The sequence below is a fragment of the Microbacterium sp. NPDC055683 genome (assembly GCF_053617895.1).
In genome coordinates this window covers 53935-110587 of the sequence record NZ_JBSHGQ010000006.1, presented here as the reverse complement: position 1 = coordinate 110587, position 56653 = coordinate 53935, and the positions used below count along the sequence as shown (strand labels likewise).

The following is a 56653-nucleotide window of genomic DNA, read 5'->3' as shown; positions in this document are numbered from 1 at the left end:
GCAGGGCCTGGTACTCCGGCCCGAGCTTCGCGGTCGTCTTGATCCACGGCGGCTTGCGCTCGATGGGCGTCTCGGCGTTGCGCACCTCGAGGCGCAGCAGACGGCGCCCGTCGGGCCCCGCGCTCACGCGGCGACCCCCGCGTACTCGGCACGGAACGCGGACACGACCGTGTCGACGACGTCGGACGGCCGGATGATGCGGCCTGCGTGGGAGCTCATCGTCGTCACGCCCGCGTCGGAGATGCCGCACGGGATGATGCCGCCGAACCCGTCGAGGGTGTTGTCGCAGTTGATCGCGAAGCCGTGCATCGCGACGCCCTGTGCGACACGGACCCCGATCGCCGCGACCTTCTCCTCTCGGAGCACGCCGCGGAGCCAGACGCCGCTGCGCCCCTCCACCTGGTAGCCGTCGACGCCGTGCTCGGCGAGCACCGCGATGAGCACGCGTTCGAGCCGGCGCACGTGGTCGACGACGGCGAACGGCGCCGGCAGGCGCACGATCGGGTAGCCGACGAGCTGGCCGGGCCCGTGCCACGTGATCTTCCCACCGCGGTCGACGTCGACGACGGGCGTGCCGTCCCGGGGCCGCTCGTGCGGCTCGGTGCGCTTGCCCGCGGTGTAGACGGCCTCGTGCTCGAGCAGCACGAGCGTGTCGTCGCGCTCCCCCGCGACGACCTCCGCGTGGAGCCGCCGCTGCAGCTCCCACGCTTCGAGGTAGGGGACGTAGTCGGGCGCGAGGCCCGCGAGCAGGACGTCGGTCACGTCGATCTCCTTCACGATCTTTTTTGGATCGCGTCCAACAATAGCTTCCTGCGCGTCCGCCCCGTCGCCGCGCCGGTAATGTTGGACACCGTCCACTTTCCTCTCCGAAAGCCGCCATGCCCTCTCCTCGTCTGGCCGCCGCCGCGGCCGCGCTCTCCCCCCTCCTGCTCCTCGCCGCGTGCTCCGCTCCGGAGGCCCCGGCCTCCGAGGACGGCGCCGACGGCGGCACGCTCGTCTACGCGACGGGCGATGCCGAGCCGACCTGCCTGGACCCCCACGTGGGCGGCAACTACCCGCAGGCGCTCCTCAGCTCGCAGTACCTCGAGCCGCTCTTCGGCCGCGACGCCGACGGCGCCATCCGGCCGTGGCTCGCGTCAGGGTGGGAGGTGTCCGAGGACGGCCTCACGTGGGACATCACGCTGCGCGACGACATCGTCTTCACCGACGGCACGCCGTTCGACGCGGAGGCCGTGGAGGTCAACATCGAGCACCTGCAGGATCCCGACACCGCGTCCTCGACCGGCTATCTCGCCGTCGAGCAGATCGAGGAGGTCGAGGTCGTCGACGATCACGCGGTGCGGCTGCACCTGTCCACCCCCAAGTCGGCCCTCCTCGAGGCGCTGAGCCAGCCGTGGACCGCCATGGAGTCGCCCGCCGGCCTCGCCCGCGGCCAGGAGGAGAACTGCCTCGCCCCGGTCGGCACGGGGCCGTTCGTCGTGGACGAGTGGGTGCCGCAGCAGCGTGTGACGCTCGTGCGCAACGACGACTACGTGTCGACGAACCCGACCGCCGACCACGACGGGCCCGCGTACCTCGACGGCATCGAGTGGCGGTTCATCCCGGACGCCGCGACGCGGCAGGCGGCCCTCGCGTCCGGCGAGGTCGACGTCGTCGACAACCCTCTCCCCTCCGACATCGTCGCGGCGGAGGGACTCGGCCTCACGCACATCGACGCCCCGCGCCCCGCCTCCTCCAACCGCATCGAGCTCAACACGGCGCAGGCGCCGTTCGACGACGTGCGCGTCCGCGAGGCGTTCATCCGCGCCGCCGACCCGACCCCGGGCATCGAGACGCTCTTCCTCGGGACGGCGGAGCGCTCGTTCTCCCCGCTGTCGAGCGTCGAGCCGCTCGCCTACTCGGACGAGTCCCTGTTCGCCACCGATCCCGACGCCGCCGGTGCGCTCCTCGACGACGCGGGCTGGACCGAGCGCGACGACGACGGCGTGCGGGTGAAGGACGGCGCGCGCCTCACGGTGCGCTTCCCCGTCTCGACCAACCAGTCGACGGCGGCCGAGCAGTCGCTCTTCCAGCAGATCCAGGCGAACACGGCCGCGGTCGGCTTCGACGTCGTGCTGTCGCCCGTCGACCTCTCGACGTGGTACGGCGCCCTCGGCGCGCACGAGTACGAGGCCGTCAGCGCCCCGTACACGATCGTCGGCCCCGACGTCCTGCGCATCCTCTACCACTCGTCCGGCACGGTGCCGGCCCCCTCGGGCTACTTCGCCAACCACGCCATGCTGCGGGTGCCGGAGCTCGACGCCGCGCTCGATGCCGCCGCCTCCGCTCTCGACCCGGCCGACCGCGCAGCGCAGTACACCGAGGCGCAGCGCATCGTGCTGGAGAGCTTCGCCATCCTGCCGCTCTACGACCAGCAGAACCACTTCCTCGTGGGCGGAGCGACCGGTGTCGAGACGCTCGGCACCGTCGCCACCCCGTCGTTCGTCGACGCGCGTCTGACGGACTGAGACCGGATGGCGGCGCTGCGCTGGATCGCGGAGCGGATCGGGCGGGCGATCCTCGTCGTGGGCATCACGGCCACGGTGGTGTTCTTCGCGCTGCGCGCGACGGGCGACCCGCTCGAGGCGATCCTCGGCGGGCCGGGCTCCCAGGCGGGGCCGGACGCCGTCGCCGCGGCCGAGCGCGCGTACGGCCTCGATCAACCGCTCGTCGTGCAGTACGCCCTGCAGCTGTGGCGTGTCGCGACGCTGCAGCTGGGCGACTCGTACGCGCGACACCAGCCCGTCGCCGAGCTGATCGGCCAGCAGCTGCCGTCGACGTTGCTGCTCGCCCTGCTCGCCCTCGTCCTCGCGTGGGCGCTCGCGGTCGTCGGCGCGGTCGTCGCGACGACCTCGCGCGGCATCGCGGGCCGTGCCGTCGACGCCGTGCTGCGGGCCGTCGAGGTCACCGCCACCGTCGTGCCGCAGTTCTGGCTCGGCGCCGTGCTCATCCTCGTGTTCGCCACGACGCTCGGGGTGCTCCCCGCCACGAGCGCGGGCAGCGACCCCGCAGCGCTCGTCCTCCCGGTCGTGACGCTCGCCGTGCCGATCGCGGGATTCCTGGCGCAGGTGTCCCGAGACGCGCTGCACGAGGCGGAGGAGTCTCCGTTCGCGACGTCGGCGCGCTCGCGCGGTGCGTCCGACGTCCGGGTGCTCCTGCGGCACACGCTCCGGCATGCGAGCCTTCCGGCGCTGGCCCTGTCGGGCTGGGCCTTCGGCAATCTCCTCAGCGGAGCGGTCGTCGTCGAGGTGCTGTTCGCGCGCCCGGGCCTCGGACGCCTGCTGCAGGAAGCCGCGCTCGTCCGCGACGTGCCGGTCGTCGTGGGTGCGGTATCGGTCGTCGCCCTGCTCTACGTCGCCGTGATCGTGATCGCCGACGCCGCGGAGCTCCTCGTCGATCCGCGGCTGCGCGGTGCGCGCCCCGGCGCCGTCCGCACGCCCGACGTGGCGGTCGGCTCGTGAACGCGCTCCGCCGGCTCGGATGGCCCGGGGCGGCTGCGACGGCGGCTCTCGCCGTGCTCGGCGCAGCGGTCGCGGCGCCCTGGCTGCTGGCTCCGGGCGACCCGCTCGCGATCGAGCCCGCCTCCGCGTTCACGCCGCCGTCGGCGGCGCATCCGCTCGGCACCGACGAGTCGGGGCGCGACGTGCTCACGCGCATCGTGCACGGCGCGGCCGCCTCCGCCGGCATCGGCCTGGCGGCGACGGCCGTGGGGATCGGGCTCGGCCTCGTCATCGGCTTCACGGCGGGTCTCGGCCCGCGCTGGCTCGAGGCGGCTCTCGGCCGCGTCGTCGAGGTCCTCTTCGCCCTGCCGACGCTCGTCCTCGCCCTGCTCCTCGTCGCGGTCCTCGGCCCCGGCACGGAGAGCTCGGTGCTCGCCATCGGCCTTGCGACCGCTCCCGGCTACGCGCGGATCCTCCGCAGCCGCGTGCGCTCCGTGGCCCGCAGCGACTACGTCGCCTACGCGCGGTCGGAGGGCGTGGGCGGCGCGGCGCTGTTCGCCCGCCACATCGCGCCCAACACGCTGTGGCCGCTCGTCGCCACGGCGACGCTCGGCATCGGCCAGGCGATCGTCTGGGTGTCGGCGCTCAGCTTCCTCGGGCTCGGCACTCCGCCGCCGTCGCCGGAGTGGGGCGCCATGCTCGACGCCGGGCGCGTCTACATCTCCTACGCGTGGTGGCTCACGGTCTTCCCCGGCCTCGCGATCGTCGGGACCGCCGTCGTGCTCACCGTGCTCGGCCGCCGCATCGGTGCCGTCCGATGAGCCGCCTCGAGGTCGCCGGGCTCCGCGTCTCCCTGCCGCGTGCGGGCGAGGTGCTGCATGGCGTCGACCTGTCCCTGGCCGCCGGCGAGGTGCTCGCCGTCGTCGGCGGATCGGGCGCCGGCAAGTCCGTCCTCGCCCGCACGCTCCTGGGCCTGACACAGGACGACCCGCTGGCGCGCGTGTCCGCCGACGCGCTCTCGCTCGGCGGCGTCGACATGCGACGGGCCGGTCGGCGCGGATGGCGCGCACGGCGCGGCGCCGACGTCGCACTCGTGCTCCAGGACGCGCTGCAGTCGCTCGACCCGCTCCGCACGATCGAGGCGGAGGTGGGAGAGGCGCTCGCCGTCCGGCGCGTGCCGCGCCCCGAACGGCGGCGCCGCGTGATCTCGGCGCTCGAGCAGGCGGGGCTGACGGACGCGGGGGCGCGCCTGCGGCAGCGTTCGGGAGAGCTCTCGGGCGGGATGCGCCAGCGCGCGCTCATCGCCTCGGCGATCGTCGCGGGCGCGCCCGTCCTCGTCGCGGACGAGCCGACCACGGCGCTCGACGCCACCACGGCCGTCCGCGTCCTCGACCTGCTCGGGCGGCTGCGCGACGAGGGCGCGGCCATCCTGCTCGTCACCCACGACCTCGGTGCGGTGGCGCGCATCGCCGACCGTGTCGCGGTGCTCGACGCGGGGCGCGTCGTGGAGACGGCGACGACCGCGGCCCTCCTCGCCGCGCCGCGCCATCCGACGACCGCCGCCCTCCTCGCGGCGCGACCGTCCGGCCCGCGCCCGGGGCCGCCGGCCGAACCGGGACGCACGCTCCTCGAGGCGAGGGCGCTCGTGCGGCGCTACTCCTCCGTCGCGGGCACCGTGACGGCCGTCGACGGCGTCGACCTCGATGTCCGGGCCGGCGAGACGATCGGCATCGTGGGCGAGTCGGGATCGGGCAAGTCGACGCTCGCGCGCCTCCTCCTCGGCGCGGAACGGCCGGACGCCGGCTCCGTCCGGCACGGGTCCCCCGTTCCGTGCGTGCGGCTCGTGCCGCAGGATCCGCTCGGCTCGTTCGATCCGCGGCACGACGTGGCCCGCATCCTGCGCCTGTCGCACCGAGACGGCGCACCGGCCCCCGATGCGCTGCTCGCACGCGTCGGGCTCCCCCGCGACGTCCTCGCGCGGCGCCCGGCGTCCCTCTCGGGCGGACAGCGCCAGCGCGTCGCGATCGCCCGCGCTCTCGCGGGCCGCCCCGACGTGCTGGTGTGCGACGAGCCCGTCTCGGCGCTCGACGTCACGACCCAGGCGGGCGTCCTCGACCTCCTGCGCGGACTGCAGCGCGACGAGGGGCTCGGCGTCGTGTTCATCTCGCACGACCTGGCGGTCGTGCGCACGATGGCCGACCGGGTCGCCGTCATGCAGTCGGGGAGGATCGTCGAGGAGGGCCCCACGGAGGCGGTCTACGCCGCGCCGTCCCATCCCTTCACGCGCGAGCTGATCGCGGCGCGATGAGCGCTATTCGGCGCTCGTGACGGAGTGCACGGCACCGTCGCTCGTGAGGTTCACGAGCAGGACGTCGTCGGTCGCATCGGGGTCGAGCGCGTACTCGAGCACCGCGAACGGATCACCGCCGCCGTGCTCGTCGGCGAGGATCGTCATGCTCATGAGGTTGAGCGAGCGGATGATGTCGACCGCCGCATCGCCGGAGACGTCCACGAGGAACTCCTCGAGCCCGTCCCCCAGGGTCTCCTGCTGCATGAGGATGTACTCGGTGACCTCGCTCGCCCTGTTGTCCACCTCGCCGAGCATGGCCACGCGGCTGCGGCGGTCGATCTCCTCGAGCGACGAGACGATCGCCGCGGCGGCGTCGAGCGCGTCCTGCGACACGTCCTCCTGATCGGGCGCCGTCAGGTCGACCGACACCGTCTGATCGCCGAGCTCGACGTTCTCGGACCAGAAGATCGAGCCGTCAGGGCCGGACTCCAGCAGGCCGAAGAAGTCGTGTTCGATCGCCATGGGGCCACTCTTCCATTCGCGAGGTCAGTCGACAAGCGACGCGGCGAAGACATGCGGGGTGAAGCCCGTGAGGTCTCCGATCCCCTCGCCCTGGCCGAGCAGCTTGACGGGGATGCCGGTGCGCTCCTGCACGGCGAGCACGAAGCCGCCCTTCGCCGAGCCGTCGAGCTTGGTGAGGACGAGCCCCGTCACACCCGCGTGCTCGAGGAACGCCTGGGCCTGCATGACCCCGTTCTGCCCCGTCGTCGCGTCGAGCACGAGCAGCACCTCGCTGATGGGAGCCTGCTTCTCGATCACGCGCCGGATCTTCGTCAGCTCGTCCATGAGGCCGCCCTTCGTGTGGAGGCGGCCGGCCGTGTCGACGAGCACGATCTCGGTCCCGGTGCGCTTCGCCTCGTCGATCGTCTGGAAGGCGACGGATGCCGGGTCCTGCCCCTCGCGCTCCGGGCGCACGATGCGGGCGCCGCCGCGCTCCGCCCACGTCGCGAGCTGGTCGACCGCCGCGGCGCGGAACGTGTCGGCGGCCCCCACGATGACGCTGCGGTCGTATCGCCGCAGGAAGTGCGCGAACTTCCCGATCGTCGTCGTCTTCCCGACGCCGTTGACGCCCACGACGAGGACGACGGCGGGGCGCTCGGTGAGCTTCAGCGTCGTGTCGAAGCGCGCGAAGTGCTCTTCCAGCGTCTCCTTCAGCATGCGCTGGAGGTCGCGCGGATCGGTCGTCCGATAGCGGTCGACCTTGTCGCGAAGCTCGTCGACGATGCGCTCGGTGATGTCGGGGCCGAAGTCGGCCGTGAGGAGGGCCGTCTCGAGGTCGTCCCAGGTGCCCTCGTCGATCGTGGGCTTGACGAACATCCCGCGCAGCGCGCGCCCGAGTGACCACTTCTCCGCCATGCCTCCAGCCTAGTTCGCGCGGGGCCGCGCGACGGATCAGCGGCGCGTCGAGGCGGTCACCGTGAACCTGCTGTTCCGCCCGATCTGCCGGGTCGGACCCACGATCCGCTCGAGGGCGCCGCGATAGGCCAGGTGCGAGTTCCACACGCACCACAGCTCGCCGCCCTCACGCAGCACGCGCGCCGCGTCCGCGAACAGACGCGGGGCGATGCGGTCGGTGACGGCCGCGCCGGAGTGGAAGGGCGGGTTGAGCAGGACGAGGTCGGCAGACGCGTCGTCGCAGGACCCGAGGCCGTCGTCGCGCACCACCGACACCCGGTCGGCGACGCCGTTGGCGCGGACGGTGGCCGACGCCGACGCCACGGCGGCGGCGGACTGGTCGGTCGCGACGATCCGCGCCTGCGGGTGCGCGAGCGCGAACGACGTCGCGAGCACGCCCGTCCCGCACCCGAGGTCGATCGCCCGCTCTGCGGCGGGCAGCTCGCCGAGGAAGCCGAGGAGGAACCGCGTGCCGATGTCGATCGACGCCCCGGCGAACGCGGCGCCGTGGGCGCACACGGTGAGTCCGAGGTCGTCGTGCCGCACGCGTCTCGGCCAGCGGGCGGCGCCGCCGCGACGCGGCCCCGCCGCCCTCAGCACGCGCGATTTGCCCGCGGCACGGCTCGCGGAGACGTCGGAGAAGTGACGCGCCAGCACGTCGTTCATTCCGAGGGTCATGTGCTTCACGCGGCCGCCCGCGACGACGCGGACGTCGTCGGCCGCGTTCGCGGCGACGAGCTCGGCGATCTCGTCGAGCGCGTCGAGCGCCCGCGGCAGCTGGAGCAGGACGAGGCGCGCGCCGACGAGGAGGTCGGCGTCGAGGTCGTGCCGCTCCAGCCCCGAGAGGTCGACGCCCGTCTCGCGGGCGTTCTCCGCGAGGGCGCGCTCGCCCGTGAGCGCGTCCTGGTGCAGCCGGACGCGCGTCGCGGGATGCGCGTCGAGCAGCGACAGCGCGAGCGCACCGTAGCGGTCGCCGATGACGACGACGTCCGACCCCGGCTCCCCCGCCTCGGCGAGGATGAGCCGGTCGCTCGCGTCCGCCGCGACGAGGTCCGGGGCCTCGACATCGGGGCGGCGACGAAGCTCCGGTGCGAGACGCGCCAAGGAGTCGACGGCCGTCACGATGCCGCCCTGTCGCCGACCCGCTGCCCGACCACGGCCGACACCCCGTCCTGGCGCATGGAGACGCCGTACAGGGCGTCGGCGATCTCCATGGTGCGCTTCTGATGGGTGATGACGAGGAGCTGGCTCGACGCGCGCAGCTGCTCGAACACGCCCAGCAGGCGCCCGAGGTTGGCGTCGTCGAGCGCAGCCTCGACCTCGTCGAGGATGTAGAACGGGCTCGGACGCGCCTTGAAGATCGCGGTCAGCAGCGCGACCGCCGCGAGCGAGCGCTCGCCTCCCGAGAGCAGCGAGAGCCGCTCGATCTTCTTGCCGACGGGGCGCACCGTGACCTCGATCCCCGTCGTCAGCATGTCGTCGGGGTCGGTGAGCGCGATGTCGCCCTTCCCACCGGGGAAGAGGATCGGGAACACCTCGTGGAAGGCGGTCCGGGTGTCCTCGAACGCCGCCGCGAAGATCGTCTGCATGCGCTCGTCGAGATCGGCGATGATCGTCACCAGGTCCTTGCGCGTCTGGACGAGGTCGTCGAGCTGCTCGGTGAGGAAGCGGTGGCGCTGTTCGAGGGCGGCGAACTCCTCCAGGGCGAGGGGGTTCACGCGTCCCAGCTGGGCGAGCTTCCGCTCCGCCTCGCGCAGGCGCCGTTCCTGCATGCGGCGGTCGTAGGGGATGGTCGACGGCTCGTCGTGGTCCGGCGCCGCGCCGGGATCGCGGGGCGCCGGCTGGGTCGGCCCGTACTCGGCCACCAGGATCTCCTCGCCGAGACCGAGCTCGCTCGCGACGCGCTCGAGGAGGCTCGTCAGATGCAGCTTCTTCTCGTGGATCTGCAGCTCGAGCCCGTGCACGCTCTCGGTGAGCCCGGAGAGCCGGTCGCGCAGGCGCGCCTCGTCGGCGCGCAGCGCGCGCAGCTCCTCGGTGACGGCCGATCGCGCGCTCTCCGCCTCCGCCAGCGCGATGCGCGCCTCCGCGACCGACCGCGCCGCCGCGTCGAGCACGGCGGGCACCTCATCGGCGACCCCCTGCGCGATCTCGCGCTGCGCACGCCGCACGACGGCCCTGCGGGCGGCGCGCTCCGCTGATTCGCGCTCGCGCTCGCGCTGCCGCTCCAGCTCGTCGGCGCGCGCCGACGCGGCGCGGACGCGCTCGCGCAGCGTCTCCACCTCGAGGCGGGCGGCCATCTCGCTCTCGCGCGCGCTCTCCACCGCGGCCAGCAGCCCTTCCCGCGCCGAGGCGTCGAGCACGGGCCGCGGCTGCGACGCCGCCGCCTCGAACGCTTGGGCGGCCGTGCGCGCGTCGGCCTCGGCGTCGGCCACGGCCGACTGCGCCTGCACCAGGCCGGCACGCAGGCGATCGCACTCCGCGACCACGGCCTCGTGGCGCACGGTGATCCGGTTCACCTGCTCGGCGTGCTGGGCGAGTTGCGCATCGTGGGTGCGGAGCTCGTGGAGCCGCTCCTTCGAGACGCGGCGCGCCGTCCGCAGCCGCTCGTCCGCCTCGGCCCGTTCTGCTGCGCGCGAGTCGACGGAGGCCCGCACCTCCACGAGGCGCTCGACCGCGGCGTCGCGCTCGGCCTGCAGCTCGAGGCGGGAGCGCTCGCCGCCCGTCCCCGCCCGCAGCGTGTGCGCCGTCGCCACCTCCCCCGTGCGCGTCACGGCGACGAGGTCGAGCTCGGGCTCCGCGGCGAAGACGGCGCGCGCGGCGGCGAGGTCGTCGACGATCACGACCCGGGCGAGCACGCCGCGGACGCCGTCGGGGCCCGTGACGACATCGAGGGCGGAGACGGCCCCGGGCGGCGCGGGAGGGCGCGCGGCCACCGGCGCCTCGGCGATGACGATGTCGACGACGCCCGCCTCCTCCGCCTCGGCCGCGATGCGGTGCGCCGCGGCCGTGTCGTCGACGAGCACGCCCTCCGCCTGGGTGCCGAGGACGGCGGCGATGGCGGCCTCGAAGCCCCCGCGCACCTGCACGCTGTCGCCCACGAGCCCCCGCACGCCGTCTCCTCCGCGCGCGATGATCTCCGCCGCGCCTCCGCGCACGTCGAGCGCGCTTCCGAGCGCCGCGGCCTTCGCCGCGAGGCCGTCCGCCTCGCGCTCGGCGGCGCGGTGCGCCTCGCGCAGCGACTCGAGTGCCGCCTCGGCGTCCGCCGCCTCCCGCTGCGCGGTCTCGTACGCCGCCTGCAGATCGGCGGCCTCGCCCTCCGTCGCGGCGATGTCCTCGAGCTGGGCGACGGCGTCGGCCGCCTCGATGCGGCGGGCCTCCGCGGCGTCGAGGGCGTTCTGCTGGCGGAGGACGCCGCCGCGCACCGCGGCCAGCGTCTGCTGCGCCGCGTCCGTCGCGGCACGCAGCGTCGTGAGGCGCATGTCGTGGGCGGAGACGAGCGCGCTCTGCTCGGCGATCTCGACGTCGAGCGCGTCCAGGTCGGCGCGCGCGGCCGCGACGCGACGCGCGGCCTGCTGGGCGGCGTCCTGCGCGCCGCCGATGCCGTCGGAGATCGCGACCGCCTCGGCACGCGCGTCGTCGACGGCTGCCTGCGTGACGGTGACGCGATGCGCCGCCTCGTCGTCGTCGGCACTCAGGAGCGACAGACGCTGGTTGGCGAGCGTGAAGAGTCCGCGCAGCCGCTCCTGGACCTGCTCGAGGCCGAAGAGCACGCGACGCGCCTCGTCCACGGCCTCCGCGTTCTGCTCACGCTCGAGCTCGGAGATGCGCGCCTTCACCCGGTCCGACTGCTCCTGGAGGACCATCCGCTCGGCATGGCGCTCGTGCTCGTCGCGCGCGTGCGCCGCGAGCGTCTCGCGCAGCTGCACGACGTCGTCGGCGTACAGGCGCGCCTTCGCGTCGCGCACGAGCGCCGCGATCGTCTGCGCCTCGCGGGCGATCTCGGCCTGACGGCCCAGCGGCTTCAGCTGTCGCCGGATCTCGCCGGCGAGATCGCTCAGCCGCTGGAGGTTCTGCTCCATCGCGTCGAGCTTGCGGACCGTCTTCTCCTTGCGCCGACGGTGCTTGAGGATGCCTGCCGCCTCCTCGACGAAGCCGCGGCGCTCCTCCGGGGTGGCCTGCAACACGCTGTCCAGACGCCCCTGCCCGACGATGACGTGCATCTCGCGCCCGAGCCCCGAATCGCTCAGCAGCTCCTGCACGTCGAGCAGCCGGCACGATTCGCCGTTGATCGCGTACTCGCTCTGCCCGCTGCGGAAGAGCGTGCGGCTGATCGTCACCTCGGTGTACTCGATCGGGAGCGCGCCGTCGGCGTTGTCGATCGTGAGCTGCACCTCCGCACGCCCGAGCGGCCCCCGCGTGGCGGTGCCGGCGAAGATGACATCCTCCATCTTCCCGCCGCGGAGCGTCTTCGCCCCCTGCTCGCCCATCACCCACGCGAGTCCGTCCACGACGTTCGACTTGCCCGAGCCGTTGGGGCCGACGATCGCGGTGACACCCGGTTCGAGCGCGAACGTGGTCGGCTGCGCGAAGGACTTGAAGCCCTTGAGCGTGAGGCTCTTCAGGTGCACCGGCGCCGCCCTCCGTCCTGCCGTCGATCCGCGTGATTCCGCGTCTCACGGTACCGGAAGGCACCCGCACGACCCGTCATCGCAGGCGGCTCGGCGCGGAGCAGACTGGGAATCCGCTTGACGTGCGCTGTGAAGCATGCGTAATGTGGCTGACCGCACACGATCACCCCGGGCGCACCGCCCGCATGAGGTCCGAGAGGAGGAGGCCGACATGGATACCACAACGAACACGCCAGACGCGTTCATCGCCCGCACGGCCTCCGTCCCCGCTCATGGGGCAGGGCTCCGTCTCGGGAGCTGGATCGCGATCGGCACCGCACGACGTCAGTCGTAGCGCGGCCGCACCGGACCCCTTCCTCCGTCTCGGGACAGGTCCGTCCTGACGGGACCGCGTCCCGTCCCCGCGCCTGAGCCCCCCCGCTCGGCACACCGCCCGGCCGGTCACCCCGGCCGCGCCCCCGCCGTCCCCGGCATCGCCATCCGGCCACCCGGGGTCGTCTCCCGTTCCGCATCGGAACACCTCTCCCTCACGAAGGAAGCACCGTGAACACGATTCACCTGTCCCGTCCCCATCCGCCCCAACCGCAGGCGGTCTCCCGCCTCGCCACGGAGCTCTCGGTCATCCCCGAGCGCACCCCGCGGACGAGCGCGGCCGATCGCCTCGCCATGCGCATCGGCCTGCGACTGCTGCTGTGGGGCACCCGTCCCGCCGACGCGCAGGAGCGGGCGCGCGCACACCACGAGCGGCTGCGCACCGCCGAGGCGGCCCGCCGCGAGCACGAGCTCGCGGTCGCCCGCGCGCACCTGCTGCACGGCACCCCGTTCATCCGATGAGCGCCCGCCGACCCACCCCGCCCCGCGGAGCCGACCGCTCCGCGGGGCACCCCGCACAGAGAGGCATCCCCATGGACTGGACGATCGACCCCCTCGTCGTCCCCGCATCGCTCGACGCCGACGACGCCGCCGGCTTCCTCGCGCTCGCCCGCATCGCCAACGCGTCCTGGCGTCGGGACTCCGGCACCGATCTGCACGACGACGACCCGGCCGAGCTGCTGAGCCGCTGGCAGGAACGGCGCTACCGCACCCACCACGGGCTCCTCGCCCGTCGTGGCGATGTCGTGGTGGGCACCGCCTCGCTGTCGGAGGACACCACGACGACGCGCTCCGCGGAGGTCGAGGTCTCCGTCGAGGCGGACGAGGAGGACTCCGGCGTGGGAGACGCCCTGCTCGCGGCCGTGGAGGCGGTCGCCCGCGACCGGGGGCGCTCCGTCCTCCAGGGGTGGACCATCCACCGCCCGACCGCCGTCGGCGACGACGTCCTCGTCCCACCGACGGGCGCCGGCGCCATCCCCGCGGCCGACCCGTCTGCACGGCGCATGCAGCGCGCGGGCTACGCGCTGGGCCAGGTGGAGCGCAACAGCGTGTTCGATCTGCACGGCTCGTTCGACGCGGTCGACGCCCTCCTCGCCGACGCGCAGGCGCGCGCGGGTTCCGACTACCGCGTCGTGTGGTGGGCGGGCGCCACCCCGGCCGAGCACGCCGACGGCTACGCGCGGGCGATCGCGCGGATGTCCACCGACGTGCCCGCCGGCGAGCTGTCGATCGAGGAGTCGTCGTGGGACGCCGAGCGCCTCGCCGTACGCGACCGCCGGCTCGCGGAAGCAGGCCAGCTGCTCGGCGTGACGCTCGTCGTGCACGAGCCGACGGGCGAGGTCGCGGCGTTCAACGAGCTGCAGGTCGGCGTCGACCGCAGCCGACCCACGTCCCAGTGGGGGACGCTCGTCATGCCGGAGCACAGAGGGCGCCGCCTCGGTGCGATCGTGAAGTGCGTGGGGCTGCAGCGGTGGCGCGAGGTGGCACCAGAGTCGCCGTGCGTGTCGACGTTCAACGCCGAGGAGAATCGCTACATGCTCGACGTCAACGAGGCCGTCGGATTCCGCCCCGCCGCGTACGCGGCGGCGTGGGAGAAGACCCTGGAGTGACGGCCCCGCCGCCGCCCCCGGTACCGTGGACGGATGCGCTACACGGTCATCGGGGGCGGCGTCGGCTGCGCCCGCTTCGTCGCGGGGCTGCGGGAGCACGTGCGCCGCGAGGAGCCCGACGCCCGCATCGACGTGGTCGTCAACACGGCCGACGACTGGTGGGTGTCCGGCCTGCGGATCGCGCCGGACCACGACAGCCTGCTGTACGCGCTCGCCGGGGTCAACGACCGCGCGCGCGGCTGGGGACGGTCCGGCGAGTCCGAACGCGTCTCGGCGGAGCTCGCGGAGTGGGGGGTCGCGCCCGACTGGTTCACGCTCGGGGACCTCGACCTCGGCACTCATATCGCCCGGACGGCCTGGCTCCGCGCGGGCGCGACCGTGTCGGAGGTGTACGCGCGGCTGGGGGCGCGATGGGATCTCGGCGTCACCCTCCATCCCGCGACCGACGACGAGATCGACACCCATGTCCTCGTCGACGACGGCGGGCGCATGCACTTCCAGGAGTGGTGGGTGCGCCATCGCGCCGCTCTGCCCGCCCGCGCCTTCGAGCAGGAGGGCATCGCCCTGGCGCGTCCGTCCGCGGGCGCGCTCGAGGCGGTCGCGCGAGCCGACGTCGTGCTCGTCGCGCCCTCGAACCCGGTCGTGTCGGTGGGCCCCGTCCTCGCCGTGCCGGGCATGCGCGAGGCGGTCGCGGCATCCCCGGCGCCCGTCGTCGGCGTCTCGGGCGTCATCGGCGGGGCCGTCGTGCGCGGGATGGCGGATGCGTGTCTGGCCGCCATCGGGGTCGAGACGGATGCCGCCGCCGTCGCACAGCACTACGGCGCCCGCGCATCGGGCGGGCTGCTCGACGCGTGGATGGTCGGTCTCGAGGACGCCGCATCCGTCGCGCGCGTCGAGGCCCTCGGCATCGCGACCGCGGCGGTTCCGCTGTGGCTGCGCGACGCCGACTCGTCGGCGCAGGTGGCTCGCGACGCCCTGGCCCTCGCCCGCCGCGCACGGGCCTCCCGCCCCTGACCGGCGTCGGCTCTAGCGCGCGTCGGGGAAGACGCGACGGGCGCGCACGCCGAGCTCGAGCGCCTCCGCGCCGACCCTCAGGGCCATCGACGCTGGCCGGTTGAGCGCCTGCGAGACCGCGGACGGCGAGACCCCCTCCATCTCGGCGATCGTCTTCTGCGGATAGCCGCACCAGCGGAGGAAGAGCGAACGGCGCACGCGGGGGGTGAAGTCGGACACGAGCTGGTCGCGCGCCATCAGGTAGGCGTTGACGGGCCCCTCCTGGGCGATCTCGTGCGGAGCGGAGTCCTCGTCGACGACGAACCATGAGCGCGCGAAGGGGGCGCGGGTGCGCTCGAGGTCGCGTGCGCGCTCGACGGCGGCTCGGGCGGCCCACCAGCCGGGGCCGTCCTGGATGCCCTCCGACAGCCGCGACTGGACGCGGGCGATGCCGCCGAGCCCGATCCCGAAACGGCACGCGACGCCCTTCGGCAGCGCGAGCTGGAAGTAGAGGGTCGAGAGCAGCGCGTCGTCGACGGTGCGGAAGACGGCCTGGAACTCGTCGCCGACGGTCGGATACCAGGCCTGCAGCGCCCACGGGTAGGTGCGGTCGACCTCGATCACGGCCGCCTCGATGGCGCGCTGCACCTCGTCTCGTGACGCCGCCTCGCGCGAGGAGATGATGTCCGCGATCACTGCCACCGTCATGCGATGAAGCATATCACTGAATCCATGCCGCAATTAAGTGAATACGCTTAACTCGTGACCGGATGAAGCACATCACTGACGTCGCTGGCAGCGAGGGCAGTAGTGACTGCCACGGTTGGCGAACGCCTCGCGAACCAGCGGCCGGCCGCACCGGTCGCAGGGCTGCCCCTGGCGTCCGTACGCGTGGAGCGAGTGCGCGAAGTAGCCCGCCTGCCCGTTGACGTTCACGTACTGGGCGTCGAAGCTCGTGCCCCCTTCGGCGAGGGCCTTCTGCAGCACGGCGCGCACCTCGGCGAGCAGCCGGTTCGCCGTGCGCGTCGACACGGCGGACGCCGGCGTCTCCGGATGGACGCGCGCCGCCCACAGCGCCTCGTCGGCATAGATGTTGCCGATGCCGCTCACGACCGCCTGATCGAGCAGCACGCGCTTGACGGCGGATCGGCTGCGCGCGAGCGCCCCGACGAAGGCGTCGGGCCGGAATGCCGGATCGAGCGGGTCGCGGGCGATGTGCGCGGCCTGCGACGCGACGACGGGCGCCGCGCTCCCCCGTCCGCCCGCCGCGCCGTCACCCGTCGGAACGAGGGCGTCGACGGCGAGCGAGCCGAAGGTGCGCTGGTCGGCGAACACGACGGCGAGCTCGCCGTGCGACGGATGGTCGACGACCATCCGGATGCGCTCGTGACGCTCGCGGGGCGCATCGACGGAGCGCAGCAGCAGCTGCCCGCTCATCCCCAGGTGCCCGACGATCGCCTCGTCCGCACCGTCGTCGAGCGGCAGCCACAGGAACTTCCCGCGACGCACCGCGGCGGCGATCGCGCGCCCCTCGAGCCGTCCCTCGAAGTCGGCCGCCGTTCCCGGGTGCCGTGTGAGGGCGCGCGGATCGAGCACCTCGACGGCGACAACGGCCGCGCCGGCGACGGCGGGCTCGAGGCCCGCACGGACGACCTCGACCTCGGGCAGCTCAGGCATCGACGCCGCGGTCGGACAGCGCGTGCCACGCCGTCAGCGCCGCCGCCATCTCCGCCTGCTTCTTGCTGGTGCCCTCGCCCGTCGAGGCGTGGTCGCCGACGATCACGGTGGCCGTGAAGCGCTTGTCGTGGTCGGGACCCGACGCCGTCACGGTGTAGGAGGGCGCGCCCCTGCCGAGCCGCGCGGACAGCTCCTGCAGGCTCGTCTTCGGGTCGACGGCCGCGCCGTAGCGCTCGGGGTCGGCGAGAAGGGGCTCGATGAGGCGCAGCACGAGCGCCGCGGCCTCCTCGGGACCCGCGGAGAGGTAGGCCGCGCCGAACACGGCCTCCGTCGCGTCCGCGAGGATGGAGTCCTTGTCGCGGCCGCCGGTCTGCTCCTCGCCGCGCCCGAGCCGGATGTGCGCACCGAGGCCGATGCCGCGCGCCACCTCGGCCAGGGCGACGGTCGACACGACGCTGGCACGGCGCTTCGCGAGCGCCCCCTCGTCGAGCTCGGGATGACGCGCGTAGAGCATCGTCGTCACGGCGAGCCCCAGCACGGAGTCACCGAGGAACTCGAGCCGCTCGTTGTGCGGGATGCCGCCGTGCTCGTAGGCGTAGGAGCGATGGGTGAGGGCCAAACCAAGAAGCTCGGCGTCGATCTCGACGCCGAGCTTCTCGGTCAGTGGCCGCTGGTGCGCCACGGAAGTACGTTTCCGACGATCAGACGTCGGCGACCTTGCGGCCCTTGTACTCGAGGAACAGCTCGGTGCCCTGCGAGTCGGTGACGACCTTGGCCTGGTGCGGACGGCTGTAGACGACCTTGCCGTTCTCCACCGTCTTGACGAGGGCGGGCGCCTCCGCCTTCCACTGCGCGCGGCGCGAGCGGGTGTTGGAGCGGGAGACCTTCCGCTTCGGGGGGTTACCTGCCATGACTAGCTCTCTTCTGTGTTCGGGGCGGCGGTGTCCGCCGATCCATCCTGGTCGGTGAGTTCCCGGAGCGCAGCCCATCGCGGATCGAGGGGCTCCTGCTGCGGAGAACCAGTGCCCGGGGCCAGACGCTCACCCGTGGCCGGATCAAGACCGGGGCAATCCGGCTGGCACACCGGCTGAAACGGAAGCGACAAAACGACCGCATCCCTGACCAGAGTTTCAAGATCCACGTGGTCGTCTTGAACCTCGAAGTCAGTGGTTTCCCCTCCAGGGTACTCGAAAAGCTCCTGGAACTCGACTTCGACAGGCTGGACGATCTCTCGCAGGCAGCGCCCGCACTCCCCCTCGTACTCCGTCTCGACGTCGCCCGTGACGAGGATGCCCTCGTGCACGGACTCGAGCCGGACCTCGAGGTCGAGCTCCTTCCCCTTCGGGACGGACACGATCCCCTCGCCCCACTGATCGGGCGCCGGGATGACGAGCGAGTGCTCCCGCATCTCCCCGGGCTTGCGGACGATATCGCGGACGGGCAGCACGAAGGGCCCGTTATGACGCGTTCTCACAAGGACCCAGCCTACCGTCGCGACCCGCCGCGCGGGCCGCGCGGCGCCGCGCGTCAGAACTCGCGGGAGGTCGCGCTCTCGAGGTAGCGCGCCACGGGTGCCGGGACGTACGGCGACACGTCTCCCCCGAGCCCGGCCACCTGCCGCACGAGCGAGCTCGACACCACGGAGTGCGCGGGATCCGCGAGGAGGAAGACCGTCTCGACGCCGGCGAGGTGGTTGTTCACGACGGCCATGGGCGTCTCGTAGGCGACGTCGCCCTGCGAGCGGATGCCCTTGACGAGGACGCCGGCTCCGACCTCCTGCGCGTAGTCGACGAGCAGGCCGACGCTCCACGAGCCGACGATCACCCGGCCGCCGATGCCCGCCTCCGCGACCGACTGCTCGAGGAGCTGCAGCCGCAGGGCGATCGGCAGCATCCCCTCCTTGTCGGGGTTGTGCACCACGAGCACGTGCAGCTCGTCGTACAGCGACGCAGCGCGGCGGATGACGTCCAGGTGGCCGAGGGTGGGCGGGTCGAAGGAACCCGGGACGACGGCGATCCGGTTGCTCATGCGGCCAGCCTAGCGAGCGTCAGCTCTTGGCCAGGGCGGCGCGCTCGACCTGCGTGACCCGTCGCGCCAGCGCCTCGGCGAGACCGGGATGGCGGTCGAGCAGCGGGTCGTCGTCGAGCACGCGGTCGGCCTCGGTCCGCGCCTGTGCGATGAGCGTCGCGTCCTTGATGACCCGCAGCAGGCGCAGCGAGGAGCGCACGCCCGACTGGGCATCGCCCAGCACGTCGCCCTCGCCGCGCAGCTCCAGATCGGCCTCCGCGAGCGCGAACCCGTCGAGCGTCGCCGCGACGGCGTCGACGCGGGCGCGCGCGTCGCTGCCCTCCCTCGCCTCCGTGACGAGCAGGCAGAGGCCGGGCACGCCCCCGCGGCCCACGCGGCCGCGGAGCTGATGCAGCTGAGACACGCCGAAGCGGTCGGCGTCCAGGATGACCATCGTCGAGGCGTTGGGGACGTCGACGCCGACCTCGATGACGGTCGTGGCGATGAGCACGTCGAGCCGACCGGCCGCGAACTCCTGCATGACGCGGTCCTTCTCGTCGCCCGGCATGCGCCCGTGCAGCGTCGCCAGTCGCATCCGACCGAGCGACGGATGGCCCCCGAGCAGCTCGGCGACCTGCGCGACGCCCCATCGGGGCCCGCGCGAATCGCCGTCCTCGGCCTCCGGCGCGTCGTCCTCGACGGCGGCCTTGCCCTTCGCGGAGACGTCGATCGCCGGGCACACGACGAACACCTGGTGCCCCTTGCCGACCTCCTCCGCCGCGCGCTCCCAGACCCGCTCGAACCACCGTGGCCGCTCCGCGACCGGTGCCACGTACGTCTCGATCCCGGCGCGACCGGCGGGCATCGTGCGGATGGTCGACACGTCGAGATCGCCGAACACCGTCATCGCGACGGTCCGCGGGATGGGCGTGGCCGTCAGCACGAGGGCGTGCGGGCTCGTCCCCTTCGCGCGCAGCGTCTCGCGCTGCTCCACGCCGAACCGATGCTGCTCGTCGACGACCACGAGGCCGAGGTCGGCGAACGTCGTGTTCTCGCTCAGCAGCGCGTGCGTGCCGACGACGATGCGCGCCTGACCCGACGCGACGTGGAGGGCGGCGCGACGCCGCGCCGCCGCGGGCATCTGGCCCGTGAGCAGGGTGGGCATGAGCTCGGGCGCGAGCCGGGGCCCGAGCATGCGGGCGATGGAGCGGAGGTGCTGCGCCGCGAGCACCTCGGTGGGCGCGATGAGCGCGGCCTGCCCTCCCGACTCCGCGACCTGCAGCATGGCGCGCAGCGCCACGAGCGTCTTGCCGGAGCCGACCTCTCCCTGCACGAGCCGGTTCATCGGCCATCCCGCGACGAGGTCGGCGGCGATGTGCGCTCCCGTCGTCTCCTGGTCGGGGGTGAGCGCGAACGGCAGTGCGGCGTCGAACCGCTCGAGCAGTCCTCCGGGGCTCGCCTCCCGCCGCGCCGCGGCCAGATGGCGCACGAACTGCCGCTGCTGCGCGAGCGCGGTCTGGAGGACGAGTGCCTCGTGCCAGCGGAGCACCTTGCGCGCGGCGTACGCGTGGGCCTCGTTGGCCGGGCGGTGCACGCCCTCCAGTGCGTCGCGCGCCCCCATGAGCTTCTCGCGGTCGCGCAGGTCGGCGGGCAGCGGCTCCGGCACCTCTCCGAGGGCGTCGAGGCAGGCTGCGACGAGCTTCTCGACCTGCATGCTCGTGACGGTCGCGGTCGCGGGGTAGACGGGGATGAGCCGGCTCGCGAACTCGATCGCGCGATCTGCGGTGTCGTCGTCGTCCTCGAACAGCTCGTACGACGGGTGCGAGAACTGGAGGCCGCCGCGGTACTCCCCCACCTTGCCCGAGAACACGCCGCGTCGGCCGCGGCGCAGCTCTCCCTGGCGCCAGTCCTGGTTGAAGAAGGTCAGCGACATCTCTCCGAAGCCGTCGCCGATGATCACCTCGAGCAGGCGCCCCCCGCGGCTGCGCATGGGGCGGGACTGCACGCGGAGCACCTCGGCGACGATCGTCACGGCCTCGCCGAGCGGGAGACCCGCGATCGGCGTGAGGTCGCCGCGGCTCATGTAGCGCCGCGGGTAATGCGCGAGGAGGTCGCCCACCGTCGCCATCCCGAACGCGCGCGAGAGCGCGGCGGCGTGCGTCGCCCCCACGGCCTCGGAGAGCGCGGAGTCGAGCGTGTGCGGCATGGGACGAGTCTAGGAGGAGGCTCCGACAGGCGGCCGGTATCGTGGCGGGGTGACGAGGATCATCGCGGGACGGGCGGGCGGCGCGCGCCTCGACGTGCCCCGCTCCGGCACGCGCCCCACGAGCGAGCGCGTGCGCGAGTCGCTCTTCGCGTCCCTCGAGGACACCGGGCTCCTGCCGGGCGCCGACGTCGTCGACCTCTACGCCGGATCGGGCGCGCTGGGCCTCGAATGCGCGAGCCGGGGAGCGGCGGCGGTCGACCTCGTCGAGCGCTCGAAGCCCGCCGCCGCGATCGCGAAGCGCAACGCCGACACCGTGCGCCGGGCGATGGGGGCGGATGCGCCGCGCGTGCGCGTGCATCCCGTCGCGGTGCGCACGTACCTCCGATCGGCGGCTCCCGGCATCGACATCGCGCTGCTCGATCCCCCCTACGAGCTCCCGGACGCCGAGCTGTCGGAGGACCTCGCCCTCCTCGCCCCGCTGATCGCTCCAGACGGCCTCGTCGTCGTGGAGCGGGCGACGCGCTCCGGCGCTCCCGACTGGGCGGCGGCGGGGCTCGCCGCATGGCGCGACCGCGCCTACGGCGACACGACGCTGTGGTGGGGAGAGCCGGCGGGCTGAGCGCTCAGCCGGTCGCGGCGTCCCAGTCGCGATAGGGGTCCCAGCCGGCCCGGCCCTCGTAGGGCGCGCCGTCCACGAGCACGGCCGCGGGGCCGCGCTCGATGACGCGCCCCACCTCGCGGAAGCCGGCGGGCAGGTCCGCATCCGGGAACGTCGCGAGCAGGGCGTGGTCCTCACCGCCCGCCAGCGCCCGCGCGGGGTCCGCGCCGAGCGCGGCCGACGCGAAGTCGAGCGATGCCCGCGAGGCGTCGGCCATCCGCCCCGCGTCGAGCGCGAGCCCGTCCGAGACGTCCATCATGGCGGTCGCGCCGGCGAGTGCCGCGAACGGGCCGAGGCCCACGGGAGGCGCCGGGCGCAGCTGGGCCGCGAGCGCCGCGAGATCGCCGGGGCGCAGCGCGGCGTCGTCGACCGGCAGGGGCGTCCCGTCCGCATCGCGGAACCTGCCGAACAGCACGGCGAGACCCGCATCGGCATGACCCAGCTCGCCAGCCACCGCGACGACGTCGCCCGGTCTCGCGCCCGAGCGCGTGACGGGGGCGCGGCCCTCGAGGTCGCCGAGCGCGGTCACGGCGACCGTGAGCACGTCGCTCACCGTGAGATCGCCGCCGACGACGGCGCAGCCCGGCGCGAGGGCGTCGCACGCCTCGCGGAGCCCGTCAGCGAGCGCCTCCACGAACGAGATGCGGGTGCCCTCCGGCATGGCGAGGGCGACGAGGAGCGCCGTCGGACGCGCGCCCATGGCCGCCACATCGGCGAGGTTCACGGCCGCCGCCTTCCAGCCGAGGTCGCGCCCGCTCGTCCACGCGAGACGGAAGTCGGGTCCGTGCACGAGGGTGTCGGTCGTCGCGACCACCGAGCCGGAGGGAGCCGCGACGACCGCGGCGTCGTCTCCCGGGCCGAGGATGGCGGCCGTGGCGCGCCCCGTGCGGGAGAGGATCCGCCGCAGGATGGCGCCCTCGCTCAGCTCGCCCACGGTCGGATCAGCATGCATCCGTCCAGCGTAGGCGAACGCCCAGGGGCGGCGAGCCTAGGCTGGACGGGTGCCCCGCCGTCTCGCCGCCGTCCCCGTGCTCGCCGTCCTCGCGGCCTCGCTCCTCGCGGGCTGCACGCCCACGGTCCACCTCGAGGCGGCTCCCGACGCGGGCGACCCCCTCTGCGCCGACGTGTCGGTGCGGATGCCCGACTCCGTGTCGGGGCTCGAGCGCCGGTGGACCGACGCGCAGGCGACGGCCGCGTGGGGCGACGACGCCGGCACGGCCGTCATCCTCTCGTGCGGGTTCGACGCGCCGGCGCCGACCACGCAGCAGTGCGTGACGATCGACGGCGTCGACTGGATCGTCGACGAGACCGACCGGCCCAACCTCCGCATGACGACCTACGGCAGGGAGCCGGCCGTGCAGGTCTACGTGAACACCGAGGTGGTCACGGCCGACAGCGTCCTGGCCGGGTCGGCGCTCGGCTCCGCCGTGCAGTCCCTTCCCCGCACCGCCCAGTGCACCGATCCCGACGTGGCGGAGCCGGAGGCGACCGACGCGCCCACGACGGGCGACGCGGGCGACTGATCAGGCCGCGCGCGCCATCCCCAGCTCCACGAGCTCGGTGATCAGCTCCGAGTAGGTCATCCCCGACGCGATCCAGCACTTCGGGAACATCGAGATCGGGGTGAACCCCGGCATCGTGTTGAGCTCGTTCACGACGATGTCGCCCTCGGGCGTGAGGAACACGTCGACGCGGGCGAGGCCGCGGCCGTCGACCGCCTCGAAGGCGCGGACGCCGACGTCGCGGATGGCCGCGATCTCCTCGTCCGAGAGGGCCGCGGGGCACACGACGTCGACGCCCTCTCCTCCGAGGTACTTCCCCTCGAAGTCGTAGAAGTCGCGCGTCGTGAGCACGATCTCGCCCGGCAGCGACGCGCGGGCGGGCGCCCCGTCGCGTCCCTCGAGCATGGCGACCTCGATCTCGCGGCCGACGATGCCCACCTCGACGAGCACCTTGTCGTCCTCGGCGAACGCGACGCGCATGGCCTCGTCGAGCTCGGACGCGTCGTGCGCCTTCGAGACGCCCACGCTCGAACCCGCACGGGCGGGCTTGACGAACAGCGGGTATCCGAGGGCCTCGGCCTCCGCGCGCACCTCGTCCGCCGCGCGCTCCCAGCGCTGCTGGCGGACGGTCGTCCACGGCGCGACGGGCACGCCCGCCGCCTGCAGCGCGATCTTCATGAAGTGCTTGTCCATGCAGAGCGCCGAGTCGAGTACGCCGCCGCCTGCGTAGGGCAGCTCGAGGATGTCGAGGAAGCCCTGCATGGTGCCGTCCTCGCCGTGCACGCCGTGCAGGATGGGCAGGACGGCGTCGACCACGCCGAGCTCCCGCTCGGTGCCGTCGGCGTCGACGACACGCAGGGTGCGGTCGCCGCCCGCCGTCGGCCACACGATGCGCGTGCCGTTGTCGACGACCTCGGGGAGCTTCGCCGCGTCGAGCCGGAACTTGCCGGGGTCGTCGTCCTCGAGGACGAAGACGCCGTCGCGCGTGATGCCGATCGGGATCACGCGGTAGCGGTCACGGTCGATCGCCCCCAGCACGCCGCCCGCCGTCGCGGACGAGATGGAGTGCTCGCTGGAGCGCCCGCCGAAGAGCACCGCCACTGTCGCCGTCGTCATTCGTCGTCCTCTCCCCCTGGGGGGTGTCGTCGTCTGTCGTGAGATGCGGCGCGATGTCGCGCGGCGCGAGCGTGCCGTCGAGCACCATCTTCACCTGCTCGACGATGGGCATCTCGACGCCCTTCGCCTTCGCGAGCTTGAGGATGGGCGCGACGGAGCCGAGGCCCTCGGCCGTCTGCTCCATCTGCTTCACGACGTCCTGGAAGGTGTAGCCCTGGCCGAGGAGCCGGCCGGCCGTGTTGTTGCGGCTGAGGGGCGACTGGCATGTCGCGATGAGGTCGCCGAGGCCGGCGAGACCCTGCATGGTCGCGGGCTGCGCGCCGTAGGCGACCGCGAAGTCGGTCATCTCGACGAGTCCGCGCGTGATGATCGACGCCTTCGTGTTCTCGCCGTAGCCGACGCCGTCGACGATGCCGATCGCGACCGCGATGAGGTTCTTGAGGACGCCGCCGAACTCGGTGCCGATGACGTCCGTGTTGACGAAGCTGCGGAAGTAGCGATTGCGCGCCGTGCGCGCGATGCGGTCGGCCGTCTCCTGGCTCGACGAGGAGATCACGGCGGCCGTCGGCTGCTCCCTCGCGATCTCGAGGGCGAGGTTGGGTCCGCTCGCGACGGCGATGCGGGCGGGGTCGCAGTCGAGCGCCTGCTCGACGACCTGGCTCATCCGCAGTCCCGACCTCTTCTCGACGCCCTTCATGAGGCTGACGACCGGCACGTCGGCGTTCCCGATCAGCGGGCGAAGCTGCTTGAGGGTGTCGCGCGCCGACTTGCTCGGAACGGACAGGTACACCTGCTCGGCGCCCTCGAGAGCCTTCTGCAGCACGTGCGTGGCGCGGATCGACCGCGGCAGGTTGATGCCGGACAGGTACTGCGAGTTGCGCTTGGCCTGGTCGATCTCCTGCGCGAGCTCGGGACGTCGCGCCCACATGGTCACCTGCGCGCCGCCGTCCGCCAGGATCTTGCCGAACGTCGTCCCCCAGCTGCCCGCGCCGATGACGACCACGCGCTCCGGGATCACAGCTTGCCCGTCTCGGTCTGGCCGTGCTGCGACGGGTCCCAGCGCTCGGGGGGCGCGGTCTCGCCGCGCAGCTGCTCGAGCAGCCCGGTGATCGCGGCCATGAGGCGGTCGGTTCCCTCCGAGATCGCCGCCTGATCGGTGCGGCCGCGCAGATCGGAGAGGTCGACGGCATCGCCGACGACGACCGTCATGGGCTTGCGCGGAGGGAAGAGCGACAGCTTTCCGTAGCGCGGCATGAGGGCCTGCGCGCCCCACTGCGCCATGGGGATGAGCGGCAGATCGCCCGCGAGCGCGAGCCGCACGGCGCCCGACTTCCCGCGCATGGGCCACAGGGCTGGGTCGCGTGTGAGTGTGCCCTCCGGGTACACGATGACGCCGTTGCGCTTCGCCGCGAGCTCCTTCGCCTGCGCGAGGGCCTGTGCCGCGGCTCCGCGGGATCGGGCGACGGGGACCATCCCGGTCGCCCGCAGCGCTGCACCGAGCACGGGCACGCGGAAGAGGCTCTCCTTCGCGAGGAAGCGCGGAGCGCGCCCCATCCGCCAGGTCGCCACGGCCACGATGAGGGGGTCGATCTCGCTGTGGTGGTTCGGAGCGAGGACGAACGCCCCGTCGGCCGGCAGCTTCTCGCGGTCGCGGATGTCGATGCGCGCGACGATGCCGACGAGCGGCACGATGATGGCGGCGAGCAGCCAGAAGATGCTCGGACGCGACTTCTCCGGAGAGGAGGAGGCGCCCACCGTCATCCCACGACGTCGAAGTCGGCTCCGAGCGCAGTGAGCTTCTCGAAGAACTTCTCGTACCCGCGGCGGATGATGCCGACACCGGACACGCGCGACGTGCCCTCGGCCGCCAGGGCGGCGATGACGTGGCTGTAGCCGCCGCGCAGGTCGGGCACGACGATGTCGGCGCCGTGCAGCGGGGTGGGTCCCGTGATGACGGCCGCCTGCTCGAGCTCGCGACGCGGAACACGGCGGTAGGGGCCGTCCAGACCGCGCGGGTGCACGACGATGTCGGCGCCCATCTGGTTGAGCGCCGCGATGAACCCGAAGCGGTTCTCGTACACGGTCTCGTGCACGACGCTCGTGCCGTGCGCCTGCGTGAGGGCGACGATGAGCGGCTGCTGCCAGTCGGTCATGAAGCCGGGATGCACGTCGGTCTCGACCGTGACGGCCTTGAGGGGCGCCGAGCCGCGCCGGAACCGGATGCCGTCGTCGGTGATGTCGAAATCGCCGCCGACCTTCCGGTAGACGTTGAGGAACGTGAGCATCTCGTACTGGCGCGCGCCCTTGACGAAGATGTCGCCGTCGGTCGCGAGGGCCGCGGCCGCCCACGATGCGGCCTCGTTGCGGTCGAAGAGCGAGCGGTGGTCGTAGCCGCGCAGCTCGCGCACTCCCTCGATGAAGATGACGCGGTTCGGCTCGTACGAGATGATGGCGCCCATCTTCTGCAGCACGCCGATGAGGTCCATGATCTCGGGCTCGATGGCGGCGTTGCGGAGCTCCGTGACGCCCTCCGCGCGGACCGCGGTCAGGAGGACCTGCTCGGTCGCCCCGACGCTCGGGTAGGGCAGCTCGATGTCGGCGCCGTGGAGTCCCCCGGGGGCCGACAGCCGGATGCCGTTCGGCTGCTTGTCGACGACGGCGCCGAAGGCACGGAGCGCGTCGAGATGGAAGTCGATCGGGCGGTCGCCGATGCGGCAGCCGCCGAGGTCGGGGATGAACGCCTGGCCGAGCAGGTGCAGCAGCGGACCGCAGAAGAGGATCGGGATGCGCGACGACCCGGCGTGCGCGTCGATCTCCTCGAAGTTCGCCGACTTCGCCTCACTCGGGTCGAGCACGAGCGAGCCGGGCTCGTCGCCCTCCGTGACGGCGACGCCGTGCACCTCGAGCAGCGAGCGCACCACCTCGACGTCGCGGATGTCCGGCACGTCACGGAGGATGCTCGGCGTCTCGCCGAGCAGGGAGGCGACCATCGCCTTCGTCGCGAGGTTCTTGGCCCCGCGCACGTCGACCTGACCGCGCAGCGGGCGTCCGCCGCGGATCTCGATCACCTCGCCGCGCGACGCCGATGCGTCCGCGACCTTCTCGTCGCCCAGGAGAGTCATGTGCTGGTGGCCTCACTACCGTTCAGGCGGGTTCTCCGCCGGCTTGTCGGGGCCCCGAGCCCCTGGCTCACGGAACGGGGATCGTCCGCGGCCGCCACGCCTCGCGGCGGGCCTCGAACTCCGCGATCTTCTCTTCGTTGCGGAGGGTGAGCCCGATGTCATCGAGCCCCTCGAGGAGCCGCCACCTAGTGTAATCGTCGATGTCGAAGGCGGCCGTGAAGTCGCCGAGTACGGCGGTTCGCTCGACCAGGTCGACCGTCATCGACGCGCCGGGCTGGGCCTCGATGGCGGCCCAGAAGCGCTTCGCGTCAACCTCCGAGATGACGCCGGCGACGAGCCCCTGCTTGCCGGAGTTGCCGCGGAAGATGTCGGCGAACCGCGGGCTGAGGACGACTTTGAAGCCGAAGTCGCGCAGCGCCCAGACGGCGTGCTCGCGGCTCGAGCCCGTCCCGAAGTCGGGGCCGGCGACGAGGATCGACGCACCCTGGTAGGCGGGCTGGTTGAGCACGAACTCCGGGTCCTGACGCCAGCCGTGGAAGAGGGCGTCGTCGAACCCGGTCTTCGTGACGCGCTTGAGGAACACCGCGGGGATGATCTGGTCGGTGTCGACGTTCGAGCGCTTCAGCGGCGCGGCGATGCCCGTGTGGGTCGTGAACTTCTCCATGACGGTGCTCCTCAGACGGCCAGGGCGGCGGCGGGCTCGAGATCGGACGGGCTGGACAGGGTTCCGCGCACGGCGGTCGCGGCGGCGACGAGCGGCGACACGAGGTGCGTGCGCCCGCCCTTGCCCTGCCTGCCCTCGAAGTTGCGGTTCGACGTCGACGCGCAGCGTTCGCCCGGCGCGAGCTGGTCGGGGTTCATCCCGAGGCACATCGAGCATCCGGCGAAGCGCCACTCGGCTCCGAAGTCCGTGACGATCTTGTCGATGCCCTCGGCCTCGGCCTGCAGGCGCACCCTGGCCGACCCCGGCACGACCATGACGCGGACCCCGTCCGCCTTCGTGCGCCCCTGGATGATCGATGCGAAGGCGCGCAGGTCCTCGATCCGGCTGTTGGTGCACGACCCCATGAAGACGGCGTCCACGGCGACGTCCTTCAGCGGCGTTCCGGGCACGAGGTCCATGTACTCCAGCGCGCGCTCCGCGGCGGCGCGCTCGTTGGGGTCGTCGAAGTCGGTGGACGACGGCACGACGTCGCTGAGCGAGACCCCTTGTCCGGGGTTCGTCCCCCACGTCACGAACGGCTCCAGTTCGTCGGCGTCGATGAGCACCTCGGCGTCGAACACCGCTCCCTCGTCGGTCGGGAGCGTCCGCCAGTACGCGACGGCGGCGTCCCAGTCCTCGCCCTTCGGCGCGTGCGGCCGGCCCTCGAGGTAGGCGAACGTCGTGTCGTCCGGCGCGACCATCCCGGCGCGGGCGCCCGCCTCGATCGACATGTTGCAGATCGTCATGCGGCCCTCCATGGAGAGCGAGCGGATGGCGCTGCCGCGGTACTCGAGCACGTAGCCCTGCCCGCCGCCCGTGCCGATCTTCGCGATGACGGCGAGGATGATGTCCTTCGCCGTGACGCCCGGCTTCAGCTCGCCCTCGACCGTGATGGCCATGGTCTTGAAGGGCTTGAGCGGCAGCGTCTGCGTGGCCATGACGTGCTCGACCTCGCTCGTGCCGATGCCGAAGGCCATGGCGCCGAACGCGCCGTGCGTGGACGTGTGGCTGTCGCCGCACACGACCGTGATGCCCGGCATGGTGAGGCCCAGCTGCGGGCCGACCACGTGGACGATGCCCTGCTCGGCGTCGCCCAGCGAATGCAGGCGCACGCCGAACTCCTCGGCGTTGCGACGCAGGGTCTCGATCTGGGTGCGGCTCGTGAGGTCGGCGATCGGCTTGTCGATGTCGAGCGTCGGGGTGTTGTGATCCTCCGTCGCGATCGTCAGGTCGAGGCGGCGCAGCGGCCTCCCCTCGGCGCGGAGGCCGTCGAACGCCTGCGGGCTCGTGACCTCGTGCACGAGGTGGAGGTCGATGTAGATGAGGTCGGGCTGGCCGTCCTCGCCCTTGACGACGAGGTGGTCGTCCCACACCTTCTCGGCCAGCGTGCGCGGGCGATCGGGGATGACGGTGTCGGTGATGCTCATGCGTTCCTGCTCCTAGCGGTCGTCGGTGTCGGCCTACGACGGGACTCCGCGACGGGGGAAGGCCTAGAACAGGATCCCGTCGCGGCGCATAAGGAGGAGTCGGGCGCACCGCACCCTGCCAGCCTAGCAGGGTGCTCGTGCGCGACGCCTCATCGATGAGATGTGCGCAGACGGCCGCGGCGCGCCGACCCGCCGCTGGGCAGATCGGCGCGCCGCGTCGGCGTCGGTGCGCTCAGTGCTTCGCGTCGTCGCCGATCGTGACGTCGGTCCCCTCGGGGCCCGTCAGGGTCGCCGAGCTGCGCTTCTCGCGAGCCGACGACACCAGGCTCGCGATGGTCGCGACGGCCATCGACCCGATGATGACGCCGAGCGACGTCCAGTTGTTGATCTCGGGGACCCATTCGATGTGCTGCCCGCCGTTGATGAAGGGCAGCTCGTTGACGTGGAGGGCGTGCATGACCAGCTTGACGCCGATGAAGGCGAGGATGAACGCGACGCCGTAGTGCAGGTACTTCAGCTTCTCGAGCAGATCGCCGAGGAGGAAGTACAGCTGGCGCAGCCCCATGAGGGCGAAGATGTTGGCCGCGAACACGAGGAACGGGATCTGGGTGATGCCGTAGATCGCGGGGATCGAGTCGATCGCGAACATGAGGTCGGTCACGCCGATCGAGATGAACACGACGAGCATGGGCGTGAGCATGCGCTTGCCGTTGACCGTCGTGCGCAGCTTCGCGCCGTCGTACTCGTCGCTGATGTCGATGAAGCGGCGGAGCGTGCGGACGATGAAGCTCTCCGTCTGCTGGTCGCTGTCGTGCTTCTCGGGCAGCGCCTGCTTGATGGCGGTGTACAGCAGGAAGGCGCCGAAGATGTAGAAGATCCAGCTGAAGCTCTCGATGAGGGCGGCGCCGAGGAGGATGAACGCCGCGCGCAGCACGAGGGCGATGATGATGCCCACCATCAGCACCTCCTGCTGGTAGCGGCGGGGCACCGAGAACTGGCTCATGATGAGCACGAAGACGAACAGGTTGTCGATCGAGAGGCTGTACTCCGTGAGCCATCCCGCCACGAACTCGCCTGCGTGCTGCGCATCGCCGATCGCCCAGAGGATGCCCGCGAAGACGAGGGCGAGCGCGACGTAGAAGACGACCCACAGCGTCGACTCGCGCGTCGAGGGGATGTGCGGCCGCTTCAGGATGATGAGCAGGTCGGCGACGAGGATGAGGGTCAGGATCACGAGGGATCCGACCTGGAACGCGACGGGGATGTCCAAAGCGCGTGGCCTTTCGGAGGGTCGGGGAATCGGCGAAAGTCTCTCCCCCGCGCGATGCGCGGCGCATGCCCGGGGCCTCGGATGCGAGGCCCGTGATGACGAGCAGACGTAGGCGGGATACTCCCCTTCGACCTCACACGATACCCGCAGGGCGCCATCCGTGGTGCCCGCAGAGCGACGGATGCCCGGAGCGACGGGAATGGGCGCTGACCAGGCCGACACGCGCGGGAAGGCAGCGGAGGGGGCCTCGATTTGGCCCGATCCGCGATCCCGTGTCATACTTTTCTGGTGCCCGGGAACGGGAACGAAACGAAAACTGAAGATCAGGTTACGGCCCCATCGTATAGCGGCCTAGTACGCCGCCCTCTCACGGCGGTAACGCGGGTTCGAATCCCGCTGGGGTCACCGTAACGATAAGCCCGGTTCCGACAGGAGCCGGGCTTCTCGCGTTGATGCGTCCCCTGGGCGGATGTGTGGTGGTTGACTGGGCTCATGCGCGTCACGAAGCACGAACACGCCGCCCTCCGCATCGAGCAGGACGGGCGGACGCTCATCGTCGACCCGGGTGGATTCACCGCACCGCTCGACGTCGACGGCCTCGTCGCCGTCGTCGTCACGCACGAGCATCCCGATCACTGGACGCCCGATCACGTCTCGGCCCTCCGTGCGGCAGCTCCCGGCGTGCCGATCTACACGACGCCCGCGGTGGCCGCGCAGGTGCCCGATGCCACGGTCGTCGTGCCGGGCGACGTCGTCGACGCCGGCGGATTCCGCCTCGAGTTCTTCGGCGGCACGCACAGCGAGATCCACTCCTCGATCCCGCTCGTCGACAACGTCGGCGTGCTCGTCGACGACGCGCTCTACTACCCCGGCGACTCGTATGCGGTCCCCGACGGCCGCACCGTCGCCCTGCTCGCCGCGCCTGCGGGCGCGCCGTGGCTGAAGATCGGCGAGGCGATGGACTTCGTCCTCGCCGTCGCGCCGCGTGCCGCCTTCGGCACGCACGACGCGACGCTGTCGGCCGCAGGGCTCGCCATGCACCGCGGCCGGCTGCGGTGGGCGACCGAGCAGGGAGGCGGCGCCTTCCACGACCTCGACGCGGGCGACGTCGTCGAGATCTGACCCTCGCGCTCGGCGGCGGAGGTCGAGGATGGGCGGAGGTCGGGGATCATGGAGACATGCCCATCCTCAACAAGGACATGTCGGTCTGCATCTCGCTCTCCGGACGGCCGTCGAACATCGGCACGCGCTTCCACAACGCCCTCTACGACGAGCTCGGTCTGAACTTCGTCTACAAGGCGTTCACGACCGACGACCTCGAGGGCGCGATCCGCGGCGTGCGGGCGCTGGGCATCCGGGGGTGCTCGGTGTCCATGCCCTTCAAGGAGGCGGTCATCCCCCTCGTCGACGAGATCGAGCCGTCCGCGGAGGCGATCGCGTCGATCAACACGATCGTCAACGACGACGGCGTGCTCACGGCGTCGAACACCGACTACGAGGCCGTCGCCGAGCTGCTCTCGACCCACGCCGTCGACACCGCCCTGCCCGTCCTCCTGCGCGGGTCCGGAGGCATGGCCAAGGCGGTTGTCGCGGCGTTCCGCGGCGCGGGGTTCGACGACCTCACCGTGCTCGCGCGCAACGAGACCGCCGGTCGCGCGCTCGCCGACGCCTACGGCTACCGCTGGGTCGCCACCGAGCCGGAGCCCGGTGCCGCCGTCGTCGTCAACGTGACCCCGCTCGGCATGGACGGAGCCGACGCCGACGTGCTCGCATTCACTCCCGCCCACGTCGACGCCGCAGACGTCGTGTTCGATGTCGTCGCGTTCCCGTCCGAGACCCCCCTCGTGCGCGCCGGACGCGCCGCGGGCACGCAGCTGATCACGGGCGCCGAGGTCATCGCCCTGCAGGCGGCACGCCAGTTCGCGCGCTACACGGGCATCACGCCGACGCCCGACCAGGTGGCCAGGGCCTCCGCGTTCTCGCGGGCCTGACGGCGCCGGGCCGCCCGTCATACCCTGGCCGCATGGCCATCCTCATCCGGCGGTGGTGGAACGCGCCGCTCGACGTCGAGGGGCTCGCGATCGACGCCGTCTCCGAGGTCGTCGACGCGGTCGCGCGACTCGTGCGCGCCCAGGGTCGGCGGACGGCCGTGGACACGACGTCCGAGCTCGTCCGCGCCGCGTTCGAGAGCGTCGAGCACATCCGCATCGACGGACGCCCTCTGTCGCCGTGGGCCGAACTGTCGGGGTTCTTCCGAGCCGCCGACGGCCACGTGCGTCTGCACGGCAACTACCCGCATCACGCCGACGCCATCCGGCGCACGCTCGGAGCGGCGTCGCGATCGGACGTGGAGGCGGCCATCGGAAGGCGCCGCGCCCAGGAGGTGGAGGACGCGATCGTCGCGGCCGGCGGCGTCGCGGCCTCCGTGCGGTCGCCGTCGGAGTGGCGCGACCACCCTCAGGAGCAGGCGACGGCCGCAGAACCGTGGGCGCGGATCGACCCCACGGGCATCCGGGCCGTTCCGCCATCGGGCGACGCACCGCTCGCCGGCGTGCGCGTCCTCGACCTCACACGCGTCATCGCCGGCCCCGCGTGCGCCCAGCTGCTCGCGTGCCTCGGCGCCGACGTGCTGCGGGTCGATCCGCCGCACCGCCCCGAGCTGCCGTGGCAGTACCTCGCGAGCGCCATGGGCAAGCGGTCGGCCGTGGCGGATCTCGGCGTCCGCCACGACGGGATCCGCGCCCTCCTCGACCGTGCCGACGTCGTTCTGCTGGGGTACCGGCCGGGCGGACTCGACCGATTCGGCCTCTCCCCCGCGCAGCTCGCGGCGGATCATCCCCGCCTCGTCGTCGCGGCGCTGTCGGCCTGGGGCGCAGACGGCCCGTGGGGCACCCGCCCCGGGTTCGACTCGATCGTGCAGGCGGCGACCGGGATCTCCGTCGCGTGCGCGGACGCCGACGGACGCCCCGGCGCACTCCCCGTGCAGGCGCTCGACTTCGCGACGGGCTATCGGATGGCCGCGGGCGTCGTGGAGCTGCTGGCCGCCGGGCGCGCGGGGCTGGTGCGGGCGAGCCTGCTGGGCGCGGCGCGCACGCTGCTCGCCGCCGGGCCTCCTCCTCCCGGGGAGAGTCGGAGCATGGGCACCCCGCTCGTGACGGCCATGTCACCCGCCGGACCGGTCGTGCTGCCGCCGCCGCCCGTGCGCCTCGACGGCGCGACGCTCGCCCGCGATGCGGGCGGCTACGGCGCGGCGCCTCTCGCCTGGGGCGGCTGAGGCATCGTATGCCGCCGGCGCTCGGCGCGATCCGACCTCGCGGCACGGCCTCGCGGCACCCTCTGGCGCGCGACACCCGGGCACGCCCCTCCGGGGATATGTCCCCGGTGAGTCGCAGAATGGAGACATGAAGCCGGAGGGGTGGGTGGTGATCGTGCTCGGCACGCTCGCCGCGGGTCTGATCTCCATCGGCTATCTCGGCGCCATGGGGCGTCTCGCCCCCGGCCAGACGGGTGGCACCTCGCTCGTGCTCGTCCTCGTCGCCGTCGCCGCGATCGGCGCACTGCTCTTCTCTCCCGAGGCACGTGCGCGTCGCGCGCGCAGGCGACGGCGGTGAGCCCTCCTGCTATCGGCCCCTCACGCCGGATCTTTCCATGAGATAGCTTGTGGCTATGGGTCGAGGCGACGCCGGGCCGGCGAACGGCATCACACTGCAGCAGCTGCGCTACTTCGTCGAGATCGCAGCCGAGGGCTCCATCAGCGCGGCCGCCGACCTGCTGTACGTCTCGCAGCCGACGATGTCCGCGGCGATGAAGGACCTCGAGCGCCGCGTCGGCCATCCGCTCTTCGTGCGGTCGGTGCGCGGTGTGACGTTGACGGAGGATGGCGCGGAGTTCCTCGGGTACGCGCGCCAGGTGGTCGAGCAGGCGGAGCTCCTCGAGCAGCGCTACCTCGGCAGACCGCCGTCGCGGCGCCTCCTCGCGGTGTCGACGCAGCACTATTCCTTCGTCGTCGACGCATTCGTGCGGATGGTCCGCGCATCCGGCGCGGCGGAGTACGCCTTCACGCTGCGGGAGACGCGCACGTGGGAGATCATCGAGGACGTGCGCACCCTGCGCAGCGAGCTCGGCGTGCTCTACCGGAACGACTTCAACCGGAGCGTCATCGACAAGCTCCTGCGCGAGGCGGGGCTCGCGTTCACGCCGCTGTTCGTCGCGACGCCGCACATCTTCGTGGCGCGGACGAACCCGCTTGCGACGCGCGACCGCGTGACCCTCGACGATCTCGCGGACCTGCCGCGGCTCACGTTCGACCAGGGGGCGAACAACTCCTTCTACCTCGCGGAGGAGATCCTCTCCACGCGGTCATCGGCGCAGGACATCCGCGTGAGCGACCGGGCGACGATCTTCAACCTCATGATCGGCCTCGGCGGGTACACGATCTCGACCGGCATCATCTCCGACGACCTCGACCCGTCGATCGTCGCCGTCCCGCTCGCGGTCGACGAGCGGATCGAGATCGGGTGGATCGGCCAGCAGTCGATCCCCCTCACGTCGCAGGCCGAGCGGTTCGTCGCCGAGATGCGCGGCGTCGTCGCCGATTTCGGCGTCGAGCTGATCGCATAGCCTCTGGCTATGCCTAGACGTCGCAGATCGTGATGGGGCTATGGGCGCATGCTCTGCATACACTGGCGACCGCGACGCGGGGATCCCCTCCGCCGTCCCGCATCAGGAATCGAGGCACCGGGTCATCATGGCGACCGACTTCACGTTCAGCATCAGCACCACCCGCTTCGATGAGGACTACTCGCCCTCCGCCGGCTCGCGCATCACGACGAACTTCGCGAACCTCGCTCGCGGCGAGGGCCGCCGCGAGAACCTGCGCGGCGCCCTCGCCATGATCGACGCCCGCGTCAACGACCTCGCGGGCCATCCCGGCGGCGATCGCTACACGGTCGAGCTCGACATCGTGTCGGTGGATCTGCACGTCGACGCGGCAGGGCACGGAGCCGGCGTGCCGCTCATCGAGATGCTCGACGTCCACATCGTCGACACCGTCACGGGCGAGCGGACGCACGGCATCACGGGGAACAACTTCTCCTCGTACGTGCGCGATTACGACTTCAGCGTCGCCCTGCCCGCCCACAACGCGAACGCCGCCGAGTTCGGCGCGCCGAGCGACTTCGGCGTGCTCCACGGTCTGCTCTTCCAGCACTTCATCCAGTCGGAGGCCTACCGCGAGGCCTTCGCGCAGCCGCCCGTGATCTGCATCAGCGTGTCGACGAGCAAGACGTACCGCCGCATCGGCGAGCGCCATCCCGTGCTCGGCGTCGAGTACGAGCAGAGCGACTACTCGATGACCGACCGGTACTTCGGGAAGATGGGGCTCGACGTGCGGTACTTCATGCCGCACGGAGCCGTCGCCCCCCTCGCCTTCTACTTCCAGGGCGATCTGCCCGCCGACTACTCCGACCTCGCGCTCATCGGCACGATCGGCACCATGGAGGCGTTCCAGAAGATCTACCGGCCGGAGATCTACAACGCCGTGATCCCCGCGGGCGACGTGTACCGCCCGACGCTCGACAACGCCGAGTTCACGACGACGGGCATCGCGTACGACCGCGAGGAGCGCAGCCGGCTCGCGGTCACGCAGGGGAAGTACGCCGAGGAGCACTTCATGACGCCCTACCGCGACCTGCTCGACGAGTGGGCCACGAGCCGGGTCGGCTGACCGGACGACGAGACACGGAGAACCACCGATGACCGCACTGCTCCCCACCTCCATCGTCGGCAGCCTGCCGAAGCCGGCGTGGCTCGCCGAGCCCGAGAAGCTCTGGTCGCCCTGGAAGCTCGAGGGCGAGGTGCTCGCCGAGGGCAAGCGCGACGCGCTCGGCCTCGCGGCGGACGATCAGACCCTCGCGGGTCTCGACATCGTCAGCGACGGCGAGCAGACGCGCCAGCACTTCGTCACGACGTTCATCGAGCACCTCGACGGCGTCGACTTCGAGAACCGCGAGACGGTGCGCATCCGCGACCGGTACGACGCGAGCGTGCCGACCGTCGTCGGCCCCGTGAGCCGGCGGCGGCCCGTCTTCGTCGACGACGCGAAGGCGCTGCGGGCGCGGACGGACCGCCCCATCAAGTGGGCGCTCCCCGGCCCCATGACGATGATCGACACGCTCGCCGACCGCCACTACGGCAGTCGCGAGGAGCTCGCGTGGGAGTTCGCGGCCATCCTCAACCAGGAGGCGCGGGAGCTGGAGGCCGCGGGCGTCGACATCATCCAGTTCGACGAGCCCGCGTTCAACGTCTTCTTCGACGACGTGCGCGAATGGGGCGTCGCGGCGCTCGAGAGGGCGGCCGAGGGGCTGCGCAGCGAGACGGTCGTGCACATCTGCTACGGCTACGGCATCAAGGCGAACAACGACTGGAAGGCGACGCTCGGCTCGGAGTGGCGCCAGTACGAGGAGTCGTTCCCGCTCCTGCAGCAGTCGACGATCGACACGGTGTCGCTGGAGTGCCACCACTCGCACGTGCCGGTCGAGCTCATCGGGCTGCTGCGCGGCAAGAAGGTCATGGTGGGGGCGATCGACGTCGCGAGCGACACGGTCGAGACGCCCGAGGAGGTCGCCGCGACGCTGCGGAGCGTGCTCCCCTACGTCGACGCCGACAAGCTGGTCCCCAGCACGAACTGCGGGATGGCCCCGCTCGCGCGCGAGGTCGCGCGAGGCAAGATGGCGGCCCTCAGCGCGGGCGCCGCGATCGTCCGCGCGGAGCTCGCCGGCTGAGGCGGGCGCTGTCGGGGCTGGCGAGCCCGCACCGAGCGCCGCGCGGGACGAGCGGTATCCGGCGAGCTGTGCGCCCAGGTGCGCGCTCCGCTCGAGCCTCATCGCTCGGGCCGATCCTCTCTCTGGATGTCCCCGAACGTCGGGGAGGGATCTCCGAGCTCGACAGGGTCGACGCGAGCATCGAGATCGAGTGCCTCGAGCACTTTGAGGAGACTGTCGACGCGTGCGCTTCCCGCGTGCCCGGACTCGAATCGCACGACCCACTGACGGCCCTGCCGATGCGCTCGGCGAGGTCTGCCTGCGTCAGACTCGCGTCCAGATACGAAGAAACCCCCGGTCATCCCGGGGGTTTCGAAGAGCTGGGGTACCTGGACTCGAACCAAGAACAACTGAACCAGAATCAGCCGTGTTGCCAATTACACCATACCCCATGGTGTTCGCGGGCTTCCCCGCAACGAAGATCAAGCTTACCCGACGCGACGGGACCCGCCAAACCGGGCGGGAGCCCATGGCGTGTCGTCCTCAGGTCGCCGCCCGGCGTGCCGCGTCGACGAAGAGCGCGACGGCGCGATCGCTCCGCCCCCGCCTCCTGCTCACGAGGATCGGGACGGGCTCGATGTCGTCGATCGGCACGCATGCGAGACCCGGGCGCCGGTAGTGCGTGGCGACGGACTCCGCCGCGATGTTGACGCCGATCCCGGCGGCGCACAGCTCCAGCAGCCCCTCGACGTCGTCCGCGACGCCGGCGACCCTCGGACGGGCGCCGCTCGGCCGCGGGTCGACGAGCCACCACGCGCGCACGGCGTTCTCGGCGGCGCCCACGACGACGAACGGCAGGTCGTCCGTCTCGCCGATGCCGACCGACGCGCGCGCGGCGAGCGGATGGTCGTCGCGCACGACGAGCACGCGCCGCTCGGTCGCGATGTGCTCCGACACGACGCCGCCCTCGTCCGCCCCGGATGGCGGCGCGACGACGACGTCGACGAGGTCGTCGCGCAGCGCCTGTGCGCCGTCGAAGAACCCCAGCCGCACGACCTGCACCGACAGTCCCGCCTCGGTCGCCACCGCCTCGGCCAGCGCCCGGCTCACGACGGGGCCCGCGCCCGCGGCCACCACCCCGACCCGCAGCACCCCGCGCGACGGAGCGGCCGCCGCCCACTCCTCGACCGCCGCGTGCGCGCGACGCGCCTCGCGCGCGAGAGGCAGCAGCTCCGCGCCTCTCACCGTGAGCGACACCGACCGCGGCGACCGCTCGAAGAGCCGTGCACCGACGACGGACTCCAGGCGCGCGATCTGCTGGCTCAGCGTCGGACCCGAGATGTGGAGGGCGGCCGCCGCCCGCGCGAAGTGTCCGTGTTCGGCGACCGCGACGAAGTACTTCAGCTGCGTCGCCGTCACCTCCATGCCGCAATGTTAGCCGCTGACTAACCCGCATGCGATGCTCGCACGTGGACCTCCGCCGTCGACCGGCTCGAAGCTGAGAGGGCTCCATCCACCCCGACAAGGAGGTCACAGTGTCGAACGACGCCCCCGCCATCCCCAGCGCCCTTCCCGCGATCCCCGCCCCGTACTTCCTCGACGAGGCTGACGGCGACAAGCTCGTCATGTTCGACCAGCTCTTCACGCTGCTCACGACGGGCGCGCAGAACGAGGGGCAGTTCGACGCGTTCCTCACGGAGGGCCGCCCGGGCCGTCCCGTCCCCCCGCACTTCCATGCGCTCACCCACGAGACGTTCTTCGTGCTGGAGGGGGCCATCCGCCTGTGGATGGACGACGGCGCCGGGTTCCGCGAGACGCGCATCCTCGAGGCCGGCGGCTTCGGCTTCGTGCCGAAGGGCACCATCCACTCGTACCGCATCGAGAGGACGGGCCGCATCTTCGGCGTGACGAGTGCCCCCTTCACCGACTTCTTCCGCGCCGTCGGGCGGCCCACCGACATCCCCGGCATCCCCGAGCCCGACCGCTTCCACATCCCCTCGTTCGCGCAGATGGCCGCCGCCGGCGCAGAGCACGACGTCAACTTCGTCGAAGGCTATGAGCTCTTCGACTGAGCGCGTCGTGCGGGACGTCGTCTTCGACACCCGCCCCGGATTCCGCCCGCTCAGCCTCGATCTGCATCTGCCGGCCGCGGATGGCGCACCCGTCATCGTGTTCGTGCACGGCGGTGGATGGCGCGTCGGCAGCAGGCGCATGTTCTGCCCGACGTTCGCGGTCGAGGACGGCTTCCCGCGCCTCACCGGTGCGGGCTTCGCCGTCGCATCGGTCGACTACCGGCTGTCGGGCGAGGCGGTCTTCCCCGCACCGCTCGACGACGTGACGGCAGCGCTCACGTGGGTCAGAGCTCGCGGCGCCGACCACGGCATCGACGCCGCGCGGATCGTGCTGTGGGGCGAGTCGGCGGGCGCGCACCTCGCGGCGCTCGCCGGCCTGACGGATGGCCCTGGCGTGCGAGGCGTCGTGGACTGGTACGGTCCGAGCGACCTCCTCGCCTTCCCGGCGCCGCGCGCCGACGAGGAGCGACCGACCCGCGAGGAGGCACTCATCGGCGGCATCGTCGCAGAGAGGCCCGAGGCGGCGCGGCTCGCCAGTCCCGCGCTCCGCGTGCACGCCGGTGCGCCGCCCTTCCACATCGCGCACGGCACGGCCGACGAAGCGGTGCCGTGCACGCAGAGCGAGCACCTGCATGCGGCGCTCCGTGCGGAGGGCGTCGACGCGGAGCTGCTGCGCGTGCCCGGCGCGGGCCACATGTGGGGCGGGCTCGAGGACCCCGACACGGTCCTCTCCCCCGCTCTCGCCTTCGCCCGCCGCGTCGTCGGAGTCTGACGGCCCCCGCATGACCGGCGCCGTGCCGGGGATCGAGCACCCTGGGCACAGAGGTGCACGATCTCGCTTCGACTGCAGGTTACACACGCACCGCTACGCACAGCACGCACCGCCGTGCAAAACACGCACCGCTACGCACAGCACGCACCGCCGTGCAAAACACGCACCGCTACGCACAGCACGCACCGCCGTGCAAAACACGCACCGCTACGCGCGGCACGCGCCGCACAGCGGGGCACGCGCCGCACAGCGGGGCACGTGCCGCCCCCTACGGCCCGGCCCGGTCCGGTCCGGTCCGGTGCCGGGGATCGAGCACCCTGGGCACAGAGGTGCACGTTCTCGCCTCGACTGCACCGGGCACACGCACCGCTACGCACAGCACGCACCGCCGTGCAAAACACGCACCGCTACGCGCGGCACGCACCGCCACGCACAGCGCACGGGACGCACCGCCACGCCGGCACCGCACAGGACACGGCCATCCGCCCCTGTCCCGTGCACCCAGATGGGTCCCGGCGTGCCGGGGCCTTCCTCTGTGTCAGCCGAGCTTCGCGACGAGCGCGCCGAGACGTCGGAGCGACTCGGTCTTGCCCAGCAGCTCGATCGACTCGAACAGCGGCGGCGACACGCGGCGACCGGTGATCGCGACGCGCGGGGGGCCGTAGGCGACGCGCGGCTTGAGCCCGAACCCCTCGACGAGAGCGCCCGCGAGGGCATCCTGCACGGCCTGCGCCGTGAATCCGTCCTCCGGCACGACCTCGAGGGCCGCGACACACGCGTTGAGCACCACGCCGGCGTTCTCGGGGAGGCCCGTGACGGCGTCCTCGTCGTACGTCACGTCGTCCGCGAACAGGAAGCCGATCATCCCGGCGGCGTCGCCCAGCAGCGGGAGGCGCTCCTGGATGAGCGGCGCGGCCGCGGCGAGCAGCGCGCTCTCCTCGGCGGTCGGCTCTGGCGACAGCACGCCCGCCTCCTGCAGGTACGGCACGAGACGCCCGGCGAAGTCGTCGGCCGCGAGCATGCGGATGTGGTCGCCGTTGATCGACTCGGCCTTCTTCTGGTCGAAGCGGGCCGGGTTCGGGTTGACGTCGGAGATGTCGAACGCGGCCACGAACTCGTCCAGCGAGAACACGTCGCGGTCGGCCGAGAGAGACCAGCCCAGCAGCGCGAGGTAGTTCAGCAGTCCCTCGGGGATCATCCCCTTCTCGCGCTGCAGGAACAGGTCGGCACGCGGGTCGCGCTTGGAGAGCTTCTTCGTGCCGTCACCGAGCACGAGGGGCATGTGCCCGAACCGCGGGATGAACTCCGTCACGCCGGCGTCGACGAGCGCCCGGTACAGCGACAGCTGGCGCGCCGTGGACGGCATGAGGTCCTCGCCGCGCAGCACGTGCGTGATGCCCATGAGCGCGTCGTCGACGGGGTTCACGAACGTGTAGAGCGGGATGCCGTTGGGCCGCACGATGACGAAGTCGGGGAACGACCCGGCAGGGAACGTCACCTCGCCGCGGATGAGGTCGACGAACGTGAGATCCTCGTCGGGCACGCGCAGCCGCAGCGCGGGCTGCCTCCCCTCGGCGCGGAACGCGGCCTTCTGCTCCTCCGTGAGGTCGCGGTCGAAGTTGTCGTAGCCGAGCTGCTTCGCGCGTCCTGCCGCCTCGTTGCGGGCGTCGATCTCCTCCGCCGTCGAGAAGCTCTCGTACACGAGCCCCGCGGCGACGAGCCTGCCGAGCACCTCGCGGTAGATGTCGTGGCGCTGCGACTGCCGATAGGGCGCGTGCGGCCCGCCGACCTCGACGCCCTCGTCCCAGTCGATGCGCAGCCAGCGCAGCGCGTCGAGGAGCTGCCGGTAGCTCTCCTCGCTGTCGCGTGCGGCGTCGGTGTCCTCGATGCGGAAGACCAGCTTGCCGCCGTGGTGGCGGGCGTAGGCCCAGTTGAACAGGGCCGTGCGGACGAGGCCGACGTGGGGCAGGCCGGTGGGCGACGGGCAGAAGCGCACGCGCACGTCGGCGCCGGTGGCGGTCGTGGTGCGGGGATCGGGAGCAGACATCGTCCCCAGTCTAATCCGCGGCGATCCGTCCCCACGGGGAGAGCACGGCCGTGACGGCGACGAGCACGAGCGCCAGGAGCGCGAGCACGCCGTAGCCCCACTGGCCGAGCACGACGCCGGCGAGGACGGAGCCGACCGCGGCGCACGCCGTCATGAGGGTGTCGCTGACCCCCTGCCTGCGCGGGCGGATGGCCAGAGGGCTCGCCTCGGTGAGGAGGGCCGCGCCCGCCACGGTGGCGGCGCTCCATCCCAGCCCGAGCAGGACGAGCGCGACGACGACGGCCGCGGGCTCCTCGGGCCAGATGGCCGCCGTCACGAGGGCGGCCGCGAACACGGCCTGCCCGAGCACGATCACCGCGACCCGCCCCATCCGGTCGGCGAGGCGGCCGAAGACGGGCGAGAGACCGTACATGCCGAGCACGTGCAGCGAGATCGTCAGCCCGACGAGGAGCGAGACGCCGTCCGTGGCGTGCGAGAGGTGCTGCAGATGCAGCGGCGTCATCGCCATCACGGCGGCCATGACGACGTGCGAGGCGGCGACGGCCGCGATGGCGTAGCGCGCGGCGATCGGATGGTCGCGCTCGCGCCGCGGCCCCGGCACCGCGCCGGCGTCGCGCGCGAGACGCTGCGCGGTGAGCAGCGGATCGGGACGCAGCGCGACGAGGTAGAGCACGAGGGCCGCCGCCTGCGCCGCGATCGAGAAGAGATAGGCGCCTGTGAGGGGCGGCATCCCGATCGCCGCGCCGATCGCCTCGCCCGGCGTGAGGAGGAGGGGTCCTGCCACGCCGCCGACCGTCGTCGACCAGACCACGGTCGCGAGGTCGCGCGCTCTCCGCTCGCCCGCCGAGAGGTCGGTCGCCGCGAAGCGCGACTGGAGATTGCCCGCGTTCCCGGCGCCGATGAGCACGATGCCGACGAGGAGCAGGGGGAACAGGCGCACCGCGGCCGCGGTGATGACGAGGGCGATGCCGGCGAGCGCGAACGCGTTGCCGAGTGTCAGGGCGACACGCCTCCCGCGGGCGCCGGCGAGCCGCGCGAGCGGGATGGCGCAGATCGCGGCGCCGAGGGTCACCGACGCCGTCGCGAAGCCGGAGAGGGCGTCCTCGCCCGAGATGTCGGCGGCGAGGAGCGCGCCGAGCGAGATCGTCGCGCCGAAGGCGACGCCGCCGAGCACCTGCCCGAGCGACAGCACCCGGACGACGCGCCGCTGCAGTTCCGCGACGTCGGGCGCTGCGGCGCTCACACGGCGTCTCGGGCGGTGTTGCGGAGGATGCCGATGCCCGGCACCTCCACCTCGATGACGTCGCCGGCCCCGAACGGCCCGACGCCCGCCGGCGTCCCCGTGAGGATGAGGTCGCCCGGGAGCAGGGTGAACGCCGCGGACGCGTACTCGATGATGGTGGGCAGGTCGAAGATCATGTCGCTGAACGGCGCCTGCTGCACGACCACGCCGTTGAGCCGCGTCGTGATGCCGCCGTGCGCGAGATCGAACTCCGTCTCGATGGCGGGGCCGACGGGGCAGAACGTGTCGAAGCCCTTCGCGCGCGCCCACTGCCCGTCGGGCTTCTGCAGGTCGCGGGCCGTGACGTCGTTCGCGATCGTGAAGCCGAACACGACGTCGAGGGCGTCCTCCGCCTTCACGTTCTTCGCGATGCGGCCGATGACGGCCGCGAGCTCGCCCTCGAAGTGGGTGTCCTGCGTCTGAGGCGGCCGCACGATCGAGTCCCCGGGGCCGATCACGGAAGTGTTGGGCTTGAAGAACAGCAACGGCTGCTTCGGCACCTCGTTGCCGAGCTCGGCGGCATGGTCGCGGTAGTTGCGCCCCACGGCGACGATCTTCGACCGCGGGATGACGGGAGCGAGCAGCGCGACGTCGGCGACCGGGACGCGCACGCCCGTCGTCTCGTACCCGGCGAACATCGGATCGCCCGCGAGGACGACGAGCTCGGACCCGTCCACGATCCCGTAGGTGATGGCGTCGTTGTGGCTGAACCGCGCGATCTTCACCCGCCCAGCCTAGCCGCGACACGGCGACGCCCGCCCGGGAGGGTCTCCCGGGCGGGCGTCACCGTGCGTGCTCAGGCGTCGAGTCGCGTGAGCCAGCCGCGCGTGTCCTCGCGGCGGCCGTACTGGATGTCGGTGAGCTCTTGCCGCAGCGACAGGCCGAGCTCGCCGATGGGCTGCGCATCGTCGAACCCTGCGCCCTTCAGGGCGCCGATGGGCGTGACGACGGCTGCCGTGCCGCAGGCGAACACCTCGGCGATGTCACCGGATGCGACGCCGTCCCGCCACTCCTCGAGCGACACGGCCCTGCGCTCCACCGCATGCCCGCGCGCCTCGGCGAGCTCGAGCAGCGAGTTGCGCGTGATGCCATCGAGGATCGTCTCTGATGCGGGCGTGACGAGGGTGCCGTCCTTCTTCACGAACACGATGTTCATGCCGCCGAGCTCCTCGATGTTGCCGTCGGCGTCGAGGAACACGACCTGGTCGCAACCCTGCTCATACGCCTCCGACTGGGGCAGCAGGCTCGCGGCGTAGTTGCCGCCCGTCTTCGCGGCGCCCGTCCCGCCCTTCGCGGCGCGGGCATAGTTCTCGCTGAGCCAGATCGAGACCGGCTTCACGCCGCCCGTGAAGTACGACCCCGCCGGGCTGGCGATGAGGTAGTACGCGTACTTGTGCGCCGGGCGGACGCCGAGGAAGGCCTCCTTCGCGAACATGAACGGACGCAGGTAGAGGGTCTGCCCCTCCCCCTCCGGCACCCATGCCCCGTCGACGGCGATGAGCTCGCGCAGCGACTGCAGGAAGTGCTCCACGGGGAGCTCCGGCATCGCGAGTCGTCGCGCGCTGCGCTGCAGGCGCAGGGCGTTCTGCTCGGGGCGGAAGCTGTAGATGCCGCCGTCCGCATGGCGGTACGCCTTCAGCCCCTCGAAGATCTCCTGCGCGTAGTGCAGCACGGCCGCGGCGGGAGACAGGCTGATGGGGCCGTACGGCTGCACGCGCGGGCGGTGCCATCCGCCCTTCTCCGACCAGCAGATGTCGACCATGTGGTCGGTGAAGACGGTGCCGAAGCCGGGGTCCTCGAGCAGCTGCGCGCGCTGCGCGGGCGATGCAGCCGCGAGGTTCTTCGTCACGGCGAAGTCGAGTGCGGAGGTGTCGGTCATGAGTGTGTTCCTGTCTGCACGGTGAGTGTTCTGCCGTGTGGGTTCAGCCGGGGCCGTCAGCGGATCGTCCGAGCACGGGCGGCGATGGCGTCGCCGATCTCGGACGTCGAGCGCGAGCCCGATCGGTCGGCGATGTCCTCCTCGATCGCGCGCGACACGCGACCCGCCTCCTCGCGGAGGCCGAGGTGGTCGAGGAGGAGCGCGACGGAGCCGATCGCCGCGGTGGGGTCGGCCTTCTGAGAGCCTGCGATGTCGGGGGCCGAGCCGTGCACGGGCTCGAACATCGAGGGGAAGGCGCCGTCGGGGTTGATGTTGCCCGAGGCTGCCAGGCCGATGCCACCGGTGACGGCGCCGGCCAGGTCTGTGAGGATGTCGCCGAAGAGGTTGTCGGTGACGATGACGTCGAAGCGACCCGGGTTCGTGACCAGGAAGATCGTCGCGGCGTCGACGTGCAGATAGTCTACGGCCACGTCGGGGTGCTCCCCCGCCACCTCGTCGACGATCCGCTTCCACAGCGACCCGGCGTTCACGAGGACGTTCGTCTTGTGCACGAGCGTGAGCCGCCTGTCGCGGCGCTCGGCGAGGTCGAACGCGTACCGCACGACGCGCTCGACGCCGTACGCCGTGTTGACGCTCGTCTCGTTGGCGACCTCGTGGGGCGTGCCCTGACGGATGGCCCCGCCGTTGCCGACATAGGGCCCCTCCGTGCCCTCGCGCACGACGACGAAGTCGATGTCGCCCGGCTCGGCGAGCGGCCCCGCCTGACCCGTGTAGAGCTTCGACGGCCGGAGGTTGACGTAGTGGTCGAGCGCGAAGCGCAGCCGCAGCAGCAGCCCTCGCTCGATGTTGGCATCCTTGAGGCGGGGGTCGCCCGGCACCCCGCCGACGGCGCCGAGGAGGATCGCGTCGTGCCGGGCGATGGCCGAGAGGTCGTCGTCGGTGAGGGTGTCGCCCGTCTCGAGGAAGCGGCCGGCGCCGAGCGAGAAGCGGGTCTTCTCGAAGGAGACGTCGCCCCCCTCCGTCACGGCGTCGAGCACCTTCTCGGCTTCGGCGATGACCTCGGGGCCGATCCCGTCACCCGGGATGACGGCCAGTTTCACGACGCGCGGCATTGCTCTCCTTCGGCAGTTCTCATCCGCCGCGAGGGGCTCAGCGCGGAGCGCGGTCGCGGCGTCCTCCCAGGGTAGTCGCCGCGATCGCCATCGCCAGCACGACGAGGCCGGCGCCGATGAGCGAGGTCACCGTGACGCCCCCGTCGAACGCCGCGGCGGCGGCCGCCTGCAGCGCATCGCCCGTGGTGCCGCCGATCGTCTGCGCCGCGTTGACGGCGCCCGCGAGTGTCTCCTGGGCGTGAGCGGCGAGCTCTGCGGGCACGCCGTCCGGCACGACGAGCGCGCCGCGATACCACGCCGTGAGGATGCCGCCGAGGATCGAGGTGCCGAGCACCGCCCCGAGCTCGTACGCGGTCTCCGACACCGCGCTCGCGGCGCCCGCCTTCTCGACCGGCGCGTTGGCGAGGATGAGCTCGCCGGACACGGTCTCCGCCGCGCCGATCCCCGCACCCAGGAGCGCGAAGCCCACGATGAGCATCCCGACGTCGTGGGCGCCTGCGAACGCCACGATGAGGTACGCCGCGAACGAGAGCACGAGCGCGACCGGGATGACGACGGACGCCCGCACGCGCCGGGCGATGGGCGTGACGGCGAACCCGCCGGCGATGGAGGTGATCGCGCCGGGGAGGAGCGCGAGGCCCGCCTCGATCGGGCTCAGCCCCACGATCATCTGCAGGTGCTGGGAGACGAAGTAGAGGAACCCGACCATCGCGATGACGCTGAACAGGTTGACGAGGAGCGAGCCGCTGAACGCCGCACGTCGGAACAGCGACATGTCGAGCATCGGCTGGGCCATGCGGCGCTGACGCCGCACGAAGAGCCATCCGAACACCGCGCCGATCGCCAGGGGCAGCACGCCAGCGGCGCCGTGCACGGCGATCTCCTTGATGCCGTAGGCGACGGGCCCGAGCGCGAGCATCGACAGCACGATGCTCGCGAGGTCGATGCGGCCGGGGTGCGGGTCGCGGCTCTCGGCGACGAGGAACGGCGCGAGCACGAGGAGGAGCACGAGCATCGGCACGGCGAGCAGGAAGACGCTCTGCCACGGGAAGTGCTCGATGAGGAAGCCGCCCACGATGGGGCCGAGCGCGCCGCCGGCGGAGAACATGCCCGCCCAGACCGCCACGGCGATGCGCCGCTGGTCGCGGTTCGGGAAGATCGACCGCAGCAGCGACATGGTCGACGGCATGAGCGTCGCGCCGAACAGGCCCATGCCCGCGCGCGCCGCGATGAGCCATCCCGCCGTCGGCGCGAAGGCCGCGAGCACCGACACCGCGGTGAACCCGACGGCTCCGATGAGCAGGAGACGGCGCCGCCCGAAGCGGTCGCCGAACGAGCCCATCGTGACGAGCAGTCCCGCGAGCACGAGCGAGTACGCGTCGATGATCCAGAGCTGCTCGGCGGCCGTCGGCTCGAGGTCGCGCGCGATCGCCGGCAGGGCGAAGTTGAGGATCGTGTTGTCGATCGACACGAGGAGCACGGGGAGCATCAGCACGGCGAGCGCCGCCCAGGCGCGCCATCCGACGCGCTCGTGCGCGATCGGGGTCGTGGTCGTCTGCGTCGTGGTGCTCATGCCGCCATCCGTTTCTATACCGTCCAGATGGTACAGTAACTGGGATGGCTGTGCACCCGCTGAGCGGCGACGTGAGAGGCTCGTCGGCATGAGCCGACCGCCGCGCGCCCGCGACAAGGTCCTCGATGCGTTCGAGGCGATCCTCCTCGAGGACGGCGCACGGGCCGCCACCCTCGACGCCGTCGCCCGCAGAGCCGGCGTCTCCAAGGGCGGCCTGCTCTACCACTTCGGCTCGCGCGACGCACTCGACACGGGCCTGCTCGACCGCCTGCGGGCGCTCGCGGCCGACGACCTGGAGGCCATGCAGGCGGCGCCGTCGGGCCCCGTCGACTACTTCCTCGCGACCTCGGGCCATGTCGGCAGCGCCTTCGACCGCGCCATCTCGGCGGCGGGCAGGCTCGCGCACGGCGGCGACGCGAAGGCGACCGCCGCACTGGCCGAGCTGCGCGAGGCGTGGGCGGAGGCCATCCGGCCGCACGTGCGCGATCAGGCCGCCCTCGATCTCGTCCTGCTGCTGAGCGACGGCCTCTACATCAACTCCGCGCTGCTCAACGACGTGCCGGGGCCGGTTCCGACGGGCGCGGCGCTCGACGCGCTCATCGCGCTCGTGCAGACAGCGACGCGCCCCTGAGCCTGGGCTCGGGGGCGCGTCGCGGTCGGAGCGTCAGACCTCGGAGATCTCGATCTGGCGGATGACCGACGCGTCGATCGCGGCACCCACCTCGGCGAGCAGCTCGTCAGGCACACGCGAGTCGACCGTGAGCACGGACAGCGCCTGACCGCCCGCCTCGCGGCGTGCGATCTGCATGCCCGCGATGTTGATCCCCGCCTCGCCGAACCGCTGCCCGTAGACAGCGACGATGCCGGGGCGGTCGGTGTACAGCATGACGACGTGGTGGCGGTCGATCGGCACCTCGACCTCGTGGCCGTTGATGCCGACGATCTTCTGCACCATGCGCGTCCCGGCGAGCGTGCCCGCCACTGTGAGCACCGTGCCGTCGGAGAGGGCTCCGCGCAGGATGGTGATGTTGCGGTACTCGGGGCTCTCCTTCTCGACGATGAGACGCGTCTCGATGCCGCGCTGCTCGGCGAAGAGGGGGGCGTTGACGTAGGAGACGTTCTCGCTCACCACGTTCGAGAGCACTCCCTTGAGCGCCGCCAGGCGGTAGACGCTCACGTCGTAGTCGGCGAGCTCGCCGCGCACCTCGATGTCGAGGCTCGTGAGCGCCGAGGTCGCGAGGCCGCTGAACACCTGGCCGAGCTTCTCGACGAGCGCGATGCCGGGGCGCACGAACGGGTCGATGACGCCGCCGGCGACGTTGACCGCGTCGGGGACGAGGTCGCCTTCGAGCGCGAGCTTGACCGACTTCGCGACCGAGACGCCCGCCTTCTCCTGCGCCTCGTCGGTCGACGCGCCGAGGTGCGGCGTCGCGACCACGTTGGGGAGTCCCGTGAGCGAGGTGTCGGCCGGCGGCTCGCTCGTGAAGACGTCGAGGCCGGCTCCCGCGATCTCCCCCGCCGCGAGCGCCTCCGTGAGCGCCGCCTCGTCGATGAGGCCGCCGCGGGCGACGTTCACGACGTACGCCGTCGGCTTCATGGCCTTCAGCTGGGCCGCGCCGATCATGCCCGTCGTCTCGGGCGTCTTCGGCATGTGGATCGTGAGGAAGTCGGCCTGCGCGACGAGCTCGTCGAGGCTCAGCAGCTCGACGCCGAGCTGCTGGGCGCGCGCCGAGGTGACGTAGGGGTCGAAGGCGACGACGCGCATCCCGAAGCCCTGCATGCGGGCGGCGACGAGCGCGCCGATGCGGCCGAGGCCGACGACGCCGAGCGTCTTCTCGAAGAGCTCCGTCCCCGTGTAGGCGCTGCGCTTCCACTCCCCCGCTCCGAGCGAGGCGCGCGCGGCCGGGATGTGGCGGGCGAGGCTCAGGATGTGCCCGCACGTGAGCTCTGCGGCGGAGATGATGTTCGACGTCGGCGCGTTGACGACCATGACTCCGGCCGTCGTCGCGGCCTTGATGTCGACGTTGTCGAGGCCCACGCCCGCGCGGGCGACGACCTTGAGCTTCGGCGCGTGCGCGAGTGCCTCCTCGTCGACCTTCGTCGCCGAGCGGATGAGGATGGCGTCGGCGTCGCTCAGGGCGTCGAACAGGGCGGGGCGGTCGGTCCCGTCCACATGGCGGATGTCGAAGTCGGGGCCGAGCGCCTCGATCGTTGCGGGGGACAGTTCTTCGGCGATGAGCACGACGGGCTTCGGCACGGGTGGATCCTTCGATGCGTATGTGCGCGGGCGCGCGGGGGCGGGGCTGCGCGCCACACGCCGTGGGGGCGCGACGGCCCCACTCTATCGGAGGGCGGCGGCACGACCCGACGCGCGCGGCGGGCGATGATGCTCAGACGGCGAGGAACGCCGTCGACGCGGTGTACGCCTGCGCGTTCATCCAGTAGACGGCCGTGAGCATGAGGCCGCCGGCGAGGAGGAGGGCGAGCGCCGCGCCACCGCGGCGCATCCCCGCGAACAGTGCGACGAAGAACAGCACGACGGGGACGGCGATGGCGAGCACGAGGACGACGGCCGCCATGGGCGTGAGCGAGGTGCCGTACTGGCTCGCGATCTGCGCGTAGAGCACGAGGTACGACACGCCGCTCCACACGGCGTACGCGTAGAGCAGCCCGAACGCGCCGGCGACGGCCGACACGACCCAGACGGGCGTGCGCTTCTTCGGGGTCTGCACGGCCATGCGCGTCACGCTCCCACCACGATGAACGACCCGGACATGAGGAAGGGCCACGGCACGAGCACGACGGCTCCCGCGAGCAGGAGCACGATGCGCTTCCAGGTCGCCGCGCGGCGGGTCAGGACGAGGACCGCCGCGAACCAGGCGGCGGGCGTCGCGATCGCGAGCCACATGCTCGCCTGGAACATGACGTCGGCCACGGCGTCGGTGCCGGACTGCACCCACGCCGCGAGGCGAGTGGTCCCGAGGACCCATCCGATCGTCCAGAAGAGGTAGACCCCGCCGAGCAGGCCGAGGGAGACCAGGGCGACGTTCCCGAGACCCTGTGCCGGGGCCGGTTCGGCCGGAGCCTTCTCAGGAAGAGTCTCGCTGCCGGCGCCGACCGCGTGCCATCCTGCGGGCAGCGCCGGTGCGTCGTCCGACGCGCCCGTCGACGGCGTCTCGCCGCCGGGGCGGAGGGTGGGGTCGTCGTCGCCCTCCCAGGAGAGGGCGTCATCTTCGCGCGACGGCATGCTGCCAGCGTACAAGCTCAGTCCAGGACGATTCCGCTCGTCTCGAGGCCCTTGGCGTACTGCAGCCGGACCGTCACGCGGAAGTCGTCGTCTGCGGCGTCGTACCGCCCTTGGAGGCCCTCCGCGACGATCCGCCACGGCCGATCCGACGAGCCCGTCGTGTCCCGCCCGTCGTCCTCGACGGCCTGCGGGTAGTCGTAGGGGGCGCTCGTCCGCTCCCCGAGCGTCGTCGAGAGCGTGTCGACGGCGATCTCGCCGGACGCGACCGCCACCTGGAGGATCCTCTGGAACCCCGTCGCGCGCATGCCGGTCGACGTGCGGAACTCCTGGTAGTCCCCGAGGATCTCGACGACGTCGTGTCCGGGGATGCCTCCCGCGTCGGCCGTCTCGATGCGCGCGAGCCCGTGGTAGTGCCCGGAGAGCACGAGCACGACGTTGCGGTTCGGCGCCACGATGCGCTCCCACAGCTCGTCGGCGCGCGACACCCAGCGGGTGGAGGTGGCGCGCTCCGCCTCGGCTGAGCCGTCCTCCGGCAGCAGGTGCTCGTGCGTCGCGACGACGACGTTGGCGCGCGGATGGCCGGCGACGACCCCCTCCGCCCAGGCGAGCTCCCGCTCCCCGTACGCGTAGGGCAGCGAGAGCACGACGAACTCCGCGCCCGCCGCCGTGAACGACGACCAGCTCGCGCTCGCGTCGTCGGGCGCGATGGCGCCGCCGAAGGCGGGGTCGTCGGCGTACCGGTCCGGGCCGAACCAGTCGTTGTACAGGTCGACGGTGGCGCCGCGCTTGCTGTCGTGGTTTCCCGGCAGCGTGCTCACGGGCACTCCCGCTCCCTCGATGACGGCCTGGGCAGCGGAGGCGAGCGCGAACTCGCGCTCCGCTCTCGCCGGGTCCTGCCCCGCGTCGACCCAGTTCTGCACGAGGTCTCCCGTGTGCACGGCGAAGGCGATGCGCCGCGCCTCGGCGTTCGCGGCGATCCAGGCCGCCTGCTCGAGCGCGACGGCCGGATGCGCCTCCGTGAGGTACTGGGTGTCGGTCACGTGGCTGAGGGCGAGATCGTAGTCCGACGGGTCAGCGAGCCCGTCGGCGGCGTCGCGGATGGCCGCGGTGCGCGGCACGACCTGTACGAGCACGGCGTCCGCACCGGAGGGGAGTTTGCCCGCCAGCGTCACCGTGCCGTCGGCGGATGCCGTCCGCTCGTCGAGTGCGCGCCATCCGCCGTGCGTCCATGCCGACAGCCGCACGGGAGCGGGGCCCGTGACGACACCGGACCACGCGACGCGACCGGAGGAGCCGGCCGCGAGCTCGAACCGCAGGAACGGATGCGCCCACGCGTCGTCGGCGGCGTCGAGCGCGGCGGCAGCGGTGTCGAGCTGCCGCTCGTCCGCACCGGTCCGCCCGGCGAGCGGTCCGTCCGACGCTCCCGCCCAGATCGCCGTGATCGCCGCGTCGATGCCGTCCACCGATGCGTCCGTCGGCGTCGGCTCCTCGTCGACCGCCGTCGCGGGCACGGTCGCGGCGATGCGCTCCCGCGCTCCGACGCTCAGGACGTCGGCCCGCTCGCGCAGCGTCGCCGCATCGGGCGTCGCCCGAGCGGCGACGAAGTCGGTCGCGTCGTCGCCCGTGAAGGCCGCGCGCTGCCACGTCTCCCCCGCGAGCCGGTCGACGCCGAAGGTCGAGAGCGCGAGCCCCTTGGTGCAGGGGCTCGCGACGTCGACGGGCGCGTCGAGCTCGTTGGCGTGGAAGATCCCGACGCTGTCGACGCGGGCGCCCTCCGCGTCCTCCAGCCACACGCCCGACCCCTGATAGCCGAGCGGATGAGCGAGGCCGTCCTCCGCCGTCGCCGTCCAGGTCGCGCCGGGGGCGAGCCGTTCGCCCGCGGGGATCTCCGCGAGCACCTCGCGCTCGCGGAAGCCGTCGGCGTCGCAGCCGATGAGCCGCCATCCGCCGATCGCGACCGGCTCCGTGCTGTAGTTCGCGAGCTCGACGAGGTTCCGGGGCGCATCGAGCTCGGCCACGACCGGGTCGGTGGCGATCTCGCTGATCGCGACACCCGGCTCCGCGGGATAGGCGAAGGCGGTCGCGACGCGGCTGTCGGCGTCGGCGTTCCGCTCGCCGGGCGTGCGCGGAGCGACGATCCAGTCGCCCGTGCCGTCCGCCCGCTGCCAGCTCTCCCCTGTGCGGTGATCGAGCACGGCCGGGAGCTTCTCGTCGCCCGTCTGGCAGGCCGTGTCGGCGTGGGCCGAGATCGTCACGCCGTCTACGCGCGCACCGTCCTCGGTCACGAGGAGGGCGCCCGAGACGGTGTCGGCGAGCGATGTCGCGGTGCGGACGTCGGCGGCGCCGGCGTATCCCGGCCCGCCGACGACGAGGCGCTCGCCGGGCTCGATCGCCGTGCCGTCGGCGAAGACGATCTGACGGGTGCCGGCCGTGAGCGAGCCGTCGCGCGTGCACCGGTAGAGGCTCCAGCCCGAGAGGTCGACCGCGGCATCCGTCGCGTTGGCGAGCTCGACGACGTCGTCGTCGGCCGCGGCAGGACCCGCGGGCGCGATCTCGGCGATGACGACGGATGGCGCGGTGGCGGCGGGCACGGCCGCCGCCGATGCGCCCGGCGTCGAGCGGGTGCGCACCCAGTCGACGTCGGGATCACCCGTGCGCGCGATGCGCTGCCAGCTCTCGTCGAGCCCCGCGGCGAGCGTGTTGGAGACGGTGCCGTGCGCCCCGCACTCGCTGTCGGTGGGCCACGGCGCCCGCGGATAGGCGGCGAACGCGTCCACGGGCACGTGCCGGGCGTCCTCCAGGACCAGCCCGTAGCCATCCGCCGAGAACGGCCCCCGCAGCGCGCGGTCGCCGCCTGCCGAGCCGATGACGAGGCGATCGCCCGCGGCGAGGACGACGCCCGCGAGGTCGGTCTCGACCTCGGACTCGCCGAGCCGGGTGCCCTCTCCCGTGCAGCGGTACAGGCGCCATCCGGACAGGTCGACGGCGTGGGCGGAGAGGTTCCGCAGCTCGACGGACGAGGCGTCGGGATCAGCGGAGGTGCCCGCGGCGACCTCGTCGATGACGATGTCGCCCGTGCTCTGCGCCGCGACGGGCGGCGCGGGGGTCGCGCAGGCGGGGGCCGCGATCACGGCGAGGAGGAGGACGGCGAGGGCGCGGCCCCGCGCGGGGCCCCGGAGACGGCTCACGGCTGCGAGCGTCGCCGCCCGCGGTGAACGGACGCGGACGCCGCGGCCGATGCGATGTGAACGCCGGGCGTCGGCCCGGCGTCAGAGGCTCAGTCCTCGACCTTGCGCTTGCGCCAGCGGATGCCCGCGTTGATGAGGCCGTCGATGTCGCCGTCGAACACCACGGCGGGGTTGCCGACCTCGTAGCCCGTGCGCAGGTCCTTCACGAGCTGCTGGCCGTAGAGGAAGTACGACCGCATCTGGTCGCCCCAGCTCGCCGTGATGGTGCCGGCGAGCTCCTTCTTCTTCGCGGCCTCCTCCTCGCGCTGGAGGAGGAGCAGGCGCGTCTGGAGGACGCGCATGGCGGCGGCGCGGTTCTGGATCTGCGACTTCTCGTTCTGCATCGACACGACGATGCCCGACGGGAGGTGCGTGATGCGGACGGCGGAGTCGGTCGTGTTGACCGACTGGCCGCCGGGGCCCGAGGAGCGGAAGACGTCGACGCGGATGTCGTTCTCCGGGATCTCGACCTCCTGCGCCTCCTCCATGACGGGGATGACTTCGACGGCCGCGAAGCTCGTCTGGCGCTTGTCGGCGGAGCCGAACGGGCTGATGCGCGCGAGCCGGTGCGTGCCGGCCTCGACGGAGAGGATGCCGTAGGCGTACGGCGCGTCGACCTCGAAGGTGGCCGACTTGATGCCGGCGCCCTCCGCGTACGACGTGTCCATGACCTTCACGGGGTACTTGTTGCGCTCCGCCCAGCGCAGGTACATGCGCATGAGCATCTCGGCGAAGTCGGTCGCGTCGTCGCCGCCCGCGCCGGAGCGGATCGTGACGACGGCTGAGCGCTCGTCGTACTCGCCGTCGAGGAGGGTCTTCACCTCGAGGTCGCCGATGACGCGCTCGAGGTCGGCGATCTCCTTCTGCGCCTCGGCGACGGAGTCCTCGTCGCCCATCTCGTTGGCGAGCTCGACGAGCACCTCGAGGTCGTCGAGGCGGCGCTCGACGGCCGTGATGCGCGCGAGGTCGGACTGACGGTGGCTCAGCGCGCTGGTGACCTTCTGCGCGTTGGCGGTGTCGTCCCACAACCCGGGGGCGGCCGCCTCCTGCTCCAGGCGCGCGATGTCGGCGCGCACGGCGTCGACGTCCACCACCTCGCGGATGTTGTCGAACGTGGTGCGCAGCGCCTGGATCTCGGCGGAAGGATCGAACTCAAGCATGACGATCCAGCCTATCCTGCCGCGGGGCGTAAGTTGGTGGGCGATGAGCATGCGAACCGGATCCGACGACGCCGGGTTCGACGCGCTCCGGCGCTACGCCCCCATGGTGTACGGCCCGACGGCCCTCTACTCGCTCGGGCAGGGTGCCATCCTGCCGCTCCTGCCGGCGCTCGCAGCGCGGCAGGGCGCGGACCTCGCGGTGGCGGCGCTCATCTCGGCCGCCATCGTCGTCGGGCAGCTGGCAGGCAACATCCCCGCCGGATGGCTCGTGTCGCGCGTCGGCGAGCGCTGGACGATGCTCATCGCCGCGCTCGCGTCGCTCGCGGGCATCACCGGCATGCTCATCGCGCCGAGCATCGGAGTGCTGGGCCTGTCGGTCTTCCTCCTCGGGTTCTGCGCGTCGTCGTTCGCGGTCGCGCGCCACACCTTCATGACGACGCGCGTGCCGTACCGCTACCGCGCGCGTGCGCTCGCCCTCGTCGGCGGATCGTTCCGGCTCGGCGGATTCACGGGGCCGTTCGTCTCGGCGGGGCTGCTGGCCCTCTTCGGCGACGAGATCGCCTCGGTGTGGTTCTTCGGGGCGTGCCTGCTGGGCGTGGCGGCGCTCGTCGCATTCGGCCCCGATCCGGAGCAGAAGGCGCTCGAGGCGGAGCGGATGGCCGGGGCGCCGTCCGATGGGGACGTCGCCCCCGATGGGGCGGAGGACACGGGCGAGCCCGTCACGGGCGCCGTGCCGACAGCCCGGTCGGGTGAGGCGAAGCGCGTCGGCGTGCTGCGCACGATGTGGCGGTTCCGCGGGCTGCTCGCCCGGCTCGGGACGACGGCGGCCTCGCTCTCGGCCGTGCGGTCGGCGCGGCAGGCGGTGCTGCCGCTGTGGGGCGTGTCGATCGGCCTCGACTCGCAGACGCTCGTGCTCGTCGTGGGCGTCGCGGGCGCCGTGGAGTTCTCGCTGTTCTACGTGAGCGGGCAGGTCATGGACCGCTTCGGCCGACTGTGGGCCGCCGTC

The 56653-nt window shown here is 72.4% G+C and carries 54 protein-coding genes and 2 tRNA genes (2 of these 56 running past the window's edge); 22 read left to right on the top strand and 34 right to left on the bottom strand.

All coding sequences use genetic code 11. The annotated features are described in order from the left end of the window. On the bottom strand, positions 1-127 hold the beginning of the coding sequence (gene lipA, locus ACWGPF_RS04465) for a lipoyl synthase (protein WP_345435309.1). It extends 863 nt beyond the left edge of the window; 127 of the gene's 990 nt are visible here — the first part of the coding sequence; the start codon lies at positions 125-127; the stop codon falls past the left edge of the window. Further along, positions 124-762 (bottom strand): lipoyl(octanoyl) transferase LipB, encoded by a 639-nt coding sequence (gene lipB / locus ACWGPF_RS04460; RefSeq protein ID WP_452331676.1) that lies wholly within the window; start codon positions 760-762, stop codon positions 124-126. Before lipB ends, lipA begins: the two co-directional genes overlap by 4 nt. 116 nt (positions 763-878) lie before the next feature. Between lipB and ACWGPF_RS04455 the strand changes: the two genes are divergently transcribed. The 4 genes from ACWGPF_RS04455 to ACWGPF_RS04440 are packed head-to-tail and all read left to right on the top strand — an operon-like array spanning position 879 to position 5787. Continuing rightward, positions 879-2507, top strand: a complete 1629-nt coding sequence (locus ACWGPF_RS04455) for an ABC transporter substrate-binding protein (protein ID WP_452331675.1) — start codon at positions 879-881, stop codon at positions 2505-2507. 6 nt (positions 2508-2513) lie between these two features. After that, a complete protein-coding gene (locus tag ACWGPF_RS04450; protein WP_452331674.1) occupies positions 2514-3500 on the top strand; it encodes an ABC transporter permease in 987 nt (328 codons plus the stop codon). After that, positions 3497-4300 carry an ABC transporter permease gene (locus tag ACWGPF_RS04445; protein ID WP_452331673.1) on the top strand — a complete coding sequence of 268 codons (804 nt, stop codon included), beginning with the start codon at positions 3497-3499 and terminating at the stop codon, positions 4298-4300. Before ACWGPF_RS04450 ends, ACWGPF_RS04445 begins: the two co-directional genes overlap by 4 nt. After that, positions 4297-5787, top strand: a complete 1491-nt coding sequence (locus ACWGPF_RS04440) for an ABC transporter ATP-binding protein (protein ID WP_452331672.1) — start codon at positions 4297-4299, stop codon at positions 5785-5787. Before ACWGPF_RS04445 ends, ACWGPF_RS04440 begins: the two co-directional genes overlap by 4 nt. Before the next feature lie 3 nt (positions 5788-5790). Here ACWGPF_RS04440 and ACWGPF_RS04435 read toward each other — a convergent pair whose 3' ends face one another. The 4 genes from ACWGPF_RS04435 to smc are packed head-to-tail and all read right to left on the bottom strand — an operon-like array spanning position 5791 to position 11852. Beyond that, positions 5791-6291, bottom strand: coding sequence for a DUF2004 domain-containing protein (locus ACWGPF_RS04435; protein ID WP_452331671.1), 501 nt, complete (start codon positions 6289-6291; stop codon positions 5791-5793). Positions 6292-6315: 24 nt separating this feature from the next. After that, a complete protein-coding gene (gene ftsY, locus ACWGPF_RS04430; RefSeq protein ID WP_452331670.1) occupies positions 6316-7185 on the bottom strand; it encodes a signal recognition particle-docking protein FtsY in 870 nt (289 codons plus the stop codon). Between the two features lie 36 nt (positions 7186-7221). Next, a complete protein-coding gene (locus ACWGPF_RS04425) occupies positions 7222-8346 on the bottom strand; it encodes a class I SAM-dependent methyltransferase (RefSeq protein ID WP_452331669.1) in 1125 nt (374 codons plus the stop codon). Further along, positions 8343-11852, bottom strand: coding sequence for a chromosome segregation protein SMC (smc, locus tag ACWGPF_RS04420; RefSeq protein WP_452331668.1), 3510 nt, complete (start codon positions 11850-11852; stop codon positions 8343-8345). The genes ACWGPF_RS04425 and smc overlap by 4 nt, the downstream gene beginning before the upstream one ends. 211 nt (positions 11853-12063) lie before the next feature. On the opposite strand from smc, the gene ACWGPF_RS04415 reads away from it, so the two are divergent. From ACWGPF_RS04415 to cofD, 4 genes are all read left to right on the top strand, one after another. Next, a complete protein-coding gene (locus ACWGPF_RS04415; protein WP_452331667.1) occupies positions 12064-12186 on the top strand; it encodes a hypothetical protein in 123 nt (40 codons plus the stop codon). Positions 12187-12395: 209 nt separating this feature from the next. Further along, the gene (locus tag ACWGPF_RS04410) at positions 12396-12686 is read left to right on the top strand and encodes a hypothetical protein (RefSeq protein WP_452331666.1); all 291 of its coding nucleotides are present in this window, start codon (positions 12396-12398) and stop codon (positions 12684-12686) included. 71 nt (positions 12687-12757) lie between these two features. After that, complete coding sequence (locus tag ACWGPF_RS04405; RefSeq protein WP_452331665.1) at positions 12758-13834, top strand: GNAT family N-acetyltransferase; 1077 nt, start codon at positions 12758-12760, stop codon at positions 13832-13834. Positions 13835-13867: 33 nt separating this feature from the next. Then, a complete protein-coding gene (gene cofD / locus ACWGPF_RS04400; RefSeq protein WP_452331664.1) occupies positions 13868-14848 on the top strand; it encodes a 2-phospho-L-lactate transferase in 981 nt (326 codons plus the stop codon). Positions 14849-14860: 12 nt separating this feature from the next. Here the strand turns inward: cofD and ACWGPF_RS04395 are convergent, their stop codons facing one another. The 7 genes from ACWGPF_RS04395 to ACWGPF_RS04365 all read right to left on the bottom strand — a co-directional run bounded on the left by ACWGPF_RS04395 (position 14861) and on the right by ACWGPF_RS04365 (position 20717). Further along, on the bottom strand, positions 14861-15535 hold the full coding sequence (locus ACWGPF_RS04395) for a SatD family protein (protein WP_452331663.1): 675 nt from the start codon (positions 15533-15535) through the stop codon (positions 14861-14863). 72 nt (positions 15536-15607) lie between these two features. Then, positions 15608-16504, bottom strand: a complete 897-nt coding sequence (gene mutM, locus ACWGPF_RS04390) for a bifunctional DNA-formamidopyrimidine glycosylase/DNA-(apurinic or apyrimidinic site) lyase (protein ID WP_452331662.1) — start codon at positions 16502-16504, stop codon at positions 15608-15610. Beyond that, on the bottom strand, positions 16497-17186 hold the full coding sequence (rnc, locus tag ACWGPF_RS04385; protein ID WP_452331661.1) for a ribonuclease III: 690 nt from the start codon (positions 17184-17186) through the stop codon (positions 16497-16499). Before rnc ends, mutM begins: the two co-directional genes overlap by 8 nt. A gap of 19 nt (positions 17187-17205) precedes the next feature. Continuing rightward, the gene (gene rpmF / locus ACWGPF_RS04380; RefSeq protein WP_050721097.1) at positions 17206-17415 is read right to left on the bottom strand and encodes a 50S ribosomal protein L32; all 210 of its coding nucleotides are present in this window, start codon (positions 17413-17415) and stop codon (positions 17206-17208) included. A 2-nt stretch (positions 17416-17417) separates the two neighbouring features. Beyond that, positions 17418-17912 carry a YceD family protein gene (locus ACWGPF_RS04375; RefSeq protein ID WP_452331691.1) on the bottom strand — a complete coding sequence of 165 codons (495 nt, stop codon included), beginning with the start codon at positions 17910-17912 and terminating at the stop codon, positions 17418-17420. A 119-nt stretch (positions 17913-18031) separates the two neighbouring features. After that, complete coding sequence (gene coaD, locus ACWGPF_RS04370) at positions 18032-18532, bottom strand: pantetheine-phosphate adenylyltransferase (RefSeq protein ID WP_345435274.1); 501 nt, start codon at positions 18530-18532, stop codon at positions 18032-18034. A 19-nt stretch (positions 18533-18551) separates the two neighbouring features. Then, positions 18552-20717, bottom strand: coding sequence for an ATP-dependent DNA helicase RecG (locus ACWGPF_RS04365; protein WP_452331660.1), 2166 nt, complete (start codon positions 20715-20717; stop codon positions 18552-18554). 49 nt (positions 20718-20766) lie between these two features. Between ACWGPF_RS04365 and ACWGPF_RS04360 the strand changes: the two genes are divergently transcribed. Continuing rightward, a complete protein-coding gene (locus ACWGPF_RS04360) occupies positions 20767-21336 on the top strand; it encodes an RsmD family RNA methyltransferase (RefSeq protein ID WP_452331659.1) in 570 nt (189 codons plus the stop codon). A gap of 4 nt (positions 21337-21340) precedes the next feature. Here the strand turns inward: ACWGPF_RS04360 and thiL are convergent, their stop codons facing one another. Beyond that, a complete protein-coding gene (gene thiL / locus ACWGPF_RS04355; RefSeq protein ID WP_452331658.1) occupies positions 21341-22327 on the bottom strand; it encodes a thiamine-phosphate kinase in 987 nt (328 codons plus the stop codon). 49 nt (positions 22328-22376) lie between these two features. Here thiL and ACWGPF_RS04350 point away from each other — a divergent pair, with 49 nt between their 5' ends. After that, entirely contained in the window at positions 22377-22898 is a 522-nt protein-coding gene (locus ACWGPF_RS04350) for a DUF3515 family protein (RefSeq protein ID WP_452331657.1), read from the top strand. On the opposite strand, the gene ACWGPF_RS04345 is transcribed toward ACWGPF_RS04350, so the two are convergent. The 7 genes from ACWGPF_RS04345 to ACWGPF_RS04315 all read right to left on the bottom strand — a co-directional run bounded on the left by ACWGPF_RS04345 (position 22899) and on the right by ACWGPF_RS04315 (position 30515). Next, positions 22899-23993, bottom strand: a complete 1095-nt coding sequence (locus tag ACWGPF_RS04345; RefSeq protein WP_452331656.1) for a D-alanine--D-alanine ligase family protein — start codon at positions 23991-23993, stop codon at positions 22899-22901. It lies immediately after the preceding gene. Continuing rightward, positions 23893-25008: an NAD(P)H-dependent glycerol-3-phosphate dehydrogenase gene (locus ACWGPF_RS04340; protein ID WP_452331690.1), complete on the bottom strand. Its 1116-nt coding sequence runs from the start codon at positions 25006-25008 to the stop codon at positions 23893-23895. The genes ACWGPF_RS04345 and ACWGPF_RS04340 overlap by 101 nt, the downstream gene beginning before the upstream one ends. Then, the gene (locus ACWGPF_RS04335; protein WP_452331655.1) at positions 25008-25754 is read right to left on the bottom strand and encodes a lysophospholipid acyltransferase family protein; all 747 of its coding nucleotides are present in this window, start codon (positions 25752-25754) and stop codon (positions 25008-25010) included. The genes ACWGPF_RS04340 and ACWGPF_RS04335 overlap by 1 nt, the downstream gene beginning before the upstream one ends. Continuing rightward, the gene (gene murA / locus ACWGPF_RS04330; protein ID WP_452331654.1) at positions 25751-27115 is read right to left on the bottom strand and encodes a UDP-N-acetylglucosamine 1-carboxyvinyltransferase; all 1365 of its coding nucleotides are present in this window, start codon (positions 27113-27115) and stop codon (positions 25751-25753) included. Before murA ends, ACWGPF_RS04335 begins: the two co-directional genes overlap by 4 nt. Positions 27116-27182: 67 nt before the next feature. Then, complete coding sequence (gene leuD / locus ACWGPF_RS04325; protein WP_452331653.1) at positions 27183-27779, bottom strand: 3-isopropylmalate dehydratase small subunit; 597 nt, start codon at positions 27777-27779, stop codon at positions 27183-27185. A gap of 11 nt (positions 27780-27790) precedes the next feature. Next, the gene (gene leuC / locus ACWGPF_RS04320) at positions 27791-29245 is read right to left on the bottom strand and encodes a 3-isopropylmalate dehydratase large subunit (RefSeq protein WP_452331652.1); all 1455 of its coding nucleotides are present in this window, start codon (positions 29243-29245) and stop codon (positions 27791-27793) included. Between the two features lie 232 nt (positions 29246-29477). Continuing rightward, positions 29478-30515, bottom strand: a complete 1038-nt coding sequence (locus tag ACWGPF_RS04315; protein ID WP_452331651.1) for a TerC family protein — start codon at positions 30513-30515, stop codon at positions 29478-29480. 332 nt (positions 30516-30847) lie between these two features. On the opposite strand from ACWGPF_RS04315, the gene ACWGPF_RS04310 reads away from it, so the two are divergent. The 8 genes from ACWGPF_RS04310 (at position 30848) to ACWGPF_RS04275 (ending at position 37297) form a co-directional block, all read left to right on the top strand. Next, positions 30848-30920, top strand: a tRNA-Glu gene (locus tag ACWGPF_RS04310). A gap of 87 nt (positions 30921-31007) precedes the next feature. Next, the gene (locus tag ACWGPF_RS04305) at positions 31008-31637 is read left to right on the top strand and encodes an MBL fold metallo-hydrolase (protein WP_452331650.1); all 630 of its coding nucleotides are present in this window, start codon (positions 31008-31010) and stop codon (positions 31635-31637) included. A 56-nt stretch (positions 31638-31693) separates the two neighbouring features. Next, on the top strand, positions 31694-32506 hold the full coding sequence (locus ACWGPF_RS04300) for a shikimate 5-dehydrogenase (RefSeq protein WP_452331649.1): 813 nt from the start codon (positions 31694-31696) through the stop codon (positions 32504-32506). Positions 32507-32538: 32 nt separating this feature from the next. Beyond that, positions 32539-33789: a CoA transferase gene (locus tag ACWGPF_RS04295; protein WP_452331648.1), complete on the top strand. Its 1251-nt coding sequence runs from the start codon at positions 32539-32541 to the stop codon at positions 33787-33789. 127 nt (positions 33790-33916) lie between these two features. Continuing rightward, complete coding sequence (locus ACWGPF_RS04290) at positions 33917-34126, top strand: hypothetical protein (protein ID WP_452331647.1); 210 nt, start codon at positions 33917-33919, stop codon at positions 34124-34126. Between the two features lie 55 nt (positions 34127-34181). Further along, positions 34182-35135 carry a LysR family transcriptional regulator gene (locus tag ACWGPF_RS04285; RefSeq protein ID WP_452331646.1) on the top strand — a complete coding sequence of 318 codons (954 nt, stop codon included), beginning with the start codon at positions 34182-34184 and terminating at the stop codon, positions 35133-35135. A gap of 127 nt (positions 35136-35262) precedes the next feature. Further along, positions 35263-36240 carry a putative oxygenase MesX gene (locus ACWGPF_RS04280; protein ID WP_452331645.1) on the top strand — a complete coding sequence of 326 codons (978 nt, stop codon included), beginning with the start codon at positions 35263-35265 and terminating at the stop codon, positions 36238-36240. A 28-nt stretch (positions 36241-36268) separates the two neighbouring features. Beyond that, positions 36269-37297: a methionine synthase gene (locus tag ACWGPF_RS04275; protein WP_452331644.1), complete on the top strand. Its 1029-nt coding sequence runs from the start codon at positions 36269-36271 to the stop codon at positions 37295-37297. A gap of 359 nt (positions 37298-37656) precedes the next feature. Here the strand turns inward: ACWGPF_RS04275 and ACWGPF_RS04270 are convergent. After that, a tRNA-Gln gene (locus tag ACWGPF_RS04270) sits at positions 37657-37728 on the bottom strand. Positions 37729-37819: 91 nt separating this feature from the next. Continuing rightward, positions 37820-38701: a LysR family transcriptional regulator gene (locus ACWGPF_RS04265; protein WP_452331643.1), complete on the bottom strand. Its 882-nt coding sequence runs from the start codon at positions 38699-38701 to the stop codon at positions 37820-37822. Positions 38702-38811: 110 nt separating this feature from the next. Between ACWGPF_RS04265 and ACWGPF_RS04260 the strand changes: the two genes are divergently transcribed. Together ACWGPF_RS04260 and ACWGPF_RS04255 are read left to right on the top strand one after the other, a co-directional pair. Then, entirely contained in the window at positions 38812-39348 is a 537-nt protein-coding gene (locus ACWGPF_RS04260; protein ID WP_452331642.1) for a quercetin 2,3-dioxygenase, read from the top strand. Next, complete coding sequence (locus ACWGPF_RS04255) at positions 39332-40120, top strand: alpha/beta hydrolase fold domain-containing protein (RefSeq protein WP_452331641.1); 789 nt, start codon at positions 39332-39334, stop codon at positions 40118-40120. The genes ACWGPF_RS04260 and ACWGPF_RS04255 overlap by 17 nt, the downstream gene beginning before the upstream one ends. A 538-nt stretch (positions 40121-40658) precedes the next feature. On the opposite strand, the gene gltX is transcribed toward ACWGPF_RS04255, so the two are convergent. The 6 genes from gltX to ACWGPF_RS04225 all read right to left on the bottom strand — a co-directional run bounded on the left by gltX (position 40659) and on the right by ACWGPF_RS04225 (position 48013). Beyond that, the gene (gene gltX / locus ACWGPF_RS04250; protein WP_452331640.1) at positions 40659-42167 is read right to left on the bottom strand and encodes a glutamate--tRNA ligase; all 1509 of its coding nucleotides are present in this window, start codon (positions 42165-42167) and stop codon (positions 40659-40661) included. Between the two features lie 10 nt (positions 42168-42177). Then, the gene (locus ACWGPF_RS04245) at positions 42178-43410 is read right to left on the bottom strand and encodes an MFS transporter (protein WP_452331639.1); all 1233 of its coding nucleotides are present in this window, start codon (positions 43408-43410) and stop codon (positions 42178-42180) included. Next, positions 43407-44174 (bottom strand): fumarylacetoacetate hydrolase family protein, encoded by a 768-nt coding sequence (locus tag ACWGPF_RS04240; RefSeq protein ID WP_452331638.1) that lies wholly within the window; start codon positions 44172-44174, stop codon positions 43407-43409. The genes ACWGPF_RS04245 and ACWGPF_RS04240 overlap by 4 nt, the downstream gene beginning before the upstream one ends. Positions 44175-44245: 71 nt before the next feature. Next, positions 44246-45328 (bottom strand): branched-chain amino acid aminotransferase, encoded by a 1083-nt coding sequence (locus ACWGPF_RS04235; protein ID WP_452331637.1) that lies wholly within the window; start codon positions 45326-45328, stop codon positions 44246-44248. A 56-nt stretch (positions 45329-45384) separates the two neighbouring features. Continuing rightward, on the bottom strand, positions 45385-46440 hold the full coding sequence (locus ACWGPF_RS04230) for a 3-isopropylmalate dehydrogenase (protein WP_452331636.1): 1056 nt from the start codon (positions 46438-46440) through the stop codon (positions 45385-45387). Between the two features lie 37 nt (positions 46441-46477). Then, positions 46478-48013, bottom strand: coding sequence for an MFS transporter (locus tag ACWGPF_RS04225; RefSeq protein ID WP_452331635.1), 1536 nt, complete (start codon positions 48011-48013; stop codon positions 46478-46480). An 88-nt stretch (positions 48014-48101) separates the two neighbouring features. On the opposite strand from ACWGPF_RS04225, the gene ACWGPF_RS04220 reads away from it, so the two are divergent. Further along, positions 48102-48644 carry a TetR/AcrR family transcriptional regulator gene (locus ACWGPF_RS04220; protein ID WP_452331634.1) on the top strand — a complete coding sequence of 181 codons (543 nt, stop codon included), beginning with the start codon at positions 48102-48104 and terminating at the stop codon, positions 48642-48644. A 33-nt stretch (positions 48645-48677) separates the two neighbouring features. Here the strand turns inward: ACWGPF_RS04220 and serA are convergent, their stop codons facing one another. The 5 genes from serA to prfB form a co-directional block, all read right to left on the bottom strand. Next, complete coding sequence (serA, locus tag ACWGPF_RS04215; RefSeq protein ID WP_452331633.1) at positions 48678-50270, bottom strand: phosphoglycerate dehydrogenase; 1593 nt, start codon at positions 50268-50270, stop codon at positions 48678-48680. 133 nt (positions 50271-50403) lie between these two features. Further along, positions 50404-50751 carry a bacitracin resistance protein gene (locus ACWGPF_RS04210; RefSeq protein ID WP_452331632.1) on the bottom strand — a complete coding sequence of 116 codons (348 nt, stop codon included), beginning with the start codon at positions 50749-50751 and terminating at the stop codon, positions 50404-50406. 5 nt (positions 50752-50756) lie between these two features. Continuing rightward, positions 50757-51260 carry a DNA polymerase III subunit gamma/tau gene (locus ACWGPF_RS04205; protein WP_452331631.1) on the bottom strand — a complete coding sequence of 168 codons (504 nt, stop codon included), beginning with the start codon at positions 51258-51260 and terminating at the stop codon, positions 50757-50759. Positions 51261-51277: 17 nt separating this feature from the next. Continuing rightward, positions 51278-54448: a lamin tail domain-containing protein gene (locus ACWGPF_RS04200; RefSeq protein WP_452331630.1), complete on the bottom strand. Its 3171-nt coding sequence runs from the start codon at positions 54446-54448 to the stop codon at positions 51278-51280. Between the two features lie 89 nt (positions 54449-54537). After that, positions 54538-55647 carry a peptide chain release factor 2 gene (gene prfB, locus ACWGPF_RS04195; RefSeq protein WP_345435204.1) on the bottom strand — a complete coding sequence of 370 codons (1110 nt, stop codon included), beginning with the start codon at positions 55645-55647 and terminating at the stop codon, positions 54538-54540. Positions 55648-55696: 49 nt separating this feature from the next. Here prfB and ACWGPF_RS04190 point away from each other — a divergent pair, with 49 nt between their 5' ends. Further along, on the top strand, positions 55697-56653 hold the 5' portion of the coding sequence (locus tag ACWGPF_RS04190) for an MFS transporter (RefSeq protein ID WP_452331689.1). 360 nt of this gene lie beyond the right edge of the window; 957 of the gene's 1317 nt are visible here — the first part of the coding sequence; it begins with the start codon at positions 55697-55699; its stop codon lies beyond the right edge, outside the window.

Coding starts and splice junctions, on each gene's coding strand:
- ACWGPF_RS04235 (WP_452331637.1), bottom strand. CDS start 45,328: ATGACCGACACCTCCGCACTCGACTTCGCCGTGACGAAGAACCTCGCG.
- ACWGPF_RS04205 (WP_452331631.1), bottom strand. CDS start 51,260: ATGCCGTCGCGCGAAGATGACGCCCTCTCCTGGGAGGGCGACGACGAC.
- ACWGPF_RS04290 (WP_452331647.1), top strand. CDS start 33,917: ATGAAGCCGGAGGGGTGGGTGGTGATCGTGCTCGGCACGCTCGCCGCG.
- leuC (WP_452331652.1), bottom strand. CDS start 29,245: ATGAGCATCACCGACACCGTCATCCCCGATCGCCCGCGCACGCTGGCC.
- ACWGPF_RS04300 (WP_452331649.1), top strand. CDS start 31,694: ATGCCCATCCTCAACAAGGACATGTCGGTCTGCATCTCGCTCTCCGGA.
- ACWGPF_RS04230 (WP_452331636.1), bottom strand. CDS start 46,440: ATGCCGCGCGTCGTGAAACTGGCCGTCATCCCGGGTGACGGGATCGGC.
- ACWGPF_RS04265 (WP_452331643.1), bottom strand. CDS start 38,701: ATGGAGGTGACGGCGACGCAGCTGAAGTACTTCGTCGCGGTCGCCGAA.
- ACWGPF_RS04285 (WP_452331646.1), top strand. CDS start 34,182: ATGGGTCGAGGCGACGCCGGGCCGGCGAACGGCATCACACTGCAGCAG.
- gltX (WP_452331640.1), bottom strand. CDS start 42,167: ATGTCTGCTCCCGATCCCCGCACCACGACCGCCACCGGCGCCGACGTG.
- ACWGPF_RS04255 (WP_452331641.1), top strand. CDS start 39,332: ATGAGCTCTTCGACTGAGCGCGTCGTGCGGGACGTCGTCTTCGACACC.
- ACWGPF_RS04375 (WP_452331691.1), bottom strand. CDS start 17,912: ATGCGGGAGCACTCGCTCGTCATCCCGGCGCCCGATCAGTGGGGCGAG.
- ACWGPF_RS04225 (WP_452331635.1), bottom strand. CDS start 48,013: ATGAGCACCACGACGCAGACGACCACGACCCCGATCGCGCACGAGCGC.
- ACWGPF_RS04210 (WP_452331632.1), bottom strand. CDS start 50,751: ATGGCCGTGCAGACCCCGAAGAAGCGCACGCCCGTCTGGGTCGTGTCG.
- coaD (WP_345435274.1), bottom strand. CDS start 18,532: ATGAGCAACCGGATCGCCGTCGTCCCGGGTTCCTTCGACCCGCCCACC.
- leuD (WP_452331653.1), bottom strand. CDS start 27,779: ATGGAGAAGTTCACGACCCACACGGGCATCGCCGCGCCGCTGAAGCGC.
- rpmF (WP_050721097.1), bottom strand. CDS start 17,415: ATGGCAGGTAACCCCCCGAAGCGGAAGGTCTCCCGCTCCAACACCCGC.
- ACWGPF_RS04455 (WP_452331675.1), top strand. CDS start 879: ATGCCCTCTCCTCGTCTGGCCGCCGCCGCGGCCGCGCTCTCCCCCCTC.
- ACWGPF_RS04335 (WP_452331655.1), bottom strand. CDS start 25,754: ATGACGGTGGGCGCCTCCTCCTCTCCGGAGAAGTCGCGTCCGAGCATC.
- ACWGPF_RS04345 (WP_452331656.1), bottom strand. CDS start 23,993: ATGACGACGGCGACAGTGGCGGTGCTCTTCGGCGGGCGCTCCAGCGAG.
- ACWGPF_RS04395 (WP_452331663.1), bottom strand. CDS start 15,535: ATGACGGTGGCAGTGATCGCGGACATCATCTCCTCGCGCGAGGCGGCG.
- cofD (WP_452331664.1), top strand. CDS start 13,868: ATGCGCTACACGGTCATCGGGGGCGGCGTCGGCTGCGCCCGCTTCGTC.
- ACWGPF_RS04365 (WP_452331660.1), bottom strand. CDS start 20,717: ATGCCGCACACGCTCGACTCCGCGCTCTCCGAGGCCGTGGGGGCGACG.
- ACWGPF_RS04275 (WP_452331644.1), top strand. CDS start 36,269: ATGACCGCACTGCTCCCCACCTCCATCGTCGGCAGCCTGCCGAAGCCG.
- ACWGPF_RS04305 (WP_452331650.1), top strand. CDS start 31,008: ATGCGCGTCACGAAGCACGAACACGCCGCCCTCCGCATCGAGCAGGAC.
- murA (WP_452331654.1), bottom strand. CDS start 27,115: ATGACTCTCCTGGGCGACGAGAAGGTCGCGGACGCATCGGCGTCGCGC.
- ACWGPF_RS04405 (WP_452331665.1), top strand. CDS start 12,758: ATGGACTGGACGATCGACCCCCTCGTCGTCCCCGCATCGCTCGACGCC.
- ACWGPF_RS04220 (WP_452331634.1), top strand. CDS start 48,102: ATGAGCCGACCGCCGCGCGCCCGCGACAAGGTCCTCGATGCGTTCGAG.
- ACWGPF_RS04415 (WP_452331667.1), top strand. CDS start 12,064: ATGGATACCACAACGAACACGCCAGACGCGTTCATCGCCCGCACGGCC.
- mutM (WP_452331662.1), bottom strand. CDS start 16,504: ATGCCTGAGCTGCCCGAGGTCGAGGTCGTCCGTGCGGGCCTCGAGCCC.
- ACWGPF_RS04295 (WP_452331648.1), top strand. CDS start 32,539: ATGGCCATCCTCATCCGGCGGTGGTGGAACGCGCCGCTCGACGTCGAG.
- thiL (WP_452331658.1), bottom strand. CDS start 22,327: ATGCATGCTGATCCGACCGTGGGCGAGCTGAGCGAGGGCGCCATCCTG.
- ftsY (WP_452331670.1), bottom strand. CDS start 7,185: ATGGCGGAGAAGTGGTCACTCGGGCGCGCGCTGCGCGGGATGTTCGTC.
- ACWGPF_RS04435 (WP_452331671.1), bottom strand. CDS start 6,291: ATGGCGATCGAACACGACTTCTTCGGCCTGCTGGAGTCCGGCCCTGAC.
- prfB (WP_345435204.1), bottom strand. CDS start 55,647: ATGCTTGAGTTCGATCCTTCCGCCGAGATCCAGGCGCTGCGCACCACG.
- ACWGPF_RS04280 (WP_452331645.1), top strand. CDS start 35,263: ATGGCGACCGACTTCACGTTCAGCATCAGCACCACCCGCTTCGATGAG.
- ACWGPF_RS04440 (WP_452331672.1), top strand. CDS start 4,297: ATGAGCCGCCTCGAGGTCGCCGGGCTCCGCGTCTCCCTGCCGCGTGCG.
- ACWGPF_RS04450 (WP_452331674.1), top strand. CDS start 2,514: ATGGCGGCGCTGCGCTGGATCGCGGAGCGGATCGGGCGGGCGATCCTC.